The sequence below is a fragment of the Marinobacter salarius genome (assembly GCF_032922745.1).
GTDB lineage: Bacteria > Pseudomonadota > Gammaproteobacteria > Pseudomonadales > Oleiphilaceae > Marinobacter.
Genome location: NZ_CP136693.1, coordinates 2175346 through 2232311 on the forward strand (window position 1 = coordinate 2175346; position 56966 = coordinate 2232311).

Annotated in this window: 56 protein-coding genes and 1 pseudogene (2 of these 57 only partly in view); 28 read left to right on the forward strand and 29 right to left on the reverse strand. The window is 57.6% G+C overall.

The window, feature by feature from the left end:
* The 9 genes and pseudogenes from bioB to R1T46_RS10100 all read left to right on the forward strand — a co-directional run.
* On the forward strand, positions 1–609 hold the 3' portion of the coding sequence (gene bioB / locus R1T46_RS10060) for a biotin synthase BioB (protein WP_407070165.1). The gene continues 498 nt to the left of window position 1, outside the view; the window shows 609 of its 1107 coding nt (coding positions 499–1107); its start codon lies beyond the left edge, outside the window; its stop codon occupies positions 607–609.
* A 28-nt stretch (positions 610–637) separates the two neighbouring features.
* On the forward strand, positions 638–1816 hold the full coding sequence (gene bioF, locus R1T46_RS10065; RefSeq protein ID WP_317308141.1) for an 8-amino-7-oxononanoate synthase: 1179 nt from the start codon (positions 638–640) through the stop codon (positions 1814–1816).
* Positions 1813–2565, forward strand: a complete 753-nt coding sequence (locus R1T46_RS10070; RefSeq protein ID WP_317308142.1) for an alpha/beta fold hydrolase — start codon at positions 1813–1815, stop codon at positions 2563–2565. Before bioF ends, R1T46_RS10070 begins: the two co-directional genes overlap by 4 nt.
* Positions 2553–3377 (forward strand): malonyl-ACP O-methyltransferase BioC, encoded by an 825-nt coding sequence (gene bioC / locus R1T46_RS10075; protein ID WP_317308143.1) that lies wholly within the window; start codon positions 2553–2555, stop codon positions 3375–3377. Before R1T46_RS10070 ends, bioC begins: the two co-directional genes overlap by 13 nt.
* A gap of 19 nt (positions 3378–3396) precedes the next feature.
* A complete protein-coding gene (bioD, locus tag R1T46_RS10080; RefSeq protein WP_317308144.1) occupies positions 3397–4089 on the forward strand; it encodes a dethiobiotin synthase in 693 nt (230 codons plus the stop codon).
* A 51-nt stretch (positions 4090–4140) separates the two neighbouring features.
* Positions 4141–4385: pseudogene (locus R1T46_RS10085) on the forward strand (flagellar biosynthesis protein FlgE).
* Positions 4386–4473: 88 nt separating this feature from the next.
* Positions 4474–5175: a putative metalloprotease CJM1_0395 family protein gene (locus tag R1T46_RS10090; RefSeq protein ID WP_317308145.1), complete on the forward strand. Its 702-nt coding sequence runs from the start codon at positions 4474–4476 to the stop codon at positions 5173–5175.
* Positions 5176–5411: 236 nt separating this feature from the next.
* Positions 5412–7211 (forward strand): acyl-CoA dehydrogenase C-terminal domain-containing protein, encoded by a 1800-nt coding sequence (locus R1T46_RS10095; RefSeq protein ID WP_317308146.1) that lies wholly within the window; start codon positions 5412–5414, stop codon positions 7209–7211.
* Positions 7212–7424: 213 nt separating this feature from the next.
* Positions 7425–9215, forward strand: a complete 1791-nt coding sequence (locus tag R1T46_RS10100; protein ID WP_317308147.1) for an acyl-CoA dehydrogenase C-terminal domain-containing protein — start codon at positions 7425–7427, stop codon at positions 9213–9215.
* A 67-nt stretch (positions 9216–9282) separates the two neighbouring features.
* Here R1T46_RS10100 and R1T46_RS10105 read toward each other — a convergent pair whose 3' ends face one another.
* The 5 genes from R1T46_RS10105 to leuS all read right to left on the reverse strand — a co-directional run bounded on the left by R1T46_RS10105 (position 9283) and on the right by leuS (position 14621).
* Positions 9283–9918, reverse strand: coding sequence for an endonuclease (locus tag R1T46_RS10105; protein WP_317308148.1), 636 nt, complete (start codon positions 9916–9918; stop codon positions 9283–9285).
* A 187-nt stretch (positions 9919–10105) separates the two neighbouring features.
* A complete protein-coding gene (locus R1T46_RS10110) occupies positions 10106–10369 on the reverse strand; it encodes a hypothetical protein (RefSeq protein WP_126812010.1) in 264 nt (87 codons plus the stop codon).
* 88 nt (positions 10370–10457) lie between these two features.
* On the reverse strand, positions 10458–11465 hold the full coding sequence (holA, locus tag R1T46_RS10115; RefSeq protein ID WP_126812012.1) for a DNA polymerase III subunit delta: 1008 nt from the start codon (positions 11463–11465) through the stop codon (positions 10458–10460).
* Positions 11462–12034 (reverse strand): LPS assembly lipoprotein LptE, encoded by a 573-nt coding sequence (lptE, locus tag R1T46_RS10120; protein ID WP_317308149.1) that lies wholly within the window; start codon positions 12032–12034, stop codon positions 11462–11464. Before lptE ends, holA begins: the two co-directional genes overlap by 4 nt.
* Before the next feature lies 1 nt (position 12035).
* Complete coding sequence (gene leuS, locus R1T46_RS10125; RefSeq protein ID WP_317308291.1) at positions 12036–14621, reverse strand: leucine--tRNA ligase; 2586 nt, start codon at positions 14619–14621, stop codon at positions 12036–12038.
* Between the two features lie 405 nt (positions 14622–15026).
* On the opposite strand from leuS, the gene R1T46_RS10130 reads away from it, so the two are divergent.
* Positions 15027–15575 carry a zinc ribbon-containing protein gene (locus tag R1T46_RS10130; RefSeq protein ID WP_126812016.1) on the forward strand — a complete coding sequence of 183 codons (549 nt, stop codon included), beginning with the start codon at positions 15027–15029 and terminating at the stop codon, positions 15573–15575.
* 153 nt (positions 15576–15728) lie between these two features.
* Here the strand turns inward: R1T46_RS10130 and lnt are convergent, their stop codons facing one another.
* From lnt to miaB, 5 genes are all read right to left on the reverse strand, one after another.
* Positions 15729–17279, reverse strand: coding sequence for an apolipoprotein N-acyltransferase (gene lnt, locus R1T46_RS10135; protein ID WP_317308150.1), 1551 nt, complete (start codon positions 17277–17279; stop codon positions 15729–15731).
* Entirely contained in the window at positions 17269–18120 is an 852-nt protein-coding gene (locus tag R1T46_RS10140) for an HlyC/CorC family transporter (RefSeq protein ID WP_292047418.1), read from the reverse strand. Before R1T46_RS10140 ends, lnt begins: the two co-directional genes overlap by 11 nt.
* Positions 18117–18590, reverse strand: a complete 474-nt coding sequence (ybeY, locus tag R1T46_RS10145; RefSeq protein WP_317308152.1) for an rRNA maturation RNase YbeY — start codon at positions 18588–18590, stop codon at positions 18117–18119. Before ybeY ends, R1T46_RS10140 begins: the two co-directional genes overlap by 4 nt.
* Complete coding sequence (locus tag R1T46_RS10150) at positions 18587–19570, reverse strand: PhoH family protein (RefSeq protein ID WP_317308153.1); 984 nt, start codon at positions 19568–19570, stop codon at positions 18587–18589. The genes ybeY and R1T46_RS10150 overlap by 4 nt, the downstream gene beginning before the upstream one ends.
* Before the next feature lie 239 nt (positions 19571–19809).
* Complete coding sequence (miaB, locus tag R1T46_RS10155; RefSeq protein WP_317308154.1) at positions 19810–21156, reverse strand: tRNA (N6-isopentenyl adenosine(37)-C2)-methylthiotransferase MiaB; 1347 nt, start codon at positions 21154–21156, stop codon at positions 19810–19812.
* Between the two features lie 175 nt (positions 21157–21331).
* On the opposite strand from miaB, the gene trmH reads away from it, so the two are divergent.
* Positions 21332–22072 (forward strand): tRNA (guanosine(18)-2'-O)-methyltransferase TrmH, encoded by a 741-nt coding sequence (gene trmH, locus R1T46_RS10160; RefSeq protein ID WP_317308155.1) that lies wholly within the window; start codon positions 21332–21334, stop codon positions 22070–22072.
* A gap of 178 nt (positions 22073–22250) precedes the next feature.
* Here the strand turns inward: trmH and R1T46_RS10165 are convergent, their stop codons facing one another.
* The 7 genes from R1T46_RS10165 to gatC form a co-directional block, all read right to left on the reverse strand.
* A complete protein-coding gene (locus tag R1T46_RS10165) occupies positions 22251–23267 on the reverse strand; it encodes a nucleoid-associated protein (protein WP_317308156.1) in 1017 nt (338 codons plus the stop codon).
* Positions 23268–23428: 161 nt separating this feature from the next.
* A complete protein-coding gene (gene cysN, locus R1T46_RS10170) occupies positions 23429–25087 on the reverse strand; it encodes a sulfate adenylyltransferase subunit CysN (protein WP_317308157.1) in 1659 nt (552 codons plus the stop codon).
* A 1-nt stretch (position 25088) separates the two neighbouring features.
* The gene (gene cysD / locus R1T46_RS10175; RefSeq protein ID WP_007155648.1) at positions 25089–25997 is read right to left on the reverse strand and encodes a sulfate adenylyltransferase subunit CysD; all 909 of its coding nucleotides are present in this window, start codon (positions 25995–25997) and stop codon (positions 25089–25091) included.
* Between the two features lie 169 nt (positions 25998–26166).
* Complete coding sequence (locus tag R1T46_RS10180) at positions 26167–26565, reverse strand: PilZ domain-containing protein (protein WP_317308158.1); 399 nt, start codon at positions 26563–26565, stop codon at positions 26167–26169.
* 392 nt (positions 26566–26957) lie between these two features.
* On the reverse strand, positions 26958–28409 hold the full coding sequence (gatB, locus tag R1T46_RS10185; RefSeq protein ID WP_317308159.1) for an Asp-tRNA(Asn)/Glu-tRNA(Gln) amidotransferase subunit GatB: 1452 nt from the start codon (positions 28407–28409) through the stop codon (positions 26958–26960).
* Between the two features lie 21 nt (positions 28410–28430).
* Positions 28431–29888: an Asp-tRNA(Asn)/Glu-tRNA(Gln) amidotransferase subunit GatA gene (gene gatA, locus R1T46_RS10190; protein WP_317308160.1), complete on the reverse strand. Its 1458-nt coding sequence runs from the start codon at positions 29886–29888 to the stop codon at positions 28431–28433.
* Positions 29889–29934: 46 nt separating this feature from the next.
* Positions 29935–30222, reverse strand: a complete 288-nt coding sequence (gatC, locus tag R1T46_RS10195) for an Asp-tRNA(Asn)/Glu-tRNA(Gln) amidotransferase subunit GatC (protein WP_085679838.1) — start codon at positions 30220–30222, stop codon at positions 29935–29937.
* A 369-nt stretch (positions 30223–30591) separates the two neighbouring features.
* Between gatC and R1T46_RS10200 the strand changes: the two genes are divergently transcribed.
* The 7 genes from R1T46_RS10200 (at position 30592) to R1T46_RS10230 (ending at position 39868) form a co-directional block, all read left to right on the forward strand.
* Positions 30592–31632, forward strand: coding sequence for a rod shape-determining protein (locus R1T46_RS10200; RefSeq protein ID WP_286810905.1), 1041 nt, complete (start codon positions 30592–30594; stop codon positions 31630–31632).
* 120 nt (positions 31633–31752) lie between these two features.
* Complete coding sequence (gene mreC / locus R1T46_RS10205) at positions 31753–32640, forward strand: rod shape-determining protein MreC (RefSeq protein WP_317308292.1); 888 nt, start codon at positions 31753–31755, stop codon at positions 32638–32640.
* A complete protein-coding gene (gene mreD / locus R1T46_RS10210) occupies positions 32640–33116 on the forward strand; it encodes a rod shape-determining protein MreD (protein WP_036209841.1) in 477 nt (158 codons plus the stop codon). Before mreC ends, mreD begins: the two co-directional genes overlap by 1 nt.
* Positions 33117–33130: 14 nt before the next feature.
* Complete coding sequence (locus R1T46_RS10215; RefSeq protein WP_317308161.1) at positions 33131–33736, forward strand: nucleoside triphosphate pyrophosphatase; 606 nt, start codon at positions 33131–33133, stop codon at positions 33734–33736.
* Positions 33729–35210, forward strand: a complete 1482-nt coding sequence (gene rng / locus R1T46_RS10220) for a ribonuclease G (RefSeq protein ID WP_292047435.1) — start codon at positions 33729–33731, stop codon at positions 35208–35210. The genes R1T46_RS10215 and rng overlap by 8 nt, the downstream gene beginning before the upstream one ends.
* Positions 35211–35265: 55 nt before the next feature.
* Entirely contained in the window at positions 35266–38985 is a 3720-nt protein-coding gene (locus R1T46_RS10225; protein WP_317308162.1) for a YhdP family protein, read from the forward strand.
* Positions 38986–39007: 22 nt separating this feature from the next.
* Positions 39008–39868 (forward strand): carbon-nitrogen hydrolase family protein, encoded by an 861-nt coding sequence (locus R1T46_RS10230; protein ID WP_317308164.1) that lies wholly within the window; start codon positions 39008–39010, stop codon positions 39866–39868.
* Here R1T46_RS10230 and yjgA read toward each other — a convergent pair.
* The 12 genes from yjgA to R1T46_RS10290 form a co-directional block, all read right to left on the reverse strand.
* Positions 39865–40395: a ribosome biogenesis factor YjgA gene (gene yjgA, locus R1T46_RS10235; protein ID WP_317308165.1), complete on the reverse strand. Its 531-nt coding sequence runs from the start codon at positions 40393–40395 to the stop codon at positions 39865–39867. The two genes, R1T46_RS10230 and yjgA, sit on opposite strands and share 4 nt — an antisense overlap.
* 26 nt (positions 40396–40421) lie before the next feature.
* Entirely contained in the window at positions 40422–41783 is a 1362-nt protein-coding gene (mgtE, locus tag R1T46_RS10240; RefSeq protein ID WP_292047439.1) for a magnesium transporter, read from the reverse strand.
* A gap of 112 nt (positions 41784–41895) precedes the next feature.
* On the reverse strand, positions 41896–42165 hold the full coding sequence (locus R1T46_RS10245; RefSeq protein ID WP_300494221.1) for an HPr family phosphocarrier protein: 270 nt from the start codon (positions 42163–42165) through the stop codon (positions 41896–41898).
* 7 nt (positions 42166–42172) lie between these two features.
* Entirely contained in the window at positions 42173–43054 is an 882-nt protein-coding gene (gene rapZ, locus R1T46_RS10250) for an RNase adapter RapZ (RefSeq protein WP_300494218.1), read from the reverse strand.
* Between the two features lie 28 nt (positions 43055–43082).
* Positions 43083–43553, reverse strand: a complete 471-nt coding sequence (gene ptsN / locus R1T46_RS10255) for a PTS IIA-like nitrogen regulatory protein PtsN (RefSeq protein ID WP_317308166.1) — start codon at positions 43551–43553, stop codon at positions 43083–43085.
* Between the two features lie 93 nt (positions 43554–43646).
* Entirely contained in the window at positions 43647–43955 is a 309-nt protein-coding gene (gene hpf / locus R1T46_RS10260; protein WP_126812032.1) for a ribosome hibernation promoting factor, read from the reverse strand.
* 124 nt (positions 43956–44079) lie between these two features.
* Positions 44080–45606, reverse strand: coding sequence for an RNA polymerase factor sigma-54 (locus R1T46_RS10265; protein WP_317308293.1), 1527 nt, complete (start codon positions 45604–45606; stop codon positions 44080–44082).
* 152 nt (positions 45607–45758) lie between these two features.
* On the reverse strand, positions 45759–46484 hold the full coding sequence (lptB, locus tag R1T46_RS10270; RefSeq protein ID WP_300494211.1) for an LPS export ABC transporter ATP-binding protein: 726 nt from the start codon (positions 46482–46484) through the stop codon (positions 45759–45761).
* Positions 46462–47007: a lipopolysaccharide transport periplasmic protein LptA gene (gene lptA / locus R1T46_RS10275; protein ID WP_317308294.1), complete on the reverse strand. Its 546-nt coding sequence runs from the start codon at positions 47005–47007 to the stop codon at positions 46462–46464. Before lptA ends, lptB begins: the two co-directional genes overlap by 23 nt.
* 94 nt (positions 47008–47101) lie before the next feature.
* A complete protein-coding gene (gene lptC / locus R1T46_RS10280; RefSeq protein ID WP_317308167.1) occupies positions 47102–47692 on the reverse strand; it encodes an LPS export ABC transporter periplasmic protein LptC in 591 nt (196 codons plus the stop codon).
* On the reverse strand, positions 47693–48250 hold the full coding sequence (locus R1T46_RS10285) for a KdsC family phosphatase (protein WP_300494208.1): 558 nt from the start codon (positions 48248–48250) through the stop codon (positions 47693–47695).
* Positions 48250–49230: a KpsF/GutQ family sugar-phosphate isomerase gene (locus R1T46_RS10290; RefSeq protein WP_300494206.1), complete on the reverse strand. Its 981-nt coding sequence runs from the start codon at positions 49228–49230 to the stop codon at positions 48250–48252. Before R1T46_RS10290 ends, R1T46_RS10285 begins: the two co-directional genes overlap by 1 nt.
* 228 nt (positions 49231–49458) lie before the next feature.
* Here R1T46_RS10290 and R1T46_RS10295 point away from each other — a divergent pair, with 228 nt between their 5' ends.
* The 10 genes from R1T46_RS10295 to hisC all read left to right on the forward strand — a co-directional run.
* Complete coding sequence (locus R1T46_RS10295; protein WP_317308168.1) at positions 49459–50271, forward strand: ATP-binding cassette domain-containing protein; 813 nt, start codon at positions 49459–49461, stop codon at positions 50269–50271.
* A complete protein-coding gene (mlaE, locus tag R1T46_RS10300) occupies positions 50271–51050 on the forward strand; it encodes a lipid asymmetry maintenance ABC transporter permease subunit MlaE (RefSeq protein WP_317308169.1) in 780 nt (259 codons plus the stop codon). Before R1T46_RS10295 ends, mlaE begins: the two co-directional genes overlap by 1 nt.
* 38 nt (positions 51051–51088) lie before the next feature.
* Positions 51089–51544, forward strand: a complete 456-nt coding sequence (mlaD, locus tag R1T46_RS10305) for an outer membrane lipid asymmetry maintenance protein MlaD (protein WP_007155310.1) — start codon at positions 51089–51091, stop codon at positions 51542–51544.
* A gap of 26 nt (positions 51545–51570) precedes the next feature.
* Entirely contained in the window at positions 51571–52224 is a 654-nt protein-coding gene (locus R1T46_RS10310) for an ABC transporter substrate-binding protein (protein ID WP_317308170.1), read from the forward strand.
* The gene (locus R1T46_RS10315) at positions 52221–52562 is read left to right on the forward strand and encodes a lipid asymmetry maintenance protein MlaB (protein WP_317308171.1); all 342 of its coding nucleotides are present in this window, start codon (positions 52221–52223) and stop codon (positions 52560–52562) included. Before R1T46_RS10310 ends, R1T46_RS10315 begins: the two co-directional genes overlap by 4 nt.
* Positions 52563–52622: 60 nt before the next feature.
* Positions 52623–52865: a BolA family protein gene (locus R1T46_RS10320; RefSeq protein ID WP_036209886.1), complete on the forward strand. Its 243-nt coding sequence runs from the start codon at positions 52623–52625 to the stop codon at positions 52863–52865.
* A 27-nt stretch (positions 52866–52892) separates the two neighbouring features.
* A complete protein-coding gene (murA, locus tag R1T46_RS10325; RefSeq protein WP_317308172.1) occupies positions 52893–54155 on the forward strand; it encodes a UDP-N-acetylglucosamine 1-carboxyvinyltransferase in 1263 nt (420 codons plus the stop codon).
* A 22-nt stretch (positions 54156–54177) separates the two neighbouring features.
* Complete coding sequence (gene hisG, locus R1T46_RS10330) at positions 54178–54828, forward strand: ATP phosphoribosyltransferase (protein WP_317308173.1); 651 nt, start codon at positions 54178–54180, stop codon at positions 54826–54828.
* A gap of 189 nt (positions 54829–55017) precedes the next feature.
* The gene (gene hisD, locus R1T46_RS10335; RefSeq protein ID WP_317308174.1) at positions 55018–56337 is read left to right on the forward strand and encodes a histidinol dehydrogenase; all 1320 of its coding nucleotides are present in this window, start codon (positions 55018–55020) and stop codon (positions 56335–56337) included.
* Positions 56334–56966: the 5' portion of a histidinol-phosphate transaminase gene (hisC, locus tag R1T46_RS10340; RefSeq protein ID WP_317308175.1), read on the forward strand. 423 nt of this gene lie beyond the right edge of the window; 633 of the gene's 1056 nt are visible here — the first part of the coding sequence; it begins with the start codon at positions 56334–56336; the stop codon falls past the right edge of the window. The genes hisD and hisC overlap by 4 nt, the downstream gene beginning before the upstream one ends.

Genomic DNA, 56966 nt, shown 5'->3' on the forward strand with positions numbered 1-56966 from the left:
GATTACTACAACCACAATCTGGATACGTCCGAAAAGTACTACAGCCATATCATTACCACCCGCACCTATCAGGACCGGCTGGACACCCTCGAGAATGTCCGTAATGCAGGCATGAAAGTATGCTGCGGCGGCATCGTGGGCATGGGCGAAGACCCTGACGATCGTGTTGGCCTTCTGGTTCAGTTGGCGAATCTGCCCCACCATCCGGAGAGCGTGCCGGTGAACATGCTGGTGAAGGTGGCAGGAACGCCGATGGAAAATGTGGAAGATCTGGACCCGTTCGATTTTATCCGGACCATCGCTGTTGCTCGGATCATGATGCCTGCCTCGCACGTGCGATTGTCTGCGGGCCGTGAAAATATGAATGAGCAGATGCAGTCCCTGTGCTTCCTGGCTGGTGCGAACTCGATTTTCTATGGCGAGAAGCTGCTGACGACCGCCAACCCCGAGGCGGATGCGGACCGCGAGTTGTTCAAGCGTCTGGGCATTCGGCCTGAAGAGCGCGAGCAGTCCTGCACCGAACAGGAAGCGGAAGAAGCCATTGTGGATGCGGTCGAATACGAACAGACCCGTCACATGTTCTACGATGCCACCCGTGAGTCTGCATAGGCAGACAGTATGCCGGTGAGAATTGACCATGCGTGACTTCGCGGCAGAGTTGGAAGAGCGGAAACGGGCGGGGCTTTACCGCACCCGCCGCCAGATCAGCAGCCCCCAACAGCCCGCGTTGGTTTCCGATGGCGTGCCGCTGCTGTCATTTTGCAGCAACGATTACCTGGGGCTGGCGAATCACCCCGGGATTATAAAGGCCGCCACGGACGCCATGCCAAACACCGGTTTTGGCGGCGCCGCTTCGCATCTGATTTGTGGTCACCACGATGCCCACCACCAACTGGAACTGCGGCTAGCGGATTTTACCCGCCGCAGTGCTGCGCTGTTTTTTTCGACCGGCTACATGGCCAATATGGGCGTTATCTCGGCGCTGGCTGGCCGTGGCGATACCATCTTCTCTGATCGCCTGAACCACGCCTCCATCATCGATGGTTGTGTCCTCAGCCGCGCCAGGGTGCGTCGTTATCGCCACGGTGATATGAGTGCCCTGGCTGACATGCTTGCCGCTACCGCTGGCCACAAGTTGGTGGTGACAGACGGCGTATTCAGCATGGACGGGGATATCGCGCCATTGAGGGAGCTGGCAGCACTGTGCCGGGCGCACGATGCCCTTTTGGTGGTGGATGATGCCCATGGCCTGGGCGTCCTGGGGCCTCAGGGGCGGGGCAGCCTGATGGAGCTGGGATTGTCCGAGGAGGAGGTTCCCGTGCTGATCGGTACCCTGGGCAAGGCTGTGGGCACCAGTGGCGCCTTTGTGGCTGGCCCGCAGCTGTTGATGGATTACCTGGTACAGAAGGCCCGCACCTACATCTACACCACCGCCATGCCCCCAGCCATCGCTCTGGCCACCTGTGCCAGCCTTGATCTGATCGAGCGGGAAGATAGCCGTCGCAGTCACCTGCAGATGCTGATCTCAGAGTTTCGCCAGGAGGTATCGGCACTGGGCTATGAGTTGATGCCATCGCGCACACCAATTCAGCCAATCATGGTTGGCGACAACTGGGCAGCCCTTGCATTGAGCCAGGCCCTGGAGGAGAGGGGGCTAATGGTTACGGCGATCAGGCCGCCGACTGTGCCGGAAGGTCAGGCCCGTTTGCGGGTCACCTTCAGCGCTGCGCATTCGTCGGAAGACCTGGCAACGTTGCTGTCCGCATTGGCGGACTGCCGCTCACTACTGAACAGGCCCTCTGCAGAGGTGGTATGAACGTTGTGGAATCACGAATCCCGCTAGTGGTTGTGGGTGGTTGGGGAGTCGACGCCGCCATCTTGCTTCCGCTGTTTGATCGCTGGCCAGGGGAGATTCATCTGATATCGCTGAACGATGCCCTGATGTCCCGATGCGACTCGATCACGGGGGTGGCGGATTATCTGCTGGAGCGTTATCCGTGCCCGTCAGTTTGGGCGGGTTGGTCCCAGGGGGCGCAGGTGGTTATGGCGGCTGCCTCACGCAGTTGTCCCCAGGTCCGCAAGGCAATCACTCTGGCGGGGTTTCCTCGCTTTGTGGCTGGGGAGCAGTGGCCCACAGGGATGGCAGTGGATACCTTTGAAACATTCCGGGAACAGGTGTCGCAAAACGCCGGCCTTGCCTGGCGGCGCTTTCAGCGACTTTTGATTCACGGCAGCCATGATGAGTCGCAAGCCCTGCAGGAACTGCGCCCTTGGCTTGCGCGAGGGCCTTCCGTTAGCGGCGTGAACCTGGTTTGGGGCCTGGACTGGTTGGGCAGCGAAGATCAGCGGTCTCTGTGGGGTGCTTTACCAGTGCCGACGCTGCATCTTCAGGCGAGCAACGATGTGGTCGTTGAATGTTGGGAGCACTCGTTTCATCCGTCTCCAGCCGCCAAGGTCGTTAGGGTACCCGGTATGACCCATTGGCCTCGAGGGCAGGCGCTTTCGCGTTGCCATGACGAAATCCTTCAGTTTGTTTTCGGCAAGGAGGTTGAATGGACCCTGTAACAACCAATACCCACGACTGGGTGCCTCCGAAATCCACAATTGCCCGCGATTTCGGCTCAGCTTCCCATACCTACAATCCCGCTGCCCGGCTGCAGCGCTATATGGGCCAGGTCTTGCTGGACCAGTTGAAGGAAGGGCTGCATCAGGCCCAGTGCGCAGATGGACTCCAGATACTCGATCTAGGTAGCGGCACTGGGTGGTTTACAGGGCAGTTGGCGTCGATTCGGGGGAGCCAGGTGACCGGCGTTGATATTTCTGCGGGAATGCTTCGTTACGCCCGATCAGCCAACCCGGCTGGCATCCGGTGGGTCGAGGCGGATGCAGAGGCGTTGCCGTTGCCGGATAACAGTGTGGACGTGGTCTTCAGCAACTTGATGATTCAGTGGTGCCGTGACCCGGCCGGTGTGCTCGCAGAATGCCGCCGGGTTCTACGCCCAGGCGGTCGGCTATTGGTGTCGACATTGCTGGAGGGTACCCTCGACGAACTTCGGGAAGCATGGCACAGGGCAGACCCCGGGCACCAGCATGTGAATCGTTTTGAATCGGAAGCGCGTTTTCGGGAGCAGGCATTCGAAACGCTCCCCGCCCCGCAACTTGCGATCGAGACGATTTCACTGGATTACCCCTCACCGCTGGCTCTCCTGGCGGAGCTCAAGGCTATTGGCGCCGGGTACAAAGGCGTATCGCGGCGTCAAAGCGCAACCGCGCCTGGCCGTTTGCGGGCCATGTGCCGTTATTATCCGCGAGACGGGGAAGGCCGGATACAGGCCACTTACACATCGGCATGGCTGGGTTGCCGTCTGCCAGACTGACACGGGGATTCATTGATCTATGGCCAGAAAGAGTTACTTTGTGACGGGTACCGACACCGGCGTGGGGAAAACGCTGGTGTCTGCTGCGATTCTTGAGGCGGCCGCTACCCTGGGGAAGAAAACGCTTGCGATGAAGCCGGTGGCGTCTGGTTGCGACGAAACACCGGAGGGGCTGCGCAATGAAGATGCGCTGATACTGATGGAATCCATGTCGGAACCGTTGCCTTACAATCAGGTGAACCCGGTAGCCTTGCAGCCCGCCATCGCGCCCCATGTGGCAGCGGCCCAGGCGGGGCGGCACCTCACGGCGGAACGGCTGGTCGGATTTTGCCGCGGGTTGCAGATGCGTCCGGCGGATTTGCTGTTGGTGGAGGGTGCCGGCGGCTGGCGGGTACCGCTCAATGATCGTGAAACCTACGCCGCCATGCCCGTCGCTCTGGGTATGCCTGTCATTATGGTGGTACCCCTGAAACTGGGCTGTATCAACCATGCACTGTTAACCGCTGAAGCTATCCGCCGCGATGGCTTGTCTATCGCAGGTTGGGTGGCCAATCGGCCGGACCCAGCGGCCATGAACTGTGAGCAGGAAACCCTCGATTATCTGATTCGGAACCTGCCCGCGCCATGCCTGGGGGTGTTGCCATGGCAGGAGCGTGCCGACCCGAAGGAGCTGGCCAAAGCTTTGGATGTTGCCGTTTTGTTTGAAAATTGACCAAGTTTGTGGCTTACTGGTGTCAATATATGGTCATTGGGCTGAGCGGTTATGATCAGCAATACATTAGGCATTGGTATTCAGGGTATCCAGGACGGCATGCAAGGCATGGAGAATGCCGCCCGCAGGATTGCCCGTGGCGGTGTTGATGGCCCCCAGGGCACGGCAGAAGGTGTCGGTGGCCTCGTGGAACCGATCATTGATCTAAAGCTGTACGAGCGCAGCGTTGAAGCCTCGGCCAGGTAGTGAAAACCGCCGACGAAACCCTGGGAACGCTTCTGGATATTACTGCCTGAACCCTCTCAGGGCGTCCGAGCCCTGTTCAGGTCCTTTTGATTCGACGGCCAGTCTGCTGACATGATGATTTCGGGCTCCCTTCCGTCAATGGCTCCTGCCGTTCCTGCGCCTTCCGTTGGCTCGGGAGACGCAGCTGCGGGTGCCCCTCTCCGGCCATCTTCGGACGCATCATCTTCATCTCGAACATCTCCTGAAACCTCCGGGTCCGGTCGCGTAGCTGACGGTAATGCTGCGGAGGATCGTACCCGCTCGCAGGGTTCCAGCGTTGAGGATGCTCAGGGCCTGGATGAGGCAGAGCTGAAACTGCTTACGGATCTGAAAGCCAGGGACCGTGAGGTTCGTGCCCATGAGGCAGCCCATCAGGCGGTTGGTGGCCAGTACGCCGGTTCCATTTCCTACGTGTATGAGCGGGGCCCCGACGGTGCGCAGTACGCTGTCGGTGGCGAGGTCTCGATCAGCACCTCGCCCGTGCGGGGAGATCCCCAGGCGACAATCGATAAAATGCGTGTGGTCAGGGCCGCTGCGTTGGCGCCGGCAGAGCCTTCCCCGCAAGACCGGGCGGTGGCAGCAGAGGCCATGCAGTTGATGCTGCAGGCACAAGCTGAACTCTCCTCGGAATTGGGTCGCACTGACGAGTCCGCGCAATCTGGAGTGTCCGAGGACGAGGCGGGTGACGAAACCAATGCAAAGCAGTCGCGGGAAGCGACCAATGCCTATCAGGTCATCTCCGGCATCGAGAGCAACGATGTAAGCGCCAATCCCTCTTCATCCTTCCGGGCAACCGCCTGAAAAAAGCTCCTTTTTAGTCTCAAGCCTCCCCGTTTGCCCAAACCATCGGCAAACATTCGCGACAAAACACAACACAAATTTTGATCACGCCTATTGACAATTCTGTGCCTCTAAACGTATGTTTCAAACAAGTGTTTTATTGGCGTTCGGCTTCTCTTGCTGAGCGTATGAGTAAATCCCGAGGCTGAGTGTTGTGACCGTGTCGCAGCTGAGACCGAAAACCTGAGGTGGATTCCATGCCTGACTACAAAGCGCCCCTGCGTGACATTAAATTCGTAATGAACGAGCTGCTGGACAGCGAGCAGCACTACGCCAATCTGGAAGGCGCCGAAGATGCAACTCCGGATATGGTCGATGCCATCATCGGGGAAGGTGCCAAGTTCTGTGAGCAGGTTCTGTCTCCGCTGAACCAGGTGGGCGATAAAGAAGGCTGCACCTGGAGCGAAGACGGCGTGAAAACGCCAACCGGCTTCAAAGAGGCCTATCAGCAGTACGTGGAAGGCGGCTGGCCGTCCATGACCGCTGATCCCAATTATGGCGGTCAGGGCCTGCCACACTCACTTGGCTTGGTGATGAGTGAGATGGTCGGTACCGCTAACTGGTCTTTTGGTATGTACCCTGGTCTCAGCCATGGCGCCACCAACACCATTGAGGCCCACGGCACAGAAGAGCAGAAGCAGACCTACCTGACCAGACTGATCAGTGGCGAGTGGACCGGCACCATGTGTCTGACCGAGCCGCACTGTGGCTCCGATTTGGGCACCTTGCGCACCAAAGCAGAGCCGAATGCCGATGGCACTTACGCCATCACCGGCACCAAGATATTCATTTCTGCGGGTGAGCACGACATGGCCGAGAACATCGTCCATATCGTGCTGGCGCGACTTCCGGGAGCGCCGGAAGGTACCAAGGGCATCTCCCTGTTCATCGTGCCCAAGCAGTTGCCTAACGACGATGGCTCATCCGGTGAGCGCAACGCGGTTTCCTGTGGCTCCATCGAGCACAAAATGGGTATCCACGGCAACTCCACCTGCGTGATGAACTTCGACGGCGCCAAAGGCTGGTTGATCGGTCCCGAGAACAGGGGCCTGAACTGCATGTTCACCTTTATGAACACTGCCCGTATCGGTACCGCCATTCAGGGTCTGGGTGCCGCTGAGCTTGGCTTCCAGGGCTCGTTGGCCTACGCCAAGGATCGTCTGGCCATGCGCTCTCTGAGTGGCCCGAAGAATCCGGAAGGTATTGCGGATCCGATCATCGTCCATCCCGACGTGCGCCGTATGCTGCTGACTCAGAAAACTGTCGCCGAAGGCGCCCGTGCACTGATCTACCTTACCGCGCAGCAGGCCGATATCGTTCACAGTGGCAAGACCGAGGAAGAGCGTAAGGCTGCTGACGAGGCTCTGGGCTTCCTGACTCCGATTGCCAAGGCCTTCCTGACTGAGATTGGCTACGAAGCTGCCAACCTGGGCATGCAGGTGTTTGGCGGCCACGGCTTTATCTCCGAGTGGGGCATGGAGCAGAATGTTCGTGATTCCCGTATCGGTATGATCTACGAGGGAACTACGGGTATTCAGGCGCTTGACCTGTTGGGCCGCAAAGTTCTTATGACCCAGGGTGAGTCGCTGAAAGGCTTTACCAAGCAGGTTCATGTATTCTGCAAGGAAAACGCTGACAACGAGCAGCTCAAGGAATTCGTTGAGCCGCTGGCGGCCCTGAACAAGGAGTGGGGCGATCTGACCATGAAGGTTGGCATGACAGCCATGAAGAACCGCGAGGAAGTGGGAGCTGCGTCTGTGGATTACCTGATGTACTCCGGTTACGCTGTGTTCGCCTATCTATGGGCCCGTATGGCCAAGGTCGCGCTGGACAAGATGGTGGAAGGTACAACCGAAGAAATGTTCTATAACGCCAAGATCCAGACAGCGCGCTTCTATTTCAAGCGCATGTTGCCGCGCACCAAAGGACATGCCGAAAGCATGCTGGCTGGCTCCGACAGCCTGATGGACATGCCCGAAGAAGCCTTCGCCTTATAAGGCGGGCTTCAGGGAGCCAGAAAAAGCCCGCTCTCTCAGGAGGCGGGCTTTTTTGTTGCCAAGGCTGCCGGGGCTCATGAGTTGGGGGCGCCGATAGGGTAGAATGGGCCCGATAAAAATAACCTGTGCGGACACATAGCCGAGGAAGTGATCAGGGCCAAAGGTCCATTGTTGTTCACTTCGCAGACTGAATGAATTGTGGAGAGTTTTGAGATGGCTGATTATCAGGCACCTTTACGTGACATGCGCTTTGTCCTGAATGAAGTATTTGATGCGCCGGCACTTTGGGCATCGCTGCCCAAAGTGGCAGAGAACGTTGATCCGGATACTGCCGACGCCATTCTGGAAGAAGCCGGTAAGATTACCAGTGGTGTGCTGGCTCCCCTGAACCGCGAGGGTGATGAGCAGGGCTGCAAGTGGAATGACGGCGACGTGTCCACCCCCGAGGGATTTCGTGAGGCCTACCAGACCATCGTTGAGGGCGGCTGGAACGGCCTGGGCGGCAACCCGGAGTTTGGCGGTATGGGTATGCCAAAAACTCTGGTGGCCCAGTTCGAGGAGATGATGCAGGCCGCCAACATGGCCTTTGGCCTCGCCCCGATGCTGACGGCGGGCGCCTGCCTGGCCCTGGACGCCCATGGCAGTCAGGAGCTCAAGGAAAAATACCTGCCCAACATGTACGCGGGTACCTGGTCAGGCGCGATGGACCTGACGGAACCTCATGCGGGCACGGATCTGGGGATTATCCGCACCAAGGCCGAGCCTAATGGCGATGGCTCCTTCAGTGTAACGGGCACCAAGATTTTCATTACCTGGGGCGAGCACGACATGGCGGAGAACATCATCCACCTGGTGTTGGCGAAGCTGCCGGATGCGCCCAAGGGCCCCAAGGGGATTTCCCTGTTTTTGGTGCCCAAGTTTGCGGTAAATGACGATGGTTCCCTTGGTGAGCGCAACAGCCTTAGCTGTGGCTCCTTGGAGAAGAAGATGGGCATCAAAGGGTCCGCCACCTGCGTAATGAACTTTGACGGTGCCAAAGGCTGGTTGGTCGGCGAGGAGAACAAGGGCCTGGCCGCTATGTTTACCATGATGAACTATGAGCGTCTGGGTGTCGGCGTTCAGGGCATTGGCGCTGCGGAAGCTTCGCTGCAGAGCGCTCGTGAATACGCTCTTGAGCGTATCCAGAGCCGAGCACCCACGGGTGCCCAGCAGCCGGAAAAAGCCGCGGACCCGATTCTGGTCCACCCTGATGTGCGCCGCATGCTGCTGACCATGAAAGGTTATGTGGAAGGGGGGCGTGCGTTCTCCACCTATGTCGCCCAGTGGTTGGATATTGCCAAGTATTCCGACGATGACGAACGCCGCAAGCATGCCGAGGGTATGGTGGCGCTGCTGACACCGGTGGCGAAGGCTTTCCTGACCGATCGTGGCCTGGATGCCTGTATCATGGGCCAGCAGGTTTTCGGCGGTCACGGCTTTATCCGGGAGTGGGGCCAGGAACAACTGGTTCGCGACTGCCGCATAACGCAGATCTACGAAGGCACGAACGGCATCCAGGCGCTGGACCTGATGGGTCGGAAAGTGGTCGGCAGCCAGGGCAAGCTTTATGAGCTATTTGCCGAGGACGTGGCTACCTTCATTGAGGAAAACAGCAGCGACGAGAACTTGCGCCCTTACCTGGAACCATTGGCGGCAGCATTTGAGCGCCTGTCGGATGTGACCGAGCATGTGATCAAGCAGGCTGGTGATAACCCGGACGCTGTTGGCGCGGCTTCCGTGGACTACCTCGACCTGTTTGGCCTGACGGCCCTCGGCTATATGTGGGCCAAAATGGTTAAAGCCGCGGCACCGAAGGCCGATGGCGACACCTCCGGCTTCTACACCGGCAAGGTGAAGAGCGCACGCTTCTACTTCGACCGATTGCTGCCAAAGACCGTAGCACTGGCTGAAGGCATTCGCAGCGGTAGCGACTCAATGATGGCGCTGACGGCTGAGGAGTTCTGAACAGTCAGCAGTCAACAAAAAGGCAGGCCCGCGGGCCTGCCTTTTTAATGCAGCTCTATGTAATCGCTTACAGGTTTTCTACCCGGCCAGGATCAAGAACAAAAGGGTTTTCGTTACCCTGAATGTCGGCAATCTGTCGATGGCGGACAAGCTCTCTATCATCTGGCGGGTCGATCTGGTTCCAGCTCTTGAACACCCGGAAAGCGCCTGCCCAGGGCAGGTCATAGGTGTTCACCATATAGGCCACCGTGCGGGCAATATCGCCTTTCACCTTTTGCGGTGGTTCAAAAAACTGCGCGCTCTCGCGAATTCCGCACTCGTCGGGCTTGCTTGCATCACCCAGTTCCTCGTAGATCGCGTTTCTTCTGGACATTTCAATACGACTGCGTACGGGAACCATGTTGTGAAGATCCGATGCAATCTGCCGGTACCTGTCGTCATCGTCGCATTGACTGCTGGTGCCACACCCAAGCGCACTGCGAACCTCTGCCAGAGGGTATACATAGCCTTCCGTAAGGACAAAACCTTTGCTCTTGAATGGCGTGCCGCAGAAGAAGGAGTTGCCACCCTGGGCATACAGGTTGCCCCAGAATTCGTTTTTCACAACGGTATCCGGATCACTGAAGCGGGTGTTCTGGCTAATGACGAGAGACGGGATAAGCAAGGCCGCCAGTGCGACCAAAACAACGTTTTCAGTTTTCATGGGCCATTTATACCTCTCAGCGCGTGAGAGCGCCTTTGCTGATCGGGCCATGAAGGGCAGTAATTAAAGCTGGCCAGTCAGAAAAATGACGGTTCATTCATTGATATTGAGAAGTATGCCACAGAGGCTCCGCCGGGAAAGAGCCTCTGTGTGGCTATTTGTGGCATTATGTTAACCGGTTAACACTTTACTTCTTTCGGTTACGTATATTCTGGTAGCCCTTTCTTAAATCTTCGCCCAATTTATGAGCGGTCTGGCGCGCCTCTTTTGACGCGTCTTCGGCATCGTGAAGAATGTAATCGAGTTTGCTGCGAAACCGTTCCCAGTCCTTCTCCAGATCGTCCCACTCGTCTTTCACGTCTTCATGGGCCAGATGCATCTGAACCCGCGCTTCGTCACGGTACTGTTTAATTTTTTCAGACAGCTTTTTCAGTTCGTCCTGGAAGCTCATATTATGCACCTCCTTTAACAGTTAACGATTATACGATGCTACCGAATGTCGAAAACTGTCAAGCAGGATTGACGGCTATTCCACAGCCTCATGCGCGCCTTGCAAGCAAGGTGATCAGGTCATGTAGGTAGTGCCAGGGGGAGAGCGTATCAAAGCCTTTGGCGGCTCTGTCGGTGGTGCTGCAGAGCTCCAGTGCGCTGTTGAGTTGGTGACGGTTCAGGCGTTTTGCCGCTTGTTCAACGGCCCTTGCGCGCTGGGGCTGGAATACGCCGCGTTTCTTCAGGAAGCCGGTGGTATTTTCCCGTTTGGCAGCGGCGATATTCAGCTCCATGGTGAGGTTCAGGTCCCGTGTCAGCACCGCCAGCAATCCCAGCGGGTTCTCGCCTTCCTGCTGAAGAACACCGACGATTTTGCGGGCGTGGGCGGCCCGGCCGGCGAGGAGTTCTGTCACCAGTTCAAAGCCGTTGAAGCGGGAGCTGTCCTGAACAGCCTGTTCCACGACGTCTTCGTCGATGGTGGCGCCGGAATCCAGCAACGCCAGGCGATCCAGTTCCTGGCTCGCTGCCAGGAGGTTACCCTCGAGTCGTTCCGCCAGAATGTCCAGTGCACCGCGGGTGAGGCTGAGGCCATGGTTGCGAGCCCGCTGTTGCAGCCAGCCGGGGAATTTATCAGTATCAATAGGCCAAACCGGCACGTGTACGCCTTTGTCCTGCAACTCCTTGTACCACTTCCGTCGGGTTTCGGCGGCGTCCAGCCGTGCGCTGATCAGTAGCAGTACAATGTCGTCGGGAGGATTCTTTAGAACGCTTTCAAGAATCGCACGGCCATCACCCAGTTTCCCGGTAGGCAGGTGTATTTCGATACGGCGTTTCTCGGCAAACAGCGACAGCGCACCAAACTCTTCGCCTACGCGGTTCCAGTCCAGTTGCTGGTCAGCGTGGAAAGTTACCCGGTCCTGATAACCTGCTTCTCGCGCGGTCTTCCGGATCTGGTCGCAGCATTCCTGAACCAGTAGGGGCTCATCGCCCGACACCAGGTAGACTGGCGACAGACCTTTTTGGAGAAGCTGAGGGAGCTGGTGGGCCTGGGTCTTCATGGCTGACCATTGTCTTGATGACGTGCCTGTTCCGCTTCCTTCTTTATCCGTTCTATGCGTGCACGGTCAAGGGGCGCCAGGCGAAAGATGATTTGCTGGGCGAGACGGTCGTAGAGCTGCTCCCGAAGGGCTTCTTCCTCCCGTTGCTTGGCCAGTACATTGGTTTCGTCGTAGCGGTAGGTTTCGCTGCTGCTGAGGTCCGCTGGCGCTATCAGCGGAACCTTGTCAGACGTCAGCACTTCAATATCCACCGTTTGCCGAAGTGTATACTCAGCTGCGGCGGCGGTTACTGTAATGGCACTGGCCCGGCGTTCCTGGCGGAAGTTGCTGATGTTAAGCACATGATCGGCGTCCTCGGCGGGCTGAAGGTCGATATTGCCCAACTCCAGTTGTTCCTTCACTGAGCGACACAGTTGTTCAGGTATATTGCGGGAGCAATCAACTGCAAGCGGCTGTAATGCGGATGACACCGGTGGAGCGCCTCGCAACTGAAACCCGCACCCTGACACCAGAAGTGAAAGGGTGAGGCCAGCCAGAAGTGTCTTAGGGGAGCTGGCCAGGAGGTTCATATCAGTTCGCTACCACGTTCACGAGTTTGCCGGGCACAACGATGACCTTTCGCACGGTTTTACCCTCAGTGAAACGGACAACGTTCTCATTTTCGAGTGCCAGAGCCTCCAGTGCGCTCTTTTCAATGTTCGCCGGAACGTCAGCCTTGGCCCGGACCTTACCGTTCACCTGCAGGACGACCTGAATCTCGCTGCGAACCATGGCGTCGTTGTCAGCCTCGGGCCAGGGCGCGTCGACCACAGGCTCGTCGTGCCCCAGTGCGTGCCACAACTGGTGACAGATGTGAGGAACGATTGGAGACAGGACGAGTACCGCGGTCTCCAGCGCTTCCTGTCGAATCGCCAGACTCTGGGGCTCATCGCCAGTCAGTTTGCTGACATCGTTGAGCAGTTCCATCACAGCTGCGATGGAGGTGTTGAACGTCAACCGTCTGCTGACATCGTCGCTCACTTTGGCGATGGTCTCATGGGTCTTGCGCCGAAGATTGCGCTGGCCTTCACCGAGGTTGGCAGCGTCCAGGGCAGGGGCCGTTCCGCTTTCAGTGTGTTCGCTCACCATGCGCCACAGGCGTTTAAGAAAACGATGGGCACCCTCAACGCCGCTGTCGGACCATTCCAGGGACTGCTCCGGAGGCGCTGCAAACATCATGAACAGACGCACGGTATCGGCGCCGTGTTCATCAATAATGGCCTGGGGATCAATTCCGTTGTTCTTGGACTTGGACATTTTGGTCACACCACCGGCCACCACCGGTTGTCCGTCGTCTTTGTGAACGGCACGCACCACCTGGCCCTTATCGTCCTTCTCGGTGACGACATCCGCTGGCGAGATCCAGATCTTGCCACCGTTGGCGTCTTCACGGTAATAGGTTTCGGCAAGCACCATGCCCTGGCACAGCAGGCGGTTAAACGGCTCGGAGCTGTTGACCAGTCCCACGTCCCGCAGCAGTTTGTGGAAGAAGCGGGCGTACAACAGGTGCAGAATGGCGTGCTCGATGCCGCCGATATATTGATCCACCGGCAGCCAGTAGTTGGCGGCGGCGGGGTCCAGCATGCCCTTGTCGTAGTTGGGGCTGCAGAAGCGGGCGTAGTACCAGGACGACTCCATAAATGTGTCAAAGGTGTCTGTTTCCAGCGTGGCCGGCTGGCCTTCAAAGCTGGTCTTTGCCCATTCCGGATCGGCCTTGATGGGAGATTGGACGCCGTCCATCTCTACGTCCTCGGGCAGTGTGATTGGCAACTGGTCGTCTGGCACCGGTCGCTCGGTACCGTCTTCCAGCGTCATCATCGGAATCGGTGCGCCCCAATAGCGCTGGCGTGACACGCCCCAGTCACGCAGGCGGTAATTGACCGTGCGCTTGCCGATGCCGTTCTCTTCTAGGTAGTTGGCGATGTCATTGAAGGCTTCTTCGCTGGTCATGCCGTTGTACTTGCCGGACGACACCAGTACGCCTTTTTCGGTGAAGGCACGCTCCTGAACGTCGATTTCGCGGCTGTCCGTGGCGGCGATAACCTGCTTGATGGGCAGGCGATACTTGAGCGCGAACTCGTGGTCACGGTCATCATGGCCGGGCACCGCCATCAATGCGCCAGTGCCATACTCCATGAGCACGAAGTTGGCGACGTAAACGGGAATCTCTTCCTGCGTCAGCGGATGAATGGCCTTGTAACCGGTATCAATGCCTTTCTTTTCCATGGTTGCCATATCGGCTTCGGCAACCTTGCTGTTACGGCATTGCTCGACAAATTCAGCAACCTCGCGATAGCGCTCGGAAGCGGCCTTGGCAATGGGGTGCTCGGCGGCCACGGCCATGTAAGTCACGCCCATGAGTGTGTCCGGGCGGGTGGTGTAGACGTCCAATGCGTCCTCGCGGCCTTTGAGGGGGAAGGTCAGCTCGGTACCCACGGATTTGCCGATCCAGTTACGCTGCATGGTCTTGACCTGCTCAGGCCAGTCCTCCAGCTCGTCCAGGTCATTCAGCAATTCTTCGGCGTAGTCGGTAATGCGGATAAACCACTGGGGAATCTTTTTCTGTTCGACCAACGCGCCGGAGCGCCAGCCGCGGCCATCAACCACCTGTTCATTGGCCAGCACCGTCTGGTCGATGGGGTCCCAGTTGACGGTGGACATCTTCTTATACACCAGGCCTTTTTCGTAAAGGCGGGCGAAGAACCATTGTTCCCAGCGGTAGTAGTCCGGTTTGCAGGTGGCCAGCTCGCGGTTCCAGTCGTAACCGAAGCCCAATTGCTTGAGCTGGTTTTTCATGTAGGCAATATTGGCGTGGGTCCACTTCGCCGGCGCAGTCTTATTGGCAATGGCGGCGTTTTCAGCGGGCAGACCGAATGCGTCCCAGCCCATGGGCTGCATGACGTTCTTGCCCTGCATGCGCTGGTAGCGGGAAATGACGTCGCCGATGGTGTAGTTGCGCACGTGCCCCATGTGCAGTTTGCCGCTGGGGTAGGGGAACATGGACAGGCAGTAGTATTTGGGTTTGCCCGGTTCTTCCTTTACCGTAAACGTGTTGTTTTCTTCCCAATAGGTACGGGCTTGTTGTTCAACATCGCGCGGATTGTATTGCTGGTCCATTCCTGCCATTACCAAAGTTACCCTTTATCAGACCGTATCAAAAAAGATGTGCGAAGAGGCCGGACATTCTAACGCACACAAGGCTTAACAGGTAGTCTGCCAATTTGCCGATACTGTGCCATGCTTGGGGTGAAGGCGGGCAGGTGCGACTGACTGGGACACGCCGTGAATACGTCCCTGTAGGCTCGTAAAAAACATCCCTGTTTTTTACGGTCCCAGTCAGCCGCACCTGCCCGCCCAGGCGCTTGGCGTAAGTTTGCAACTTGTTTTGGTATAGGGCGGAGTGGCTATGGCTGATCAGGGATGTCAAAAACAGGGATGTTTTTGTCAAGCGTACAGGGATGTATTCACAGCGTGCCCTGATCAGCCATAGCCACTCCGACCGTACACCATGAGGGAGCAGTCATGACCGAACCAGAACGCAATCATCTCTCAGGCAGGGCTCTCGAGGCCTACGACCGCATGCTGGAGCGGGTCCAGGCCCGGCTCAGTGATATGGAGAATACCACTCGCGATACCTTGAAAGAGGAAATCGAGCGGGCGGTGGAGTTTGAGTATGAACTGGCAGAGATGACCCGCGAAGAAGCGGACCTGCTTGGCGCGTATCTGCAGCGGGACCTCGAACACCTGCTGCATTTCGTGGAAGAAACCGGCGAAGGTCTGAAGGAATGGTTGCAACTGGATATCTCACTGCTGGAGCACCAGTTGGCGGATATGCTGTTCTCGGTAGCGGATAAAACCCGACTGGATACGCTAGAGCTGAACCAGAAATTGGAAAACCAAGAGCCCAGCCAGTATATCAGCGGCGAAGTGGCCACGGCCGGCATGTTCAAATGCCTGAACTGCAGCCACATGCGCTGCCTGACTGCCACCAGCCATCTGGAACCCTGTGACGCCTGCGGCTCCCACTACTACGAACGCGTCACCAGCCGCTGGCCACGGAAGTCAGAATAGGCATAGGTAGACTAGGGGAGTCCAGCACAGAGCCAGAACGGCCAGGGGGTGGGGGTACCTTTTCTGCCAGAAAAAGGTGTCCGAGCAAAGCGAGTTCTTTTTCCAAAGAAAAGGTGCCCCCACCCCGTGGCCAGGCACCAGAGTCCAGGCTATTCAGTTCCGGGGAATAACCCGCTCCCGAACAAACACAATAAGAATCGCCGCCAGCGTCAACACCGGCCAGGAACCGGATTGCATGTAGGGCGTATTGCCTTCGGCCGCATAGACCTCGCCTGTCATTACCGCACGTTCAAATTGCGGGATGGTTTCAGTGATCTGGCCCTTCTCGTCAATAATGGCCGTTACACCATTATTCGTGCCCCTCAGCATATAACGACCGGTTTCCAGTGCCCGCATGCGGGCGATTTGTAGGTGTTGCAGCGGGCCAATGGAATCGCCAAACCAGCCATCGTTGCTGATGGTCAGCAGCATGTCACTGTTGCGGGCATTGGTGGCGACGAAGTCCGGGTAGGCCACTTCGTAGCAGATAAACGGCATGATCCTGATGCCATTGGCCTCAAGCGGCGACTGATTGGCAGGGCCGCGACTGAAGCTGGACATGGGCAGGTCAAAAAAGCCGATCAGACCGCGAAGCCACTGCTGGAGCGGCACATACTCACCGAAAGGCACCAGCTTCTGCTTATGGTAGATGCCGCCGCCGCTACCGATGGCCATGATGCTGTTGTGGTATGTAAAGTCTTCAATGCGGTCACTGAAGCCGTACCAGGGGATGCCAGTAATCAGTGTGCTGCTCTCTCCCAGCTCTTCACTGATGTGGTCAATGATTTTGCCAGCCTGGTCCTGGGGAATTGGAATAGCGGTTTCCGGCCACAGAATCAGGTCGGTATCCCAGTGGTCTTCAGTCAGCTCCAGGTAAGCGACGATCTGGTCCCGGAGGAAGTCCGGGTCCCACTTGATTTGCTGGGGAATGTTGCCCTGCATCGCGACAAACGTCGTTGGTTCTGTCTGCAGGGTCGTCCATTGTGCCTGAGAAAAAGCCGGGCCGGTTACCCAGGGCAGCAGCGCCACGCCGGCGACGAGCGCCGTGCTGGCATGGCGGGCTTTCCGGACCAGCCACCAACAGCCTGGAATTGCGCAGCCGGTCACGGCCACCCAGAACGTAAGCCCGTGAACGCCCGTTAAGGGGGCGAAGCCGCCCAGAGGCCCATCAACGTGGGCGGTGCCCAGGTACAGCCAGGGAAACCCTGTCAGTAGCCAGCCCCGGACCCAGTCACAGAGTATCCACGCCGCCGGAAACAGGATCAGCCGCCTGACCGCGTTGTTTTTGGCAAGTTTTCCCCAGGCCCAGAACGCCAGACCATGGAAAAGGGCTAGCCCCGCCACAAAAATAACGGTCAGGATGACCGCCAGCGGAACGGACGTATTGCCGTGTTCACTGATGCTGATATAGACCCAGCTTGCGCCGGTACCGAACAGCCCCAATCCGACCAGCCAGCCCGCCCGAAACAGTTTTTGCGGGGCGAGCGGCAGGCAGCAAAACAGTATCAGTGCGACCGACAACGGCCCCAGCCACCACCAGTTAAAGGGTGAAAAGGTGAGTGTTTGCAAGGCACCGGCAACGAGCAGTGTGGCCGCTCGCAGCCAGGCGTGCTCGGAAAGGGCGGATGTCAGTACGGAGGTTCCGGCTGATGTATTACTGGTCATCACCACGCGTTACCTGCAGCAGACGGATGACACGGTTATCGGCGTTGGCGATGGTGAACTGCAGCCCGCCAAACTCCACCGACTCGCCCCGTCTGGGCAGGTGACCGAATTCCTTGAGCACAACACCGCCAATGGTGTCGAACTCTTCTTCGTCCAGCTCGGTTTCGAAGAATTCGTTAAAGTCGTCGACGGGGGTGACTGCTTTCACGGCGTAAGTGCCATCGCCGCGGGCCTTGATGTGGGTTTCCTCGTCGAAGTCATGTTCGTCTTCGATTTCGCCCACGATCTGTTCCAGCACATCCTCAATGGTGATCAGGCCGGCAGTACCGCCGTATTCGTCAACCACAATGGCCATGTGGTTGCGGGTTTCCTTGAACTCTTTTAACAGCTGGTTCAGGCGCTTGCTCTCCGGTACGAACGTGGGAGGGCGAAGAATCTCGCGGATACGGGTCCAGTTGAGGTCGCTATTCAGGGCCAGAGGGAGCAGGTCCTTGGCGAGCAGTACGCCAATGACATCGTCCTGGCTGTCGCCAATGACCGGGAAGCGGCTGTGGGCAGATGAAATGATTTCGCCCAGGAACTCTTTCGGATCCTGGGATGCCTTGACGGTGACCATTTGGGAGCGGGGAATCATGATTTCATCCACCCGCATGTCGATCACCTGCATGGCACCTTCGATGATGCTCATGGCATCGGTATCGATGATTTCCTGGGACTCGGCGTCCCGCAGGATTTCCAGCACGTCCTCGACGGACTCAGGCCCGCTGGAGAAGGCCTGTGATATACGCTCCAGCCAGGACTTGTTGCTGCCCTGACTGCGACTCGACTGATCGTCGTTCATGAGTCTTTTTCCGTTTCCTCTGTCTCGTAAGGATTGCTGAACCCGAGCTGCGCAAGCAGCCGGATCTCGAGGGCTTCCATGACCTCGGCATCATTGTCTTCAATATGGTCGTAGCCCTGAAGGTGCAGCATACCGTGCACCACCATATGGGCCCAGTGTTCCGTCAGTGTTTTATGCTGCTCGGCTGCTTCTTTTTCAACAACCGGGGCACAAATGATCAGATCACCGGCCAACGGAACCGTTATACCGGCTGGCGCCTCAAATGGGAAGGACAGTACATTGGTTGGCCCTGATTTCCCGCGATACTGGCTGTTCAGATCGGCGCTCTCATCACTGGCAACGATACGGATTGTCACCTCGGATGAATGTTCATCCAACCATGCCGCCTGGGCCCAGCGTTCAAATTCAAAGTCTTCTGGCACCCCGGGCGCTTCGATGGCCCGCTGCAAATCCACTGTCAGTTCACTCACCGGCCTGTGGCGCTCCCGTCGTCAAAGGAATCATAAGCCTCGACAATCCGCTGCACCAATGGGTGACGCACCACATCCCGGGCCTCGAACCGTGTGAAGCCAATACCGGATACCTTGCTCAGCACACCGGCCGCGTGAATCAGACCGGAATTCTGCCCGCGGGGAAGATCCACCTGGGTGGTGTCACCGGTGATCACGGCGGTGGAACCAAACCCGATCCGCGTGAGGAACATCTTCATCTGCTCGCGGGTGGTATTCTGGCTTTCATCCAGGATGATGAACGAATTATTGAGCGTGCGGCCGCGCATGAAGGCCAGTGGCGCAATCTCAATGACGCTTTTTTCGATCAGCCGCGTCACATGATCAAAGCCCAGCATTTCGTAGAGGGCGTCATAGAGTGGGCGAAGGTAAGGGTCCACTTTCTGGGCCAGATCACCTGGCAGGAAGCCGAGTTTTTCGCCGGCTTCCACGGCCGGCCGGACCAGCAGGATGCGCTTCACCTGTTCGTCTTTCAGTGCCTCAACGGCGCACGCCACCGCCAGCCAGGTTTTGCCGGTACCAGCGGGGCCGATGCCAAAGTTCACATCGTGGGTACGGATGTTGTGCACGTATTTCTGCTGGTTCTCGCCTCTGGGCTTGGCCTGCAGTTTCGGGGTTTTGATGACGGTGACGGCGCCCTTGTATGGGACGTCATCCGGCAGCCGTTCGAATCCGGTCTCGCGGATAAACAAATGAACCATGTCCGGCGAGATATCATCGTTGGCTTCGGTTTCCCGATACAGGTGCCGGACAACTTCCGTAGCGGCTGCCACGTGTTCAGTTTCACCTTCCACCCGGAAATGATGACCACGACGGCCAATTTTGACGTTCATGCGCCGCTCAATGTGCTTCAGGTGCTCATCAAACTGTCCGCAGAGGGTGGTCAGCCGGCGCTGGTCTACCGGGTGCAGGTCGAATTGTCTGTGATCGTTGGCGTTCAAAAGTGCTCCGTTTGTTTACTCCCGTGTATTCAGGGAGTGGATATACCATGATTTGTGCTAGCGGGCGCTGGCCGCAGACACGAGAAAGATTTGCGGAGAGTGGTGGGGGCCTCCTCCCAAAAATGTGCGGAGCCATGGATGGCGGAGCCCAAGCGCACATGGATGTGCTTGTAGCGTTTTTTGGGAGGAGGTCCCCACCACTCGCGATTCACCAAACCCGAGACGCGTGGGGCCCAGGTTTAATGCATCCCGGAACCCACAGGAACCCCGCGAAGAGAATTAGGCAGAGCCTCCCGAATCTCCACATCAATAAAGTGTCCAACCACCTCCGGATTCTCATGCCGGAAGTTTACAATACGGTTATTCTCCGTACGGCCCGCGTACTCGCCAGGGTCCTTCTTGGACAGGCCCGTCACCAGAATGCGCTGCGTCGTGCCGACCATCTTGCGACTGATGTCCATCACATTCTGGTTCAGCCGGTCCTGGAGAATGCTCAAGCGCTGCTTCTTCACTTCCAGTGGCGTGTCATCCGGCAGGTCCGCCGCCGGAGTACCTGGCCGGGCGCTGTAGATGAAGCTGAATGACATATCGAAGCCAATATCGTTGATCAGCTTCATAGTGTCCTCGAAATCCTTCTCGGTTTCCCCCGGGAAGCCAATGATGAAATCCGAGGAGAAACTGATGTCCGGGCGAATCTTGCGCAGGCGGCGAAGTTTGGACTTGTACTCCAGAGCTGTATGGCCGCGCTTCATGGCTGCCAGGACTCGATCTGAGCCACTTTGCACCGGCAAGTGCAGGTGGCTGACCAGCTCTGGTACCTGCTCATAGGCTTCGATTAGTGAGTCAGAGAACTCCACCGGGTGTGAGGTGGTATACCGGATACGGTCAATGCCGTCGATGGTGGCGATCAGGGTCACCAGCTCCGCCATGTCCATCACGTCGCCATCGTGGGTTTCGCCGCGGTAGGCATTAACGTTCTGGCCTAGCAGGTTTACCTCACGCACGCCCTGACTGGCAAGGTGGGCGACTTCCGCGATCACGTCGTCCACCGGCCGACTGACTTCCTCGCCACGGGTGTAGGGCACCACGCAGAAGGTGCAGTATTTGCTGCAGCCTTCCATGATGGACACAAATGCGGACGGGCCGTCGGCACCGGGATCAGGCAAGTTGTCGAACTTCTCGATTTCCGGAAAGCTGACATCTACCACGCCAACGCCATTACCCTTGGCGCGGACTTCGGTGATCATATCCGGCAGACGATGCAGGGTTTGCGGCCCGAAGACCATGTCCACGTAGGGTGCCCGGTCGATGATAGCCTGGCCTTCCTGGCTGGCCACGCAACCGCCCACGCCGATGATCAGGTCCGGTTTGCTGTTTTTCAGTTTCTTCCAGCGACCCAACTGGTGGAACACTTTTTCCTGCGCTTTTTCGCGGATGGAGCAGGTGTTCAGCAACAGGATGTCGGCGTCGTCCGGCGAGTCGGTCATTTCGACGGTTTCGCCGGTGCGAAGCAGGTCTGCCATGCGTGATGAGTCGTACTCGTTCATCTGGCAGCCATGGGTCTTGATGTACAGCTTCTTGGCCATGATTCTCAACGTGCTTGGTGTGTGATTTGCGCCGGGAGGTTGGGGGTGGCGCTTAAAAAAGTTAGCTGCACATTATAACGGGGTGATCAATCGGCAACCACCTTTGTCTCGGCAATCCTCTAAATTGCTTGTGGTAGTATTGGTTTTTCTCATTTTTTAGAACGCTCAAACAATCATGACTCCCGAACGCCTCGCCCGAATCAAACAAACCCTGGATACTCGCCAGCCCGATCTCAGCGTCCTCACCGACCAGGTCCACAAACCCCGCAATCTGTCGGCCATCATCCGCTCCTGCGATGCCTTTGGTCTTGCCAGCATGCACGTAGTCTGGCCAAGAGAAGGTTTTCGGGCCTTCCGCAAAACCACCGGCGGCAGTTACAACTGGGTCACCACCCACACACACCCGACGATGGATGAGGCGGTTTCGGAGCTGAAAGGGCAGGGCCACAAACTCTACGCCGCCCAATTGTCGGAAAGAGCGATTGATTACCGGGAAGCGGATTTCACCGTGCCCTGCACGGTGATCATGGGTAATGAAGTAGATGGTGTCAGCGACAGCGCCGCCGAACAGGCTGACGAGCACATTGTGATCCCCATGATGGGCATGGTGGAGTCCCTGAACGTGTCGTCAGCCTGTGCGATTATATTGTCCGAAGCTCAGCGGCAGCGGAAACTGGCGGGCCAGTATGACCGCCAGAGATTGCCGGATGATGAATACAACCGTCTGCTGTTCTGCTGGTGTCAGCCGGTCGTAAAACGCTACTGCGACGACCGCAATTTACCTTATCCACCCATCGACCCGGAAACCGGTGAATTAGTCGACGGCGTAGGCTGGATGCAGGAAGTCCGAAAGCTGCGAGCCAACCGTCCGAGGTGGACTGATAAAACAGAATCAGCCACCAACGAACCTCAATAAAAGGATTAACCACAGTCGATTGATCGGTCACGGTGTGGGGTAGCATTTTCTGCCGGAAAAAGGTGTCCGAGCGCAGCGAGTTCTTTTTCCAGAAGAAAATGCTACCCCATGGCGGGACCAGCCCCAAGAGTTCTCAGTCTAGAAGGCCAGCCCCCAAAGTCATCAGGCCAGTGAGCTGCTATTCCTCCCGGCCTTCAAGATAACGCTGCAGCTGCTCTCGCAACGCCTTGGGCAACCGGGTAATCGTCAGTGCGTCGTTGTCACGGTCATAGTAAACCGCCTGATTCACCAGGTCCGAAGAGAACGACACGCTCATACCACCACCTGAGCCCGCAATCCGCACAAGCTTCTTCACCTTACGATGATCCGGATGCAACACCCCGCTCTCCGGAAGCTCGGCAGTCTCACTGGCAAACTCCTTGAAACGCTGAGGCTCGTTCTCATCCAGATAGCCCGACAATGCCTCTATGGCCACCGGCTCACCCAACGCATGCTGCTCCTTCGAGAACTCATAGGCCCGCGCACGAATCTTGCCCGCTTCTTCAGGCTCTGAAGACTTGGCAAACGCCTCTACCGCATCCATAAACGTCAGCGTTTCCTTCTCCACGTCCACCTGATTGGTGAAACCGCACAGCTTGATGAACAGATCGCCCCCCTCGCCGGAACCACGGGCGTGGACCAGTGTAAGGTAGTTTTCGCCGGGGTTGTCACCCAGCCAGTCGTCCAATTCCACGCGCACCGCCAGATTCAGCCGTGACAGGCTCAGGATGTCAGTCGCGTCCAATGTTTGCTGGGCATCAAAACGCATGGCACTGTCGTTTTCCAGGATAAACAGATAAACCACCTCCGCATCCGCGAGGGCTTCGTGGACAATCATCAGGTGCCCCTCAAACTCCTCCTGGGCACTGTTAAGCAGTTCCTGCCACTGACCAAACAGACGGTCAGTCATCGATGCAAAGCTCTGCTTGTCCTCTCGGTAGTCCTTTAGCCAGCTGCTGAACGGGCTTTCACCGATGTCCTCGGAAAAACGACCGTATTTCTTGCCGGGTTTGCTGTTGAATAGACGTTTCATCTGCTTGTGAAGCGCCTCATAGTCGCCACCCGGCTCGGCCAACGCCTCGCCGGGACGAACCCGCGCCGGCTGTCCGGGCTGATACTGGCTGGCGAAGAGAGTGCGGAGCTGTTTGATGGCCATGGAGTCAAGAGTCCCTTGATTGGTAGAGCGTGTAGGGGCTGAGGGTAAACCTTCAGGGGGAGGCATTGTAGTGGATTTTGTAGGGCCGCGGGACCAGCCCCCAAAGAAAAAGCCCCCAAGGTTTCAAACCAAGGGGGCTACATGAAGTCCCGTAATGCGGGTTAAACCCGCTTGTGCCGCATCAGGTCATGAATCAGCGAAGTCACCGCTTCAGTGATCTCTTTGTCATCGTCTGCGGAAACAGACGCCGATGCCACATCCCCACCCAGGTTCACCGCAATGGCAATCAGGCCATGGGCACTGACCACCTGCGCAGCGCGACGACGGTCTTCGGCATTGCCAGCATTGTCCTCGCTGAGGACAACGGAGGTCTTGCCCTGATCAAACAACGCCCGTTCAACTGCCAGAGCCAGCGCCGTGGCCTGCTTGCCGTTACAGGCAATAATGGCAGGCTTCTGCGCCAGACGGCGCTCGCGCTCTTCGCTGGTCACCGGGTCCAGCGACTCAACCGTGCCTGCAGTGCCGGCAATCATGCCCGCACCGATCGTCACGTTGGTCAGCCGATCAATCACAATGAAGCTGCCCGTGGCGTGGTTGCGCTGATAGGCATCAAACGCAATGGGCTGGCTCAGAGTCAGCTCACACAGTCCGATTTCGTTCAGCTGAAGGGCAGACGGATCGTCGTTCTTCTCCAGCGTGTTGACGTCGGTCTGGTGATGAATCTTTTTGACGGTGGCCGAGGTAAATGTCGGGCCGAGCTTGATGTCGTAAAGGCGACCGGTTTCCAGCGGCCCATCGGTCATCCACACGATGTTGGCCGTAAAACGGTTGCCCACTTCCGGCTCGTCCTCAGCCTTGACCAGCATATCGCCTCGGCTGACATCGATCTCGTCGGTCAGTGTCAGTGTGACTGCCTGGTCGATGTAGGCTTCTTCTAGGTTGCCATCAAACGTCACCACATCCTTGATGGTGCTGGTGCGCCGTGAGGGCAGGGCCATTACCTTGTCTCCCGGGCGGATCACGCCGGATGCAATCGTTCCGCAAAATCCACGGAAGTTCAGGTTCGGGCGCGTGACGTACTGTACTGGGAAGCGGAAATGTTCCAGGTTCTTGTCGTGGGATACTTCCACGGTCTCCAGGATGTCCATCAGTGGCTGGCCGTCGAACCAAGGCGTTTTTTCGCTCTTATTGACAACGTTGTCGCCTTCGAGGGCCGACAGAGGCACAAAGCGGATGTCTTTCAGGCCAAGCTGGTTGGCAAATGCCAGGTAGTCGTCTTTGATTTCGTTGAAACGTTCTTCGCTGAAATCAACCAGATCCATTTTGTTCACTGCGACCACGATGTGACGAATGCCAAGCAAAGAGGCAATGTAAGAGTGGCGGCGGGTCTGGGTCAGAACTCCGTGGCGCGCATCGATCATCAGAATCGCAACTTGAGCCGTTGATGCCCCTGTCGCCATATTGCGCGTGTACTGCTCGTGCCCCGGAGTGTCGGCGATGATGAACTTGCGCTTATCAGTGGAGAAAAAGCGATAGGCAACATCAATGGTGATGCCTTGTTCACGCTCGGCCTGCAAGCCGTCGACTAGCAAGGCCAGGTCCAGTTTTTCACCGGTCGTGCCCATTTTGGCGCTGTCGCTTTTCAGGCTCGCCATATGATCTTCATAGATCATCTTGGTATCGTGCAGCAGGCGACCAATCAGGGTGCTCTTGCCGTCGTCGACGCTGCCACAGGTGAGTAGGCGCAGCAGTTCCTTATTCTCGTGTTGCTTCAGGTAGGCCTGAATATCTTCCGCAATCAGATCAGACTGGTGTGACATCTTAGAAGTACCCTTCCCGCTTTTTCTGTTCCATGGAGCCGGCCGAATCGTGGTCGATCACGCGGCCCTGACGTTCGGAGCTGGTTGCCAGCAGCATTTCTTGGATGATCTCCGGCAGGGTGTCTGCCTCGGATTCAATGGCGCCGGTCAGTGGGTAACAGCCCAGGGTGCGGAAACGGATGGACTTCATCATCGGCTTTTCGCCTTCTTTCAAAGGCATGCGGTCGTCGTCCACCATGATCAGCGTGCCATCGCGTTCCACGACGGGCCGCTTGGCGGAGTAGTAAAGTGGCACGATTTCAATGTTTTCGAGGTAGATGTACTGCCAGATATCCAGCTCGGTCCAGTTGGACAGCGGGAATACCCGGATGCTCTCGCCTTTGTTGATCTTGCCGTTGTAGATGTTCCACAGCTCGGGGCGTTGGTTCTTGGGGTCCCAGCGGTGGTACTCGTCACGGAAGGAATAGACACGCTCCTTGGCACGGGATTTTTCCTCGTCCCGGCGGGCGCCGCCAAAGGCAGCATCAAACTTGTACTTGTCCAGGGCTTGTTTGAGGGCCTGGGTTTTCATCACGTCGGTATGCTTGGCACTGCCGTGGGTAAATGGACCGATGCCCTGCTTAATGCCGTCTTCGTTCTTGTGAACGATCAGATCCAGGCCATATTCCTTAACCTTGCGGTCCCGGAAGTCGATCATATCCTTGAACTTCCACGTGGTATCAACGTGCATCAGCGGAAAAGGGGGCTTCCCTGGATAGAATGCCTTGCGGGCCAGGTGAAGCATCACCGCGGAGTCCTTGCCGATGGAATAGAGCATGACCGGGTTGTCGAACTCGGCCGCAACTTCCCGGATGATGTGGATGCTTTCAGCTTCCAGCTGTTTGAGATGGGTCAGATTGTAAGTGGTCATCGTGTCCTGTTACCGCTTTTCGTGCCTCAAGATTCGATTGGGGCTGGGCGTGTGAATGCCGCAATGATACCAGATCAGGCCATGGCATAAGAAGCCGGGTAACTAGAGTTTGCCGCTATAACAATATAGCGACAGGGTAGGCTGGCAGCTATAATGAGGAAGGTTAAAGCTACGGGGTGGAGAGCAGTTTGCTGACGTAGTTGTTCACGTAATCGAAACCATTGCCTTCGAATTCCGCGAATTGGATGCCGAGCTGGAATTGGTCGCGGGCAATTCGCCGCATGTGGACGATGTTGCCTCCAGCGATCACTGAAACAGGCTGGTTAGCAACAACCGGTACGGAAAAGGTCGTGGTTACGGAAATCCAGTTGCCGGGTGCGGGTGTCTTCTGGCCGGGAACCAGTTTTCTCACGGAATTCTGATCACACAGGACCATCAGGCCGGTTCGGGAAATATTCGAAACTTTGCAGGTCAGGCAGCTGCCGTCGGTTGTTTCAATCCGGGCCTCGGTAGCAACATCAACGCGTTGTTGGTTGCGAAGGTTTGGCTTGGCGGCAACTGGTTTCATCGTTACTCTTCTTGCGTCTCTGGTTTTAAAGCAGGCAGCCTTACCCATCGTTCAATCCTTTATTGTTTTTTACTCGCTGCCTTCTTTATATACACGTGCTATGAACGCGAAAAAGCCGCGCCAATGGTCATGAAGATGTAATATGGCGAGCACGAAAAACAGCAAGCACTTGTCGTTTTGATCTTAACTCCCTGAAAGTCTAGTTGTTTGTTTAGTGATCAGCAAGTTGCCTGTCGCCAAAACTGTCAGATTTGTGAACTGAATGTGAGCATTGCGTCACCAAAACCAATGCGGAATCCAAGCGCACAAGGACGTGCTTGGAGCGTTTGTTGGGAGAAGCCTCCCGCTGAGGCCTCCCCCAAACCAAACAGGCTAGGGCCGCAGCCAGAGGGTCAGCTCCCAAGTTTCTTAACCAGAATCTCATTAAACAGCTTCGGATTACCCTGGCCCTTGGAGGCCTTCATCAGCGGCCCCATGAACCCGCCGAGCATCTTCTTCTGCTTCTTGGGGTCGGATTCCTGCTGATACTGGGCCACCTGATCCGGCATGGAGGCCAGAACCTCATCCACCATCTTCTCAAGCTCGCCAGTGTCCGACACCTGCTTCAGGCCTTTGGCATCGATAATCGCATCCACGCTGTCATTTTCGCCGGCCCAGAGCGCCTCGAACACTTTCTTGGCACCCGCCGATGAAATCGTGTTGTCCGCGATGCGCACCACCAGATCCCCAAGTTGCTCGCCGGAAATCGGTGAGTCGGCCACAGATTTTTCCTCCGCATTCAGGCGTGCGGAGAATTCGCCCTGAACCCAGTTGGAAGCCAACTTGGCGTCCTTCCCGCGATCAGCGGCGGCTTCGAAGAATGCGGCCAGTTTTGAGTCGCCAGCCAGTAGCCCGGCATCGTAGTCATTCAGGCCGTACTGCTCCTTGAAGCGGGCCTTGCGGGCATCCGGAAGTTCCGGGAGGCTGTTGCGGGCTTCGTCGATAAAGGCGTCGTCGATTTCCACCGGCAGCAGGTCCGGGCAGGGGAAGTAGCGGTAATCGTTGGCTTCTTCCTTGGTACGCATGGACCGGGACTCGTCCCGGTCGCCATTGTACAGGCGGGTTTCCTGAACAATGGTGCCGCCGTCCTCGAGAATGTCCATCTGCCGCTCGACTTCGTGGGCAATGGCCTGCTCCATGAAGCGGAAGGAGTTCAGGTTCTTGGTTTCGGTGCGGGTGCCCAGGGTATCGGAACCCTTGGGCTTGAGTGAGATGTTCACGTCAAAGCGCATGGAGCCCTGTGACATGTCGCCGTCACAGATGCCCAGGGACGTGACAATGCCGTGGAGTTTCTTGGCAAAGGCGACGGCCTCATCGGCATTGGTCATGTCGGGTTCAGTGACCACCTCAATCAGCGGGGTGCCTGCACGGTTCAGGTCGATGCCCGTCATGCCGTGGAAATCCTCATGGAGAGATTTGCCAGCATCCTCTTCCAGGTGGGCATGGTGAATACGCACCCGCTTGGATTCGCCGCTGGCCAGATCGATATCCACATAGCCGGGACCGACAATCGGGCGCTCCAGTTGTGTTGTCTGATAGCCCTTGGGCAGGTCCGGGTAGAAATAGTTCTTCCGTTCGAACACTGAGCGGCGTTCAATCTCGGCGTTGACCGCCAGGCCAAACATCACCGCGTAGCGGAATGCCTGCTCGTTCGGCACTGGCAGCGTGCCCGGCATGGCCAGGTCAACGGCATTGGCCTGGGTGTTGGGTTCGGCACCATAGGCGGTGCTGGAGCCGGAAAAAATCTTGGTTTTGGTGGCGAGCTGAACGTGAATCTCCAGCCCGATCACAATGTCCCATTGCATAGTCGTTCTCCTGTATCGGGCTTATTGCGGTTCGCGCTGGTGCCAGTCGGTCACCTGCTGAAATTGATGGGCGGCGTTCAACAAGCGAGCTTCGGAGAAGTAATCCCCAATGATCTGCAGGCCTACTGGAAGCCCATCCACAAACCCGGCTGGAACGGACATGGCGGGGATGCCCGCCAGGTTGATGGCAATGGTAAACACGTCCTCCAGGTACATGGTCACCGGATCGCTGATTTTCTCGCCCTGGATAAAGGCCGGGGAGGGCGTGGTGGGGCTCATCAGCACATCCACTTCCTTGAAGGCGTTGATGAAGTCCTGCTGGATCAGCCGGCGAACTTTCTGGGCTTTCAAGTAGTAGGCGTCGAAATAGCCGGCGGATAGCGCGTAGGTGCCGACCAAAATCCGCCGCTTGACCTCGGTGCCGAAACCTTCGGCGCGGGTGCGCGTGTACATGTCCAGGAGGTCTTTCGGGTCTTCGCAGCGGTAGCCATAACGGGCGCCGTCAAAACGGGACAAGTTGGCCGAGGCCTCGGCCGGGGCGATAACGTAGTAGGCCGCGATGGCGAGGTCAGCGTGGGGAAGGGACACTGCCTTTACCGTGGCACCGAGCTTCTCGTACTCCCGGATAGCACCCCGAACTTGTTCTTCCATGGCGGCACTGAGGTTGCCAGCGAAGTATTCCTTCGGCAGCCCGATGCGTAACCCTTTCAACGGCTCGTTCAACGTTGCGGTATAGTCCGGAACGTCACGGTCAATGGAGGTGGAGTCCTTGGGGTCAAAGCCCGCCATTACGTTCAGCATCAGCGCATTGTCTTCGGCTGTGCGGGCCATGGTGCCACCCTGGTCCAGGCTGGAGGCAAACGCGATCATTCCGTAGCGCGATACCCGGCCGTAAGTCGGCTTGAGCCCGGTTACGCCACACAGTGCAGCGGGCTGACGGATGGAGCCACCGGTATCTGTCGCTGTTGCCGCCGGCACCAGTCGAGCCGCGACCGCTGCTGCGGAGCCACCGGAGGAGCCGCCAGGAACGCGCTTTTCACCTTGGCTCAGGCCCCAGGGGTTGGTCGTAGCACCAAAATAGCTGGACTCCGTTGAAGACCCCATGGCGAACTCGTCCATGTTGGTCTTACCCAGGCACACCGCGCCCGCCTTGCGGAAATTCTCCGTGACCGTTGCATCGTACGGCGGCACAAAATTCGCCAGCATCTTCGAACCACAGGTGGTCGCCACGCCATTGGTGCAGAATATGTCCTTGTGGGCGAAGGGCACGCCCGTCCAGGGTGTGGCCTTACCCGCTGCCCGTTGCTCGTCTGCCGCATGGGCATCGGCCAGGGCCTGCTCTTCCGTAATGGTGATAAAGCTATTGAGCTGCTCGTCTTCCTTTTCAAGGCGGCCCAGGAACTGCCGGGTCAGCTCCACGCTGGAAATCTTGCCGCTTTCCAACTCTCGGGAAAGCTCTGCTACGGATTTGTTATGCATGATACGTCCTGTTTACGTCGCTGTTCGTCGGGTCATTCGATGCCCTTTATTCAATCACTCGGGGAACCAGATAGAGGCCATTCTCGGTAGCCGGCGCAATCTTCTGGAAAGCCTCCCGTTCATTGGTTTCCGTCACCTCGTCCGGGCGCAGGCGCTGGACGGCATCCAGGGGGTGGGCCATGGGCGCCACCGAATCGGTATCCGCCGCGCTCAGCTGGTCAACCAGATCCAGGATGTTGCCCAGATCCTTTTCCAGCGCTGAAACCTGCTCCTCGTCCACCCGAATGCGGGCGAGCACAGCGACTTTCTCAATGTCCTTGCGGGAAATGGTCACACTGCCTCCCAGATATGTGAATTGTCTTTAATGGAGTGTTTCTGTAACGAAGGCTACTCGACGCCTTGGGGGCGTTCGGAGGGGACTTTCCAAAACTGTGCGGAGCCATGGATGGCGGAGCCCAAGCGCCACACGGAGGTGCTTGAGCGTGTTTTGGAAAGTCCCCTCCGAACGGCCCTCCACCGAAGCCCAATTAATAAAAGCGCTATGGTAACAGATTCAAACAATCGCGGGAGGGGCCAAAACAAAGGAGAAAAGCGCGAAAGGCGCCTCGGGAGCCCCGATGGTGCCTTGCCTGCGGGGGTGCTCACTGCTAAAGTTGCCGCATCATTTTGCGACTGCAACTCTCAGGTTGAAACTACACGAATGTTGATCAAAAGACTCCGAGGTTTATTTTCCAGCGACCTGTCCATCGACCTGGGCACCGCCAACACTCTTATATACGTGCGCGAACGCGGTATCGTACTCAACGAGCCCTCCGTTGTAGCCATCCGCACCGCAGGCTCACAGAAAATGGTTGCAGCCGTCGGCGCCGAAGCCAAACGCATGCTTGGCCGCACACCAGGAAACATCACCGCCATCCGCCCGATGAAAGACGGTGTGATCGCAGATTTCGTGGTTACCGAGAAAATGCTCCAGCACTTCATCCACAAAGTGCACGAGAACAGTTTTATCACCCCAAGCCCCCGCGTACTGGTTTGCGTTCCCAGCAAGTCCACCCAGGTAGAGCGCAAGGCCATCCGTGAATCCGCTCTGGGCGCTGGTGCAAGGGAAGTGTTCCTGATTGAAGAGCCGATGGCGGCGGCCATCGGCGCTGGCCTGCCGGTAGAGGAAGCCAGCGGTTCCATGATTGTGGATATTGGCGGTGGCACCACCGAAATCGCCATTATCTCCCTGAACGGCATTGTGTACGCCGAGTCTGTTCGTACCGGGGGCGACAAGTTCGATGAAGCCATCGTTACCTACGTTCGACGCAACTACGGCAGCCTGATCGGTGATTCCACCGCGGAGCGCATCAAGCACGAAATTGGTTGCGCCTATGAGGGCCTGGATATCCGCGAAATCGACGTTCGCGGCCGCAACCTGGCCGAAGGCGTACCCCGGGCCTTTACCCTGAATAGCGAAGAGATCCTCGACGCCCTCCAGGAATCCCTGGCGCAGATCGTCCAGACCGTGAAAAGTGCCCTGGAACAGTCGCCGCCGGAGCTGGCGTCTGATATCGCAGAACGGGGCATTGTGCTTACGGGTGGCGGTGCGTTGCTGCGCGGTTTGGATAAGCTGATCAGCGAGGAAACCGGCTTGCCGGTGATTATCGCGGAAGACCCGCTGACCTGTGTCGCCCGTGGCGGCGGCAAGGCGCTGGAAGTGATTGACCGTGGCGGAATCGGAATGTTCTCCCAGGAGGGCTGACCTTGACTCCGGCTTTGCGCCCCGACATTGCCTTTACCCGGCCGCCGCTCGTGAATGATCACGGCGGCGGTTGTCGTATGGACGCCTGCATGGAGTGCGGGAGGGTGAACTATTAAAACCATCTTTGTCCAAGGCCCCGTTCCCGGTTTCAGGCTGCTACTTGTTATTGTGCTGTCAGCGATACTGATCGTGGCGGATGTCCGCTTCGATCAGGTGACGCCAGTACGCAGCGCCATTGGCACAGGCCTCGCCCCGGTTCACTGGCTTGGCAATGCGCCCTCCGAATTCAGTGACTGGGTCGCCAGCCTGTTTACCACCCGTGAAGATCTCCAGGAAGAGAACGAAGCGCTGCAGGCGCGCTTGCTGATACTGGAACGCCGGGCCCTCAAATACGCCGCTCTGGCATCGGAAAATAACGAACTGCGCAAACTGATGAACTCTTCAGAGGTTCTTGATGACCGGGTGATTGTTGGCGAAATAGTGGCTGTTTCACCGGACCCGTTCTCCCACGAAGTGGTGATCAATAAAGGCAGTCGTGACGGTGTCGTGGTCGGCCAGGCTATCCTGGATGCCAACGGCCTGATGGGTCAGGTCCAGCAAGCCAGCAGTTTTACCTCACGGGTTCTATTGGTATCAGACAGCAGTCATGCAGTGCCTGTGGAAGTGGTTCGCAACGGCTTGCGGGCTATCCTGCTCGGAAATGGCGACACCAGTGCGCTTGAATTGGTGCATGTGCCGGATACCGCCGATATTCGCGAAGGAGATCTGTTGGTCAGCTCCGGGCTGGGGGGGCGTTTTCCCAAGGGTTACCCGGTGGCGGAAGTGGACCAGATTTCCAAGGAGCCGGGTGAACCGTTTGTGAAAATTCGTGCTACGCCAATGGCGGAACTGAACCGGAGTCGCCTGGTGCTGGTTGTGTTTTCACCAGAACAGGACGCCACGGGTGACGCTGGAACCTCGCCCGAAGGCCCCAACGCTGGATCACCAGAACAGGATGGGGTGCGCTAATGCTGTCGGTGATCAGTTATCCCGTTTTTGCCCTTAGCGTTTTGTTTGCCCTGGTGCTCAGCAGTTCGCTGTTTCCGCTGGGCTGGTTTGAGTTCCGGCCGGAATGGCTGGGCCTGATTGTGTTCTACTGGACATTCCGGGCACCGGCCCAGTTCGGTATCCTGTTGGCCTGGTGTCTCGGTCTGCTGCTGGACGTACTGGAAGCCACGCCGCTGGGCGTGAATGCCCTGGCCATGGGTGTTATTGCGTTCCTGGTGCTGACCATTCACCAGCGGCTGCGTATGTACCCTTTGCCGCAGCAGTGCCTGATGGTGTTCCTGTTGTTGGGTATCAACCAGATGCTGGTGCATTTTATCAAGCAGACACTGGGAGCTGACAGTTCCGGTTTTAGCTACTTGTGGCCGGCACTGACCAGTGCCCTGGTCTGGCCGGTGTTGTGTGTATTGCTGGATAATCTGAATCGCAAGCTTGGCTAGGATTGGAGGGCGCTATGCAGTCTATTGTTCTTGCCTCAGCGTCTCCTCGAAGAGCCGAACTGTTAAGGCAGATCGGTCTGTCGTTTCGGGTTCAGCCGGCGGATATTGACGAAACGCCCGCGAGCAACGAATCGGCCGAGCATTATGTTGAACGCCTTGCCCGGGAAAAGGCTCTGGCGGGAAGCGCTTTCAAGCCTGGCAGCCTGGTGATTGGTTCGGACACTTCGGTCGTACTGGGTGGCCGGATTTTGGGCAAGCCGGCGACTGCCGGCGATGCGATTGTTATGTTGCAGGCGCTTTCCGGAACCACCCATCAGGTCATGACCGGTGTTGCTGTGGTCCACGAGGGCGTTTGTGAATCGCGTCTGGTGGTGGCGGATGTTCGTTTCCTCGAGCTGCTGACGGCAGAAATCGAGGCCTATGTGGCAACTGGCGAGCCCATGGACAAGGCTGGCGGCTATGGCATTCAGGGGCGAGGTGGTATTTTTGTAGAGGAACTCCGAGGCAGTTACAGCGCCGTAGTGGGACTGCCCCTGCAGGAAACCGCAGCATTACTGGCCGGTGCCGGATACCCGGTATGGGAAACCTGGAACAGCAGGCAGGAGAGCCGCAATGAGTGAAGAAATACTGATCAATGTGACCCCGGTGGAAACCCGGGTGGCGCTCGTGGAGAACGGTATGCTCCAGGAGGCCTACATTGAGCGCACCAGCCGCAAGGGCATCGTGGGCAACATATATAAGGGCAAGGTGGTTCGCGTATTGCCCGGCATGGAAGCGGCATTTGTTGATATTGGTCTGGAGCGTGCGGCGTTTATTCATGCCTCCGATGTCGTCATTAGTCAGCAGCCAGCCAACGAAGCCCCCGAAACGCCGAAAACCGTGCCTGATATCCGCACCTTGCTCCGCGAAGGGCAGTCTCTTGTGGTCCAGGTCACCAAGGACCCTATTGGAACCAAGGGGGCGCGGCTGACCACCCAGCTATCCATCCCGTCGCGCTACCTGGTATTCATGCCTGGCGTCAGCCATGTTGGTATTTCCCAGCGAATTGAAGATGAGGCTGAACGTTCTCGGTTAAAGTCACTGGTGGAAGAGGGGGCTGCCGCCGAACCGGACATTTCCGGCGGCTATATTATTCGCACCGCCGCAGAGGCCGCCTCGGAAGAAGACCTGATTGGTGATATGACCTACCTGCATCGTCTGAACCAGGCCATTGAGGAGCGCATTACCCGAAGCCAGGCGCCCTCGGTGGTGTATCAGGATCTTCCCCTGTTTATCCGCACCATTCGCGACCTGATTCGCCCACAGACCGAGAAGGTTCGTATCGATAGCCGGGAAAGCCACCAGCGGGTGATGGAATTTGTAGAAGAATTCGTGACCGAGTTTTCCGATAAGGTTGAGTACTACCCGGGCGAACGTCCCATTTTTGACCTGTATTCCGTTGAGGATGAAATTCAGAAAGCTCTCAGTCGCAAGGTCCAGCTCAAATCCGGTGGGTACGTGATCATCGACCAGACCGAAGCGATGACTACGATCGATATCAACACGGGCGCGTTTGTGGGGCACCGTAACCTGGAAGAAACCATTTTCAAGACCAACCTCGAGGCGGCCCGTGCCATCAGTCGCCAGCTCAGGTTGAGGAATCTCGGTGGTATTATCATCATCGATTTCATCGATATGGAGGATTCCGAGCACCAGCGCCAGGTCCACCGAATGCTGGAGAAAATGCTGGAGCGGGATCACGCCAAAACCAAGATTACCGGGGTTTCCGAGCTGGGACTGGTGGAGATGACCCGCAAGCGCACCACCGAAAGCCTCGGTCAGATTCTGTGTGAACCGTGTCCGATCTGTGATGGTCGCGGCTTCCTGAAGACCAGCGAAACCGTCTGTTATGAAGTGTTCCGTGAAATCCTCAGGGTCAATCGTGCCTACGATGCGGAAAGCTATCTGGTGATGGCGTCCCAGAGTGTGGTGGATCGGCTGCTGGATGAAGAGTCCGACAACGTCGCCGACCTTGAGACGTTTATCAGCAAAACCATCCGTTTTCAGGTTGAGCCATTCTACAGTCAGGAGCAGTATGATGTGGTACTGCTGTAACGCTGGCCCGGCAGGCATAGGTTAGGCTTGGCGATTACCCCTGATGGCATCCAGTGTGGCTGACCAAACTCTGAAACATCTGTTGCTTCGAATGGCCTCGGGCGCCGCCAGTCTGATCTGGTGGTTGGTGCTGGCGGTCGTCGTTTTGCTTGCGCTCTATGCCGGAATAGGGCGCCAGGTGACACAGAACATCAACGAGTATCGCTCTTCGATCGAGCAACGGTTGTCGTCGGAGCTTGGTCAGCCGGTCAGTATTGGCGCTCTCTCCTCCAGCTGGAACTGGCTGGACCCAACCATTGTCGCCCGCGATATTGTGGTCGTTTCCGAAAACGACCGTAGTGACGTTGCCGGTTCACTGAAGAGCGTCCGCATTGGCCTCGACTTTCTCGCCTCGCTCATGCGCCTGCGCATTGTGCTCGCTGATTTTGACGCCGATGGGCTGGAGCTGACGATCAACCAGACTCCAAGGGGGGCGGTGACCATCGAAGGTGTCGATATTCCCGACCCCGTGGCAAACGATCTGGAGCTCTGGCTGGATATCGCCGGCAAATGGCTGTCCGACCCCTCCGTCAAAATTACACGTCTGGACCTTGGTGTTCGCGACGCCAATGGCACCTTGCGGCATGTAGAGGTGCCCCAACTGGACCTGATCTATCGGCGCGGACTGTTCCACGCATCCGGTCGGGCCATGAGGCCAGGAACGACCGAACAACTGGCCAGTTTCGGGCTGGTTGGCCGGCACTTCTTTCGCGGTGACTTCACGGGTCAGATATATGCCGACATCAACTCCGGCCGGTTTTTTGATGGACTCGCAGAGGAGTACGCTTGGCGGAATATACGGGCAGAAGGGTTTGATCTCGGAGGCCAGGTCTGGATGACGTTTCGGGATGGCCGCATTGAGCAGGTCAGCGGTAACCTGGAAACACCGTATCTGCAGCTTGGTGTTGGTCGCCAATCCCTGGCACCGCTTGAAGATATCAGGGCGACATTTGGTTGGCGCAGACACGATTCGTTGGCTGAGCATGAGCCGGAAACAACGGCTAAACCCTGGTATACCACCGGTGAGTTTCACCTAAAGGAACTTACGTGGGAGTGGAACGGCCATACGGTCTCTCCATTCAGTCTCCGGTTTAGCCATCGCGACGGTGGCCGAAGATTGATCGCTGATGCGCTTCCACTACAACCTCTCCGGCGATTGGTTGTCGGAATGAATCTGTTGCCAGGCAGGGCTGAAAGAGCCCTGGAGAATTATCGTCCCACTGGCCGCCTGGACCGGATGATGCTTAAACTGCCCACGGACGATAGCCGTGGCTTTGAGCTGACGGCTGCGTTGAACAATGTTGGTGTCAGAGCTCATGATGGCGCGCCGGGTGCGTCTGGTCTTGATGGCACCCTGTTTGTCGACCGGAACGGCGGGTTCGTGAGGGTGAGCAACGATGAGCTGTCGCTCGGTTTCCCGGACCTGTTCCGGGGGTTCTGGAGCCTCCGCGACGTCCGCGCAGGTGTGGCCTGGCGTTTTGAGGGAGGGGTAACCCGCGTATACGCGGATGATATCGGTATGGTTTATGGGGCCAATACCCGGTTGACGGGTGCGTTTGACCTGCGGATGGATCAGGGCGGGGAGGACAATTTGGGGCTGAAGGTCGGTGTGCGCGATGGCACCGCCGATATGCTTGCCGACTTCGTGCCAGTGAAGGTTGTCGACCCTGACCTCTACCAATGGCTGACAACGGCAATTACCAAGGCCGATATCCCCAGCGGTGAGTTTTACGGTCATGGCCAGATTGATCGTGACGCCCCGGAAAACTCCTTCTCGTCCTCAATGGTTTACCGTTTCGAAGAAGCCAGTATCCGCTACGACGAGCGATGGCCTGAGGTTGCGGATGCCAGTGGCGAAGTCTTTATTCAGGATGGTCGCACTCGGGTCGACATCCGCTCTGGACGAACGGGAGGGCTGGAGCTGGAGCCCGGCGAGGTGCGGGTTGTCCCGGAGGGCGAGGGCATTCAACTTTACGTCGATGCGTCAGCCCCGGTTCCTGGATCGGCGTTGGCTTTCTGGATGGACAACAGCCCGCTGGGTGAGTTGGCGGGAGAAGCAGGGCGGAGTATCACCCTGGATGGCGATTTCCACCTGGATCTCGGGCTGGGTTTGCCTCTGGTATCCGACGCGCCACCCACCATCAAAGCCAGCGTCAGAGCTGATTCCGGTACCCTGACTTATCCCGAAGCCGATCTGCAGTGGACCCAGGTGAATGGAGAGCTGGGGTTCAGCAGCGATGAGGGATTTTCCGAGAACCCCCTGCAAGCTCATTTTATGGGAGCTCCGGTCACGGTCCTGATGCGGCGGAGTGAGAATGCTCAATCGCTCAATATCCGTCAATATGGTCGCCTTGACGTTCGCCAGCTCCTGGATCGAACCGAGTTGCCGGACAGCATGGACATGGGGCTCAGTGGCGACATTGGTTATCAGGCAACGCTGGATGTCTCACCGGACACCGCTTCCGCCGTTACGCTGTATTCGGACCTTGCCGGGCTGTCGGTCGATTGGCCTGACCCGCTGGCAAAAGGCATCGATGATGAAGCGCCCCTGAGGGTAACGGTCACGCCCCGGCAAGAGTCAGGCGTTGATCTGTCAGTCGACTGGCAGGACCGTGCCAATCTGGATATGACCTGGCAAGCGGGGATGGTAGACATTGCCCTGAACGAATTGGTTCTGGGCGACCGCCAACTGACCAATATGACGGTGTCTGCACGGCAGAGTGACAGTGAGTGGCTGGTCACAGCCGACTCGGAATGGACCTCAGGCCGTGTCGTCTGGCCCCGGGACGATCAACCGGTCAGTGTTGATCTGGAGCGCCTTACGCTCTATCGAAGTGATAGTGAGACTGACGAGGGGCAGGAGTCAGAGCGACAGGCACAGACGTTTCGTGACTTGGAGATCAGCAACTGGCCGGACGTGAATGTCCGTATTGCAGATCTCAATATGGATGGGGAAAGCGCCGGTAGCTGGTCGTTCCAACTGAGGCCCGACGCTGCACAGCTGCGGGTACAGGATATTGTTGGCGCTCTCAAATCCCTGACCCTGACGGGAGAGCTGGACTGGAGCATTGCGACCGGGCGTGAGGTCACCCGTTTTACCGGCGATATCAACGGTAACTCGCTGGCAGACCTGGGCACGTTGGTTGGCGCTGAGATTCCTTTTCGCAGTAAGAATACGGCAGTCAAGCTTGATATTGACTGGCCAGGCCGTCCCGATCAGTTCGATGTCTCTGGCCTCAGTGGCTCGGTCAGTGTGCGTTTTGACGACGGTGTTATCCTTGAGGGGAACAATACAGCTCAGCTGTTCCGGGTGTTCAACCTTCTCAACGCCGATACGCTCTGGCGCCGTCTGAAACTTGATTTTTCCGATCTGTACGAAGCTGGCGTCGCCTTCGATGCCATCTCCGGAAAGGCAAGCATGATCAACGGCTTACTAACGTTGGATCCGGAGTTGCAAGTGGTAGGGCCATCCGGTGCTTTCAAGCTTACAGGCACCTCCAACATGGTCGAGGAAACCCTCGACATGAGCATGGTGGTGGTGTTGCCGCTGACTCAGAACCTGCCTCTGGCCGCCTTGTTGATGGGGGCGGGCGCTCCGATTGGCGGTGCGTTGTTTGTACTCGACAAAGTGTTGGGCGACCCATTGAGCAAACTCACCAGTGCAACCTATAGTGTAAGTGGAAGCTGGGACGAACCAGATGTTCGACTGAGGCGGGTATTCGATACCGGTAATTGATGGTTTTGGCAGGAGGGCCACGATGTCAACGCAAAAAGACAACCCCGTCAAATGGCAGGCAAGTCGGGTGGCGGCGGTACAGATGGTCAGTACTCATGACATCGCCGCCAACCTCAACGAGGCAGCAAGGCTGCTGAAGGAGGCGGCTGACGCAGGCGCCAGCATTGCGGTGCTGCCCGAGAACTTTGCGGTACTGGCCACAAAACAGATGATCGGCTGCGGTCGACGGGAAGCAGAACCGGATAATGTGATTCGGCAATTCCTGGAGCAGCAAGCGGCCGAACTGGGTATCTGGGTGGTGGGAGGCTCTCTGCCCATTGCCTCCAGGCCGGACGGTTCCACCGTGGCCGAGCGGGTTCGCGCCTGCTGTTATGTTTACGACGACCGTGGCCGCGAGGTCGCCCGCTACGACAAGATCCATCTTTTTGATGCCACCGTGGAAGACGCTCAGGGGCAGTATCGCGAGTCAGACACCTTCGAGCCGGGCGATGACGTAGTTGTGGTTGATACGCCGGCAGGGCGACTCGGCATGGCCATATGCTACGACCTGCGCTTCCCCGAACTGTTTCGGCAACTCAGGGAGAAGGACGCTGAATGGATATCCCTACCCAGTGCCTTTACCTGGCATACCGGTGACGCCCACTGGCATGCGCTGATACGTGCCCGTGCCGTTGAAAATCAGGTTTGGCTGGTGGCAGGGGCCCAGGGGGGGCAGAATAGTGAGCGTCGACGCACCTATGGGCACAGCGCGATCGTCGATCCCTGGGGCCGAATACTGTCCGAACTCGACGAGGGGCCGGGTGTCGTCATTGGCGAGCTTGATCGCGAAACACTCAAGGATATCCGCACGCGGATGCCCGTCTGGGAGCACCGGAGACTTTAGTTTCCGGCGGCTTCCGCGTCGTCGATGCACTCCCTGAGGTAGCGAAACAGCTTTCGCGGTTGACCGGTATTCTTTTCTTTCTGCACGTCCCGGCGAGCATTGCGTGCGAGGTTGCGCAGGTGCTGGATGTCGGCTGTGGTGCAGTAGTTCAGAAATTCGCCGACGGCCGGGTCGCCTTCCTCAATCATCCGATCACGCCAGCGTTCCGCCAGGTGATGTCGGCGGGTGTGCTCTTCGCTTCCGGCATCAAATGCGTCGATGGCTCGAGTGAGCCCTTCCGGATCGTCTTCCTGGCGGATAATCTTGCCAATGTACTGCAGATGGCGGCGACGGGCTTCGTTCTGTCGAATGCGACGGGATTCCTCAATGGCCACCCGCAGGGTATCGCTGATGGGAAGGGTATTGAGCTGGTCGTTACTCAGATCGAGCATGCGCCTGCCGAGATCCTGCAACTGGTGCATTTCCCGCTTGAGTTGGGACTTGCTCGGGCCGAGGTATTCCGGGGCGTCGTCTTGGGAGTCGTTCATTTTGAGTCCGTGTTGTCGGATAACGGTTATCCGTAGAATATCGTCGCCAGACCAAGGAAGGCCATAAAGCCGACCACATCCGTGACCGTTGTCAGTATAACGCTACCGGCCAAGGCCGGATCAATGTTGCGGGACTTCAGGAACAGAGGCAGCACGGTGCCCACGAGGGCCGCGGCGATCAGGTTGATGATCAGAGCGGCGGCGATGATGGCGCCAATCATGATATCCCTGAACCAGAGGGTTGCCGCTGATGCAACCACCACAGCCCAGAGCAATCCGTTCAGGGCTCCCGCAATAAATTCGCGGTTTAGCAGCCAGCCCACGTTAGCGCCGCTGATCTGTCCCACGGCCATGCCACGGATCACCAGAGTCAGCGTCTGGCTGCCAGCGATGCCGCCCATGGAAGCCACGATAGGCATCAATACCGCCAAAGCCACCACTTTCTCGATGGTTGCCTCAAACAGGCCGATCACGGCGGAGGCGGTAAAGGCCGTGAGCAGATTGATGCCTAGCCACACCGCCCGACGCCGGGTGGTCTTCAGGATGGGAGCGAAGGTGTCTTCGTCCTCATCGAGGCCGGCCATGCTCATCAGTGAGTGATCGGCATCCTCACGGATTACGTCAACCACGTCATCGATGGTGATTCGGCCCAGGAGTCGACCTTCCTCACTGACTACGGGTGCTGAGATCAAGTCGTAACGTTCGAACAGGGTCGCCACCTTGGTGTCGGACAGGGTGACTGGTATCGCTTCAATGTCCGTGTCCATCACTTCCCGCACCGTTGCCGCTGGATTGGATACCAGCATTTTGGTGATTGGTAGCATGCCGATGAACTCGTCGCGTCGGCTGACCACGATAAGGCTGTCCGTCATCGGGGGCAGATTGCGATGACGACGCAGGTAGCGCAGAACCACGTCGATGCTGATGTCCGGACGCACCGTAATGGTGTCCGTGTTCATCAGGCCGCCGGCGGTGTCTTCCGGGTAGGAAAGTACTTCTTCGACGCGCTGACGGTCCTGCTCGTCCATGGTGTCCAGGACTTCCTGGATCACCGTGTCGGGCAATTGTTGCAGTAAGTCGGCCAGATCGTCCGACTCGAAATCCTCGATGATGTCAGCGAGTTCCTGAGCGTTTAGCTGGCTCAGGAAGTAACCTCGGATATCGTCGTTCAGATACTGGAGGACTTCACCTTCAAGCTGCTTGTCGACCAGGTTCCAGAGCAGGGCGCGCTGGCGGGGTGGTGATGATTCCAGCAGGTGGGCGATGTCACTGGGGCTCAGGCCGCCATTCAGGATGCGGGCGACCTGTTTCAGGGCGCCACTGTCCAGCGCTTCGCTCAGCGAGCGAAGACGTTGGCGCGCCTGGCTTTTTTCCAGAATATCGGTCATGGATCACCCACAGTCAGAAAACCCTCGTATTATAGCGGAGTTAGGCGACATAGGTGAGGAAGAGTTGTAGGTGAATGCCGTAGACGGGCACGTATGTCCAGTGTGGAGCTGGTTATTCGCCTTCCCCGAAGTAGTCATTGATCAGCGTAACCAATGCATCGACAGCGTCGGATTCATCCGGACCGTCCACAATCAGCTCTACCTCTGTCCCCTGGCTGGCGGCGAGCATCATTACCGGCATGATGCTTTTGGCGTCCACCTGTCTCCCTTTGCGGCTGATTTCAATACTGCTGTCGAACTCAGATGCCTTGGCAACCAGTTTGGCTGCCGCTCGGGCGTGGAGCCCGAGTTTGTTGATAATGGTAATGGGGCGGCGGATCATAGGCGGTTCAGCTGTTCCTGCTTTGCAGGTGGGGCAGCTCGGTGTGGCGAACCTGCACGTTGCTGTATTTGCCCGAGAAATAGCGGCCGAGCTGGTCGCAGATATAAACCGAACGATGTTGGCCACCGGTGCAGCCGATGGATATGGTCATATAGCTGCGGTTGCTGTCTGCAAACGATGGTAGCCAGTTTTCCAGGAATTGGGTCAGGTCTTCGACCATCTTACGGCTCAACGGCTCCTTTTCCAGGAAATCGATGACCGGCTGGTCGGTGCCCACGAACTGTCGAAGGCTGGTGTCCCAATAGGGGTTGGGCAGGCAGCGCACATCGAACACATAGTCCGAATCCAGTGGCACGCCGTGCTTGAACCCGAACGACTGGAACAGCAGCGCCAGTTCCTGGTGGCGCCTTCCCGCGACCCGTTGCTTCACCATATCCCGGAGCTCGTACATGGACAGCCCTGTGGTGTCGATGTAAAGGTCTGCCAGTTTTGACAGGGGCTCCAGAAGTTTCTTTTCGTTGCCAATGGCCTCCCGCAGGGAGGTTTTGTCATCACTCAGCGGGTGCTTCCGGCGGGTGGCATGGAAGCGCTGCAACAGAGACTGTTCATCGGCGTCGAGATAGATGACCTCGATGGTTACGCCGGTGTCCTGAAGGCTGCGGTAGATATCCTCGAAGTTGCTCAGCTCCCCGGAGAGGTTACGGGCGTCGATGCTGACCGCCATCTTTCCCAGCCGGCCAGGAGAATTCTGGTTGGTGGCTTCCTGCGTGAGAGGGAACAACAGGCCAATAGGCAGGTTGTCGATGCAGTAAAAGCCCAGGTCTTCCAGAACATGTAACGCGGTACTTTTCCCGGAACCTGATCGGCCGCTGACGATGATCAGTTTCATAGCCCGTTCACCTTGGATGTGGAGTTGTTCAGCTTGTTTCGGCTGTCATCCGGCGATAGAGAGAGCCTGCATCAGTGCACTGACGCAGCTGGTCGCAGAATGCACGTTCGTTGAACTTTTCGGCTAGCTGACTCAAAAGCTCAAGATGCTCGCTGGTGGCTTCCTTGGGGACAATCAAGGTGAAGACGAGATCCACCGGCTGGTTGTCGATAGCATCGAACGCAACGCCTTCTTCCAGGGTCAGCAAAACGCCGACCACGTGATCCAGCCCTTCCAGTCTGCAGTGGGGGATCGCGATGCCCTGTCCGATACCCGTGCTCCCCAGTCGCTCCCGTGCGACCAGGTTGGTGAATATCTGGGTGTCGCTGAGCAAAGAGTCGTGTTGCTGGATCTGCTCGGCAATGGTTTCCATAACCCGCTTTTTGCTGGAGGCAGGCACCCGGCAAAGGGTTAGCTCCGGCGCGAGAATGTTCTCGATAGTCAGGGATGTGTCGGTCATGAATCGACTGCAGTTCCGTAAAAAAAGGCTGCGGCACGTGTTGCATGGTTAGCCAGTGCCGCAGCTCGATTAACTGTCATGCAGGGGTGCGTCCTAGCGGGCGCCGTTCCCATGCATCCGGTCTACGTTCTTTTCCTTGTGCTTCAGGATCTGCCTGTCCAGCTTATCTACCAGTCCATCAATGGCAGCGTACATATCGCTGTTTTCGGCCTTTGCGTGAATCTCACCACCTATCACGTGAAGCGTAGCTTCCGCCATCTGGCGCACTTTTTCCACCTCAAGGGTAACCTGGCAATTGCTGATATGGTCGAAGTGCCGCTCAAGCTTTTCAAATTTGCCTGATACGTAATCTTTCAGTGCGGGAGTCAGTTCTACGTGATGGCCTGAAATATTGAGTTGCATAGGCTTCTCCTGTTTTCAGCTTACCGGCACCCGTTAGGATGCCGGCTGTGTGCCACAGCGTTATGCTGCAGGCGGTATATTTTCAGGAAAGGGCTCTCCCCGTGAGGCGGGGAACAGACGCTTTCTACACCAGTCGCTTTCGCTCGTTGGATGGAGGAATGTGCATTGCCTCGCGATACTTGGCCACGGTTCGTCTAGCCACTTTGATACCCTGGTCTCCTAGCATGGCTGCAATTTTACTATCGCTCAATGGCTTTTTCGGAGTTTCCGTTGCAATCAGCTTTTTGATCATCGCGCGGATTGCCGTGGATGAGCACTCTCCACCCTCGTCGGTACTGACATGGCTTGAGAAAAAATACTTAAGCTCAAATATGCCTCGCGGTGTGTGCATGTATTTCTGGGTGGTGACGCGTGAAATGGTCGACTCATGCATTTCCACCGCCTGGGCAATATCAGAAAGAATCAATGGTTTCATGGCTTCCTCGCCATGATCCAGGAATCCCTGCTGGTGCTCGACAATACGGGTGGCCACCTTGAGCAGGGTTTCGTTACGGCTTTGCAGGCTCTTGATGAACCACTTTGCCTCCTGCAACTGGTCCCGCAGGTACGTGTTGTCGGCACTGCTGTCCGCCCGCTTTATAAGAGAAGCATAGCTTGCATTCACACGAATGCGCGGTGCAATTTCAGGATTCAGTTCCACGCGCCAGCGCTCATTGTGTTTGCGCACGATCACATCGGGAATGACGTAGTCCGGCTCGGCCTGGTCCAGAGTGTCGCCAGGGCGCGGATTCAGTCCGGTAATAAGGGCCAGCACATCCCGTAGCTGTTCTTCCTTCAGGCGGCTGCGACGTAACAGTTGGGCGTAATCACGGTTACCCAGCAGGTTTATGTAGTGGGTAATCACCAGTCGGGCCTGAGCCAGCCAGGGTGTTTCCGGGGGCAGCTGATTCAGCTGGATCAGCAGGCATTCCTGCAGATTACGGGCGAACACGCCGGGTGGATCGAAGTGCTGCAGGCGATGAAGAACGGCTTCCACTTCGTCCAGTTCCAGCGGGTCTTCATCGGATTCGTCCACCATGCCTGAGTGAATTTCCTCAAGCGGAGACGTCAGGTAGCCGTGGTTATCAACCGCATCCATCAGGGCGTGGGCAATGGCCTGATCCCGCTCGCTCATGGGCGTCAGGTTCAACTGCCATTCCAGGTGGTCCTGAAGCGTTTCAGTGGGGGAGTTGCGGGTTTCGAAGTCGTTGTCGTTTTCGTCGTCGTTACGGGCCGCTGAAGCTGGAGCGGACTGGTAAATGTCATCCCAGGCGGTGTCGACGGGAAGGTCATCAGGAATGGTGTCGGGGCTATCCGTTTCTGATGACCAGTCAGGTCCGTTTTCGGATTCGTCCCAGTCCGTTGCGGTGTCGGAGGTGGTGTTGGATTCCTCGGTTGACGCTGTTTCAGAGGACTCGTTGTCATTGTCCGTGGATTCCGGACTCTGGTTGTCGTCGTCTTCCGAGGTTTCCAGCATTGGGTTGGATTCCAATGCCTGCTGGATTTCCTGCTGAAGGTCCAGGGTGGAGAGCTGCAGAAGCCTGATAGCCTGTTGCAGCTGGGGCGTCATGGTCAGGCTTTGGCCCAGCTTTAACTGTAATGAGGCTTTCATAACCATGGTTCAGGATCCGTCACTCGGTCTCTCTCTTCCGTCACTCAGGCTCTCTCTTTACGTCACTCGGGCGCTCTCTGGAGCCGGGGTTGCATAAAAACTCTTTGTATGCTGGCTACTTGCCGCACCAAGCAAGTTCTTTGCCGAGTGTACTACAGGCGAAACTCGTTGCCCAGATACACTTCCTTGACCTGCTGGTTGGCCAGTATATCGTCCGAGTTGCCAGAGGCAATGATATGGCCGCCACTGACAATGTAGGCATTCTCGCAGATATCGAGGGTTTCCCGCACGTTGTGGTCGGTGATCAGTACGCCGATGCCCTTGTCCCGCAGGTGCCGGATGATCTGCTTGATGTCGCTCACTGAGATGGGATCGACCCCAGCGAAGGGCTCGTCCAGCAGGATGAATGCCGGCTCCATCGCCAGTGCGCGGGCAATCTCCACCCGTCGTCGCTCGCCACCTGACAGGGCCATGCCGACGCTATCGCGGATGTGGGTGATGTGAAACTCTTCAAGCAGTTCCTCCAGCTTAGCCTCCCGGTCCGCGCGCTTGAGTTTGCTGCGGGTTTCCAGGATGGCCAGTATGTTGTCGCGCACGGTGAGCTTGCGGAACACCGATGCTTCCTGGGGCAGGTACCCGATTCCCTTTCGGGCACGGCCGTGCATGGGCAGGGGCGTTATGTCCTGATTGTCGATGGTGATTCGACCGTTGTCGGCGGGAACCAGGCCAACAATCATGTAGAAACACGTCGTTTTGCCCGCGCCATTGGGTCCAAGAAGGCCGACTATCTCGCCGCTGCGAATTTCCAGGGAAACGTCGATGACGACCTTCTTCTGCTTGTAGCTTTTTGCCAGGTTACTGGCCCTGAGAACTGCCATCGGTATCCTGTTCGCCGGAGTTGTTGTCTGGATTGTTGTCTGGATTGTTGTCTGGATTGTTGTCGGGATTGCCGCGTGGCTGTATCACCATCTCGACCCGACCGCTGCCATCGCCCTGATCGGCGGAGCCTTCCGCCGTCACAACACGTTCGGCGCTATCATAGTGAATGATATTGCCGCGGAACAGGTTGCCGCCCTGTTCGATAACGGCTTCGCGTTTAAACGTGACCCGATTGTCCGAGGCGGACCAGGTGATCGTCAGGGCGCGGGCGTCGGTTTCGCCCTGGCCTTCCATTGCCGGCTGGCGGTAGCGTGCCGGGGTACCGGTGGCTTCAATGCGGCTGACGCCATTTTCGTCCCGGTGGAGCACAACCTTGTCCGCCACGAGGTTGGCGTCGCCCTGGCTCATTTCAACCGAACCGGTATAGGTTGCAATGCCCTGACCTTCGTCGAGCCGCGCGTTGTCGGCGTTGACCGTGATGGGTTGATCGGACTCCAGATCAAAGGCCGCGGCGAATGGCATGCCAACGGTAAGTGTCAGTGCCAGAACAATCGCTGAGAGTACCGGGCGCGAAGCAACCGATTGGTGTCCCTTGCGGTGAGGGTGGGGCATGAATTTACTTGCCGGGCTCATAGCGTCCTTCCACTTGAGAGTCGAGTTCGAGGATTCGGTCATCAATCCAGGCCTTCATGCCGGTTGCGCGGGTCAGGCTGAACGAATCGGTCAGTTTCACCGGAGCGTCTGTGTAAACAGTACGCTCTGCGTTATCCAGTGTCAGCGTCGACGTGGTTAATGTCAGTGGGCGCCCACCTTGGGCTTGCTGGGACACCCGAACATCCCCGGTCAGGTGGACCAGGTCGTCAGCTTCCATGAACTGGCCTTTGTTGGCCTGGACTTGCCAGGGTGCGTCACCGGGTTCGCCGTAAAGCGTCGCATTCGGCGATTCCATGATGGTCTCGCTGCGGGCCTCGAATTGCTCAATACGCGGGCTTTCGAACTGTGCGGTAAGCTGCCCGGTCTCATCGAAAGAGAGGTAGCGACCATTTACCACGAAACCGTCTGGCTCCGATTCTCCTCTCAGCGCGGCGGCATCCACCGGCTCTGATGACTCGTCACTTTGCCAGAGCAGGAAAAACAGTGCCACTATCGTGAGGGCCAGCCCCAGGGTTCGTACCCAAGGCCGTGCATAGAGGGCTTGGGCGGCCATTCAGTCCTGCTCCAGGTAGGGTTGCAGGCTGGCATTGAGTTGCCCGCAGGCACAGAGCAGCAGTTCACAGGCTTCACGGACTGCGCCGCTGCCCCCCGCGGCCGACGTGCAAAAATCCGCGTGCTGGCGCACCAGCCAGTGGCCATTGGGTACCGTTATGCCTAGCCCGGCATAGCGGATCGCGGGCAGGTCCGGAAGGTCGTCGCCCATGTAGGCAATCTGGTGTGGCGCGATCTCCAGCCGTCCCGCCAGTTCCCGCAGGGCGACTTTCTTGTCCTCACGGCCCTGCATCAGGTGCGGGATGCCGAGGTCGTTCATGCGTTTTTCCGTCAGCGGCGAACGTCGTCCGGTAATGACAGCAACGTTGATGCCGGCAGCCATAACCTGTTTGATGCCCAGGCCGTCGAGAATGTTGAAGCCTTTGATCTCGTCGCCCGAGGCGCTGAACAGCAGAGTGCCGTCGGTCATGATGCCGTCCACATCCAGGGCCAGGAGGCGAATGGCAGCGGCTTTCTCGATCAGGTCCGCTGGCCATTGAGGGCGCAGAGTGTCGGCCATCAGATCACTCCCGCCCGCAATAGGTCGTGCATGTTGATAGCGCCAGTCAGTTTGCCGTCGCGATTGATGACGGGCAGGGCGTTGATCTTCAGCTCTTCCATCATGTTCAGTGCCTCGGCGGCCAACTGGTCATCGTGGATCACACGCCCGTTGCGGGTCATGACCTCGGCAATCGGCGTGTTGTGAATGTCCACGGAGCGATCCAGGGTGCGGCGCAAGTCGCCGTCTGTGAACACGCCGACCAGGTCTCCCCCGGTATTGATGACCGTCGTCATACCCAGGCCCTTGCGGGAAATCTCCAGCAGGGCGCCGCTGAGGGTGGTGCCTTCCTGCACGCGGGGGATCCGGTCCCCGGTGTGCATAATATCGGTGACACGCAGCAGCAACCTGCGGCCCAGGCTGCCGCCGGGGTGTGAAAGCGCAAAGTCCTCTGTGCTGAACCCACGGGCTTCAAGCAGCGCCACGGCCAGGGCATCGCCCATCACCAGAGTGGCCGTGGTGCTTGAGGTGGGGGCCAGTCCAAGGGGGCAGGCTTCCTGGGCAACGCTGATATCCAGGTTGGCAACGGCCTCCCGGGCCAGGATGGAGTTCCCATTGCCCGTCATGCTGATCAGCGGGGCTCCCATGCGCTTGATTAACGGTAAAATAGTCAACACTTCGCTGGTGTTACCGCTGTTGGAAATGCCCAGGACCACGTCCTGACTGGTGATCATTCCCAAGTCACCGTGACTGGCTTCGCCTGGGTGTACGAAGAACGATGGCGTACCAGTGCTGGCGAGGGTGGCGGCGATCTTGTTACCGATATGGCCGGATTTTCCCATGCCGGTCACAACAACACGACCCTGACACGCCATGATAACTTCGCAGGCGCGAACGAAATGGTCATCAATCCGGTCGGTCAGGGCGTGGATGGCCTCACGCTCGATCTCGATGGCTCGCAGGGCGGATTCTCTGAAGGTCTGGCTGGTCTCGGTGTTCATCTGGCTTCCGGGTTCGAAATGTTGATGCTTTTCATCGTGGCAAAAGTATATCACTTCAATGGCTGTGACTGCCCTTCCTGACAAGACGTTCAGCAAAAACTGATCATTGACATCAGTTCATTTTGTGACGGATGGATTGAGGTTCACGGCAGGTTGACATAATGTAGCGCACTCATTAAAGGCTGGGAATGCGGGCTCACCGACACCCGGGCGGTTTTGGAAGCAGGTATGGACACATCCCCCTACATTGAATTGAGAGAAGTGGTTTTCACTCGCGGAAATCGCCGTATCTTTGATGGCGTCAGCCTGGACATTCCCCGCGGCAAGATTACCGCCATCATGGGGCCGAGCGGCACCGGCAAGACCACGTTGTTGCGGCTGATCGGCGGCCAGCTGAAACCGGACTCCGGCAGCATAGTCGTCGCGGGGGAGAAAGTTCCTCAGCTCAAGCGCAAGGCGCTTTACCGTCTGCGGGAAAAGATGGGGATGCTGTTCCAGAGTGGAGCGTTGTTCACGGATCTCAGTGTCTTTGAAAACGTGGCGTTCCCGCTCCGGGTTCATACCACCTTGCCGGAGGATATGATCCGCGACATCGTTCTGATGAAGCTCGAAGCTGTGGGGCTTCGCGGAGCCCGGGATCTGATGCCGGCAGAACTGTCTGGTGGTATGACCAGACGTGTGGCGCTGGCGCGCAGCATCGCGCTGGACCCAGAACTGATCATGTACGACGAGCCTTTTACCGGCCAGGACCCGATTGCCATGGGTGTCCTGGTAAAGCTGATCCGGGATCTCAACAGTTCCATGGGCCTGACCAGTGTGCTGGTGTCCCATGATGTGCCGGAGTCCCTGAGTATCTGCCACTACGCCTGTATCGTCGCGGATGGTCGTATCATAGGCGACGGCACACCTGAGGAGTTGAGGGCGCACCCATCGGAACAGGTTCAGCAGTTCCTGCGTGGTCATCCGGATGGTCCGGTGCCGTTCCACTATCCGGCTGCCGATGCGGCTCAGGACTGGAGTATGGCCGGGAGGGGGGATTGATGGACCGGCTGGCGGCTTTTGGCCGATTGGGGATGAACGTGATTGCATCGCTCGGCCGCTCCGGGCGTTTCCTTGCCGGTGCCCTGGGAGGCGTCCCACGGCCCTCGGTCGGTTTTCCGCTGCTGCTGACGCAGCTGTACTCCGTCGGTGTTCTGTCCCTGGCCATCATAGTGGTGTCCGGCCTGTTTATCGGGATGGTTCTGGGGTTGCAGGGGTACACCATCCTCAGCGACTACGGATCTGAAGCCGCGATCGGTCAGATGATTGCCCTGACCCTGGTGCGGGAACTGGGCCCCGTGGTGACCGCGCTGTTGTTTGCCGGCCGCGCGGGTTCCGCACTGACGGCGGAAATCGGGTTGATGAAAACCACCGAACAGCTTTCGAGTATGGAAATGATGGGCGTTGATCCGCTGCGCCGCGTGATTGCCCCTCGTTTATGGGCGGGCTTTATTTCGGTGCCCGTGCTGGCTGCGGTGTTCTCGGTGGTTGGCATATGGGGTGGCATGCTTGTGGGCGTTGAATGGCTGGGCGTGTTCGAAGGGTCATTCTGGGGCAATATGCAGTCTTCCGTAAGCTTCACCACTGATGTCCTGAATGGTGTCATCAAGAGTATTGTCTTCGGATTCGTCTGCACCTGGATTGCGGTCTATCAAGGGTATGACTGTGTGCCCACCTCGGCCGGTATCAGTGCCGCAACGACCAAAACCGTGGTGTATTCGTCGCTGGCCGTACTCGGGCTGGATTTTGTGCTTACCGCCGTCATGTTTGGTGACTTCTGACCGCGGTATACTGGAAAGTCAGAAAACAGGGGGCCGGAATGGCACAGAGAACAACAGAAGTGATTGTGGGGCTGTTCATGATCGCGGGCATCGCCGCCATAATGTTTCTGGCGTTGCAGGTCAGCGGGCTTACGCCGAAAGCGCCGGAAAGCTCGTACACACTCTACGCCAATTTTAACGACGCCGGCGGGCTGACGCCCCGGGCAAAGGTATCCATGGCTGGTGTCACCGTTGGCAAGATCCGGGAGATAACCCTGAACCGGGAAACCTATCAGGCCCGCGTGACTATTGATGTGAACGCCAGTGTGGATAATATTCCAGCGGATAGCTCAGCAGTAATACGTACATCCGGGCTGCTTGGCGAACAGTACATTGATATTTCGGTGGGCGGAGATATGGAGTCGCTGGGCGACGGAGATACGTTCTATTCCACACAATCCGCCATGAATCTTGAACGGCTAATATCCAACTTTGCCTCAGGGCAGTCACAATGAAAGAAAGTGGTTCACGGGAGAAAACCATGGTTCTGATCAGACAAAGCCTGATGATAGTCACGTTGCTGATGGTAGCACTGGCAGCGCCGGCCCATGCCGGTCCGGAGGAGGAACTCCGCGAGTACGTTGATAAGAACACCCAGAGGCTGGTCGACAAGCTGAATGAGGAAAAGGGTCTTTATGAGAAGGACCCCCAGGCGTTCTACCGGAGTATGGATCAGGAACTGAAAAACTTCGTCGACTTTCGCCGAATCGCCGCTCGGGTCATGGGCCGCTATGCACGGCAGACATCACCGGAACAGCGCGACGAATTCGTCGAAAAGTTCAAACGCAGCCTTTTCGACAGTTACGCTCAGGCTCTGGTTAGCGCTGACGATTTTACCATCGAGGTAAAGGAAGCCACGATCAACCCGAACGACGACGCACGGGCGTCCGTGCGTATGGAAGTGATCAGCGCCTCCGGCACCCGATATCCGGTGACGTACTCCATGTACGAGGCGGAAGAAGGGCGCTGGATGATGGAAAACGTGATCGTCGAAGGCGTGAACATCGGCCTCGCATTTCGTGATCGGTTCAGCCAGGAAATGGAGAAAAACGGCGGCGAGGTCCAGGCCGTGATCGACGACTGGGGTGATGCGGTGGAGTCCCTGAACCTCGAAGGTGACGTCGACAAATCATGAGTACGAATCTGCCTGAGGTGAGTCTTGATGGCAATACGCTCTCAGTGCGCGGGGAAATTGACCCCCTGTCCGTAGTCCCGGTCAGGCGCGAGGGGGAAAAGTCGATACAGGCCAGCAAGGCGGATCTGCAGGTAGACCTGTCCGCCATGGGCACCGCCCACAGTGTAGTGCTGTCGCTGCTGTTGTGCTGGCAACGCTTTGCATGCGCTCGCAGCCAGTCCCTCCGGTTTATCGGCGTCAGTGATCGACTGAACTCGTTGGCCGCCCTGAGCGGCCTTGACCGCCAGTTGCCGGGCTTCTCCTCGCCGTCATCGCCTGAAAACCTGCACCAAAGCTGACCCGAATGCCATAATTGGTTACAATCTCGCCCTTGATTTAAAAACGCCCGAGGATTTTTTATGGAAGCCACCGAAGTTGCCGAGCTGGTCAAAGAGGCGCTGCCCGGCTGTGAAGTCGAAGTGCAGGTCGATGGCAATCACTATCTTGTTGTTGTGGTGGGCGATGTTTTCGAGGGGCTGCCAACCATCAAGCGGCAGCAACTGATCAACAAGGCGTTGTTTCAGCACATTCTGGACGGCACCATTCACGCTCTGCACCCCAAGGCCTTTACGCCGGCTGAATGGGCCGCGCGCCAGGGTTGATACGCCCGCAAACTACAGGACACCATTGTGGACAAACTTCTGATCAGAGGCCGCAAGCCTCTCGACGGCGAAATCCGGATTTCCGGCGCCAAGAACGCAGCGCTACCGATTCTGGCCGCCACACTGCTGGCGGACGAACCGGTAACGGTGGGCAACCTGCCGCACCTGAACGACATCACCACGATGATCGAGCTGCTTGGCCGCATGGGCGTGGAACTGATGATCGACGAGAAAATGAGTGTCGAAGTCCACGCCAATACCATCAAGCAGTTCCACGCGCCCTACGAGCTGGTTAAAACCATGCGGGCCTCGATTCTGGTGCTTGGGCCCCTGGTGGCTCACTTCGGCGAGGCGGAAGTGTCCCTGCCGGGTGGCTGTGCCATTGGTAGCCGGCCGGTTAACCTGCACATTCAGGGCCTGGAACAGATGGGTGCCGAGATCAAGGTCGAAAATGGCTATATCAAGGCAAAGACCAATGGCCGCTTGAAAGGTGCCCATATCTTCCTGGACACCGTGACGGTCACTGGCACCGAAAACCTGATGATGGCCGCAGCTTTGGCCGATGGTAAAACCATCCTGGAAAACTCTGCCCGGGAGCCGGAAGTGGTGGATCTGGCGGAATGCCTGATTGCCATGGGCGCGGACATCAAGGGCCATGGCACCGCTACTATCGAAATCAATGGTGTTGAGAGACTCCACGGTTGCCATTACGACGTGCTGCCGGACCGTGTTGAAACCGGCACCTATCTGGTTGCTGCGGCCGCATCCCGGGGTCGGGTGAAGTTGAAGGATACCCGCGAGGACCTTCTGGAAGCTGTACTGCTGAAACTTGAAGAGGCCGGTGCCCATATCGATACCGGCAAGGACTGGATCTCCCTGGATATGAAAGGGAATCAGCCCAAGGCAGTCAGTATCCGGACTGCTCCATACCCGGCGTTCCCCACCGACATGCAGGCGCAGTTTGCGGCCATGAATGCTGTGGCTGAAGGCACCGGAACCATCGTGGAAACGGTATTCGAAAACCGCTTCATGCATCTGCAGGAGCTGATCCGCATGGGCGCGGACATCACGCTTGAAGGCAATGCGGCCATTATCAAGGGCGTGGATCACCTCACCGGTGCCCCCGTTATGGCAACGGACCTGCGGGCGTCCGCGAGTCTGGTTATTGCCGGGCTGGTGGCGGATGGTGACACCATCGTGGACCGTATTTACCACATCGACCGTGGTTACGAGTGTATTGAAGAAAAACTGCAGCTGTTGGGCGCCAGTATCCGGCGCCTGCCAGCCTGAACACATTAAACCGGAAGGACGCATGACCGACTCCATCACCATCGCGCTGTCGAAGGGGCGAATCCTGGACGAGACGCTGCCGCTGTTGAAAGAAGCGGGTATTGAACTGGTCGACGATGTAAAGAAGTCGCGGAAACTGGTGTTCCCAACCACAGATCCCAATGTGCGCATACTGATTCTGCGCGCGACCGATGTGCCTACCTATGTTCAGTACGGTGGTGCGGACCTGGGGGTGACGGGAAAGGACGTGCTGATGGAGCATGGCGGCGACGGGCTTTATGAGCCGCTGGACCTGAATATTTCCCGGTGTCGGTTGATGACAGCGGGGAAGAAAGGCATCAAAGCGCCGGAAGGCCGGCTCCGTGTCGCGACCAAGTTTGTGAACCTGGCGCGCCAATATTACGCGGCCCAGGGCCGTCAGGCAGATATCATCAAACTGTACGGTGCCATGGAGCTTGCGCCGATTCTGGGTCTCGCCGACGAGATTGTGGATATCGTTGATACCGGTAATACCCTGAAAGCGAATGGCCTTGAAGCTCGTGAGCTGATTGAGAACATAAGTTCTCGCCTGGTGGTCAATCGTGCATCGATGAAGATGAAACATGCGGGCATTAATCCCATAATTGAGATGATGTCTGCTGCTGTTGAGAAGCGGCGGGCCTCTTCGGAGTAAGAACGGCTCAGGAAGGGCTTTCCAAAACACGCTCCTTCGGCACATCCATGTGACGCTTGGACTCCGCCATCCATGGCTTCGTACAGTTTTGGAAAGCCCTTCCTGACCCGTTCCCGGGCCATTTACTTATCCTCAGGCCAATAACACTTTTCAAACCGCGGAGTAGATTCGCACAGCAGGAAAGATGAAATGACTGATATCAGCATCAGACGATTGAACGCTTCCGACAGTGGCTTTAACAGTGCGCTGGCCAAGCTTCTGGCTTGGGAAGACAGTGTTGATCATCAGGTAAATGAGTCGGTTCGTCATATCCTGCATCAGGTAAAAACCCGTGGTGACGCGGCGGTTCTTGAGTTTACCGAGAAGTTTGACCGGCTGAGGGTTGGTTCCGTTGCCGAGCTGGAGATGGGGCAGGAGCGGTTGCAGAAAGCTTTAGACGCTATTCCCCAGGATCAGCGTATTGCTTTGGAAAAAGCCGCCGAGCGGGTGCGTGACTATCACGAGCGTCAGAATCAGAAGTCCTGGCAGTATGAGGACGATGACGGCACGGTGCTGGGGCAGAAGGTGACGCCGCTGGATCGGGCAGGGCTTTATGTGCCGGGTGGCAAGGCCGCTTATCCGTCGTCGGTTTTGATGAACGCCATTCCGGCAAAGGTTGCCGGGGTAGGTGAGGTAATCATGGTGGTTCCTACGCCGGATGGTGTGGTGAACGATATGGTTCTTGCGGCTGCGGCGATTGCGGGTGTGGACCGTGTGTTTTGCGTAGGCGGCGCACAGGCAGTTGGCGCATTGGCTTATGGGACCGAAACCATTCCGGCGGTAGATAAAATCGTCGGTCCCGGCAATATTTTCGTCGCCACTGCCAAGCGCGAAGTTTTCGGCACCGTCGGCATCGACATGATTGCGGGCCCATCCGAGATTCTGGTGATTTGCGACGGTAAAACCGACCCGGACTGGATCGCCATGGACCTCTTCTCCCAGGCCGAGCACGATGAGCAGGCCCAGTCCATCCTTATCAGCCCGGATGCGGCGTTCCTGGATGCGGTGGAGGCCAGTATCAACAAACTGCTGCCTACCATGGAGCGGGCGGACATTATCGCTACCTCAATGACTGACCGGGCCGCGCTGATCCACGTTGCCGACCTTTCCGAAGCCGCCCAGGTGTCCAACCGCATCGCGCCGGAACACCTGGAGCTTTCCGTGGAAGACCCGGAGAGTCTGGTCGAAGAAATTCGCCACGCCGGTGCGATTTTTATGGGCCGCTTTACGGCCGAGGCGCTGGGTGATTACTGTGCCGGCCCTAACCACGTGTTGCCGACGTCCGGTACGGCGCGTTTCTCGTCGCCCCTGGGAGTTTATGACTTTCAGAAACGGTCTTCCCTGATTGGGTTTACTGCGAAGGGTGCGGACCGGATGGGGCGGGTTGCCTCGGTTCTGGCCCGCGGTGAAGGGTTAACGGCGCATGCTCGCTCTGCCGAGTACCGGGTGCGGGAGGATCAGTCTACATGAGTAAGTTATGGAGTCCGTTGGTAAAGGATCTGGTTCCCTATGTCCCCGGGGAGCAGCCGAAAATGGCCAACCTGGTGAAGCTGAACACCAATGAAAACCCGTTTGGTCCGTCTCCGAAGGTCGTCGAGGCGATCACCGCCGAGCTGAACGATAACCTTCGGCTCTATCCAGATCCCGAAGGCGAAGCCCTGAAAAACACCATTGCCAGCTACCATGGCGTCCAGAGCGAGCAGGTTTTCCTCGGTAACGGTTCCGACGAAGTGCTGGCGCACATCTTTTATGGCCTCTTCCAGCACGGCGAGCCCGTGCTTTACCCGGACATCACCTACAGTTTTTATCCGGTGTATTGCGGGCTCTATAACATTGAAGGCAAAACGGTACCGCTGACCGAGAGCTTCGAGATTAATCCCGAGGACTACAAACAGCCTAACGGTGGCGTTATCTTCGCCAACCCCAATGCGCCTACCGGGCGATACCTGGCGCTGGACAAGGTTGAGGCTATCGTGGCCGCCAATCCCGATCGGGTTGTGGTTGTGGACGAAGCCTATGTGGATTTCGGTGGGGAGAGTGCCATCAAGCTGGTCGGGAAATACCCGAATCTCCTGGTCTGCCAGACCCTGTCCAAGGCC

Bases quoted from the DNA above. Each gene is read 5' to 3' on its own strand.
- bioF (WP_317308141.1), top strand. From the start codon at position 638: ATGCGTGACTTCGCGGCAGAGTTGGAAGAGCGGAAACGGGCGGGGCTT.
- R1T46_RS10070 (WP_317308142.1), top strand. From the start codon at position 1,813: ATGAACGTTGTGGAATCACGAATCCCGCTAGTGGTTGTGGGTGGTTGG.
- bioC (WP_317308143.1), top strand. From the start codon at position 2,553: ATGGACCCTGTAACAACCAATACCCACGACTGGGTGCCTCCGAAATCC.
- bioD (WP_317308144.1), top strand. From the start codon at position 3,397: ATGGCCAGAAAGAGTTACTTTGTGACGGGTACCGACACCGGCGTGGGG.
- R1T46_RS10090 (WP_317308145.1), top strand. From the start codon at position 4,474: ATGGCTCCTGCCGTTCCTGCGCCTTCCGTTGGCTCGGGAGACGCAGCT.
- R1T46_RS10095 (WP_317308146.1), top strand. From the start codon at position 5,412: ATGCCTGACTACAAAGCGCCCCTGCGTGACATTAAATTCGTAATGAAC.
- R1T46_RS10100 (WP_317308147.1), top strand. From the start codon at position 7,425: ATGGCTGATTATCAGGCACCTTTACGTGACATGCGCTTTGTCCTGAAT.
- R1T46_RS10105 (WP_317308148.1), bottom strand. From the start codon at position 9,918: ATGAAAACTGAAAACGTTGTTTTGGTCGCACTGGCGGCCTTGCTTATC.
- R1T46_RS10110 (WP_126812010.1), bottom strand. From the start codon at position 10,369: ATGAGCTTCCAGGACGAACTGAAAAAGCTGTCTGAAAAAATTAAACAG.
- holA (WP_126812012.1), bottom strand. From the start codon at position 11,465: ATGAAGACCCAGGCCCACCAGCTCCCTCAGCTTCTCCAAAAAGGTCTG.
- lptE (WP_317308149.1), bottom strand. From the start codon at position 12,034: ATGAACCTCCTGGCCAGCTCCCCTAAGACACTTCTGGCTGGCCTCACC.
- leuS (WP_317308291.1), bottom strand. From the start codon at position 14,621: ATGGACCAGCAATACAATCCGCGCGATGTTGAACAACAAGCCCGTACC.
- R1T46_RS10130 (WP_126812016.1), top strand. From the start codon at position 15,027: ATGACCGAACCAGAACGCAATCATCTCTCAGGCAGGGCTCTCGAGGCC.
- lnt (WP_317308150.1), bottom strand. From the start codon at position 17,279: ATGACCAGTAATACATCAGCCGGAACCTCCGTACTGACATCCGCCCTT.
- R1T46_RS10140 (WP_292047418.1), bottom strand. From the start codon at position 18,120: ATGAACGACGATCAGTCGAGTCGCAGTCAGGGCAGCAACAAGTCCTGG.
- miaB (WP_317308154.1), bottom strand. From the start codon at position 21,156: ATGGCCAAGAAGCTGTACATCAAGACCCATGGCTGCCAGATGAACGAG.
- trmH (WP_317308155.1), top strand. From the start codon at position 21,332: ATGACTCCCGAACGCCTCGCCCGAATCAAACAAACCCTGGATACTCGC.
- R1T46_RS10165 (WP_317308156.1), bottom strand. From the start codon at position 23,267: ATGGCCATCAAACAGCTCCGCACTCTCTTCGCCAGCCAGTATCAGCCC.
- cysN (WP_317308157.1), bottom strand. From the start codon at position 25,087: ATGTCACACCAGTCTGATCTGATTGCGGAAGATATTCAGGCCTACCTG.
- cysD (WP_007155648.1), bottom strand. From the start codon at position 25,997: ATGACCACTTACAATCTGACCCATCTCAAACAGCTGGAAGCTGAAAGC.
- R1T46_RS10180 (WP_317308158.1), bottom strand. From the start codon at position 26,565: ATGAAACCAGTTGCCGCCAAGCCAAACCTTCGCAACCAACAACGCGTT.
- gatB (WP_317308159.1), bottom strand. From the start codon at position 28,409: ATGCAATGGGACATTGTGATCGGGCTGGAGATTCACGTTCAGCTCGCC.
- gatA (WP_317308160.1), bottom strand. From the start codon at position 29,888: ATGCATAACAAATCCGTAGCAGAGCTTTCCCGAGAGTTGGAAAGCGGC.
- mreD (WP_036209841.1), top strand. From the start codon at position 32,640: ATGCTGTCGGTGATCAGTTATCCCGTTTTTGCCCTTAGCGTTTTGTTT.
- R1T46_RS10215 (WP_317308161.1), top strand. From the start codon at position 33,131: ATGCAGTCTATTGTTCTTGCCTCAGCGTCTCCTCGAAGAGCCGAACTG.
- rng (WP_292047435.1), top strand. From the start codon at position 33,729: ATGAGTGAAGAAATACTGATCAATGTGACCCCGGTGGAAACCCGGGTG.
- R1T46_RS10230 (WP_317308164.1), top strand. From the start codon at position 39,008: ATGTCAACGCAAAAAGACAACCCCGTCAAATGGCAGGCAAGTCGGGTG.
- yjgA (WP_317308165.1), bottom strand. From the start codon at position 40,395: ATGAACGACTCCCAAGACGACGCCCCGGAATACCTCGGCCCGAGCAAG.
- mgtE (WP_292047439.1), bottom strand. From the start codon at position 41,783: ATGACCGATATTCTGGAAAAAAGCCAGGCGCGCCAACGTCTTCGCTCG.
- R1T46_RS10245 (WP_300494221.1), bottom strand. From the start codon at position 42,165: ATGATCCGCCGCCCCATTACCATTATCAACAAACTCGGGCTCCACGCC.
- rapZ (WP_300494218.1), bottom strand. From the start codon at position 43,054: ATGAAACTGATCATCGTCAGCGGCCGATCAGGTTCCGGGAAAAGTACC.
- ptsN (WP_317308166.1), bottom strand. From the start codon at position 43,553: ATGACCGACACATCCCTGACTATCGAGAACATTCTCGCGCCGGAGCTA.
- hpf (WP_126812032.1), bottom strand. From the start codon at position 43,955: ATGCAACTCAATATTTCAGGCCATCACGTAGAACTGACTCCCGCACTG.
- R1T46_RS10265 (WP_317308293.1), bottom strand. From the start codon at position 45,606: ATGAAAGCCTCATTACAGTTAAAGCTGGGCCAAAGCCTGACCATGACG.
- lptB (WP_300494211.1), bottom strand. From the start codon at position 46,484: ATGGCAGTTCTCAGGGCCAGTAACCTGGCAAAAAGCTACAAGCAGAAG.
- lptA (WP_317308294.1), bottom strand. From the start codon at position 47,007: ATGCCATTCGCCGCGGCCTTTGATCTGGAGTCCGATCAACCCATCACG.
- lptC (WP_317308167.1), bottom strand. From the start codon at position 47,692: ATGGCCGCCCAAGCCCTCTATGCACGGCCTTGGGTACGAACCCTGGGG.
- R1T46_RS10285 (WP_300494208.1), bottom strand. From the start codon at position 48,250: ATGGCCGACACTCTGCGCCCTCAATGGCCAGCGGACCTGATCGAGAAA.
- R1T46_RS10290 (WP_300494206.1), bottom strand. From the start codon at position 49,230: ATGAACACCGAGACCAGCCAGACCTTCAGAGAATCCGCCCTGCGAGCC.
- R1T46_RS10295 (WP_317308168.1), top strand. From the start codon at position 49,459: ATGGACACATCCCCCTACATTGAATTGAGAGAAGTGGTTTTCACTCGC.
- mlaE (WP_317308169.1), top strand. From the start codon at position 50,271: ATGGACCGGCTGGCGGCTTTTGGCCGATTGGGGATGAACGTGATTGCA.
- mlaD (WP_007155310.1), top strand. From the start codon at position 51,089: ATGGCACAGAGAACAACAGAAGTGATTGTGGGGCTGTTCATGATCGCG.
- R1T46_RS10310 (WP_317308170.1), top strand. From the start codon at position 51,571: ATGGTTCTGATCAGACAAAGCCTGATGATAGTCACGTTGCTGATGGTA.
- R1T46_RS10315 (WP_317308171.1), top strand. From the start codon at position 52,221: ATGAGTACGAATCTGCCTGAGGTGAGTCTTGATGGCAATACGCTCTCA.
- R1T46_RS10320 (WP_036209886.1), top strand. From the start codon at position 52,623: ATGGAAGCCACCGAAGTTGCCGAGCTGGTCAAAGAGGCGCTGCCCGGC.
- hisG (WP_317308173.1), top strand. From the start codon at position 54,178: ATGACCGACTCCATCACCATCGCGCTGTCGAAGGGGCGAATCCTGGAC.
- hisD (WP_317308174.1), top strand. From the start codon at position 55,018: ATGACTGATATCAGCATCAGACGATTGAACGCTTCCGACAGTGGCTTT.